Source organism: Desulfomonile tiedjei, assembly GCA_016212925.1.
Taxonomy (GTDB): domain Bacteria; phylum Desulfobacterota; class Desulfomonilia; order Desulfomonilales; family Desulfomonilaceae; genus JACRDF01.
The window spans coordinates 115,343-156,473 of the sequence record JACRDF010000041.1 but is presented as its reverse complement, the minus strand read 5'-3'; the positions used below and the strand labels follow the sequence as shown (position 1 = coordinate 156,473).

Annotated in this window: 41 protein-coding genes and 2 tRNA genes (1 of these 43 only partly in view); 18 read left to right on the top strand and 25 right to left on the bottom strand. The window is 54.1% G+C overall.

Annotation, left to right across the window (positions count from 1 at the left end):
* Nucleotides 1-606: 606 nt before the first annotated feature.
* From HY913_17625 to HY913_17605, 5 genes are all read left to right on the top strand, one after another.
* A complete protein-coding gene (locus HY913_17625) occupies nt 607-1,119 on the top strand; it encodes a ComF family protein (GenBank protein ID MBI4965098.1) in 513 nt (170 codons plus the stop codon).
* A 234-nt stretch (nt 1,120-1,353) separates the two neighbouring features.
* Complete coding sequence (locus HY913_17620; protein ID MBI4965097.1) at nt 1,354-2,823, top strand: aromatic ring hydroxylase; 1,470 nt, start codon at nt 1,354-1,356, stop codon at nt 2,821-2,823.
* A gap of 409 nt (nt 2,824-3,232) precedes the next feature.
* On the top strand, nt 3,233-3,751 hold the full coding sequence (locus HY913_17615; protein MBI4965096.1) for a hypothetical protein: 519 nt from the start codon (nt 3,233-3,235) through the stop codon (nt 3,749-3,751).
* A 91-nt stretch (nt 3,752-3,842) separates the two neighbouring features.
* Nucleotides 3,843-5,042, top strand: coding sequence for a hypothetical protein (locus HY913_17610; protein ID MBI4965095.1), 1,200 nt, complete (start codon nt 3,843-3,845; stop codon nt 5,040-5,042).
* Nucleotides 5,043-5,058: 16 nt separating this feature from the next.
* A complete protein-coding gene (locus HY913_17605; GenBank protein ID MBI4965094.1) occupies nt 5,059-5,664 on the top strand; it encodes a NapC/NirT family cytochrome c in 606 nt (201 codons plus the stop codon).
* 101 nt (nt 5,665-5,765) lie between these two features.
* On the opposite strand, the gene HY913_17600 is transcribed toward HY913_17605, so the two are convergent.
* From HY913_17600 to HY913_17565, 8 genes are all read right to left on the bottom strand, one after another.
* Entirely contained in the window at nt 5,766-6,554 is a 789-nt protein-coding gene (locus tag HY913_17600) for a sulfite exporter TauE/SafE family protein (protein MBI4965093.1), read from the bottom strand.
* Between the two features lie 16 nt (nt 6,555-6,570).
* Nucleotides 6,571-7,167 (bottom strand): hypothetical protein, encoded by a 597-nt coding sequence (locus tag HY913_17595; protein ID MBI4965092.1) that lies wholly within the window; start codon nt 7,165-7,167, stop codon nt 6,571-6,573.
* Nucleotides 7,168-7,389: 222 nt separating this feature from the next.
* A complete protein-coding gene (locus tag HY913_17590; GenBank protein MBI4965091.1) occupies nt 7,390-8,118 on the bottom strand; it encodes a hemerythrin domain-containing protein in 729 nt (242 codons plus the stop codon).
* A gap of 293 nt (nt 8,119-8,411) precedes the next feature.
* A complete protein-coding gene (locus tag HY913_17585) occupies nt 8,412-9,197 on the bottom strand; it encodes a DUF169 domain-containing protein (GenBank protein ID MBI4965090.1) in 786 nt (261 codons plus the stop codon).
* Between the two features lie 51 nt (nt 9,198-9,248).
* On the bottom strand, nt 9,249-9,875 hold the full coding sequence (locus tag HY913_17580) for a PHP domain-containing protein (protein ID MBI4965089.1): 627 nt from the start codon (nt 9,873-9,875) through the stop codon (nt 9,249-9,251).
* Between the two features lie 18 nt (nt 9,876-9,893).
* A complete protein-coding gene (locus HY913_17575; GenBank protein ID MBI4965088.1) occupies nt 9,894-10,343 on the bottom strand; it encodes a DUF2889 domain-containing protein in 450 nt (149 codons plus the stop codon).
* A gap of 90 nt (nt 10,344-10,433) precedes the next feature.
* Nucleotides 10,434-10,943: a hypothetical protein gene (locus tag HY913_17570; GenBank protein MBI4965087.1), complete on the bottom strand. Its 510-nt coding sequence runs from the start codon at nt 10,941-10,943 to the stop codon at nt 10,434-10,436.
* A 70-nt stretch (nt 10,944-11,013) separates the two neighbouring features.
* Nucleotides 11,014-11,535, bottom strand: coding sequence for a manganese efflux pump (locus HY913_17565; GenBank protein MBI4965086.1), 522 nt, complete (start codon nt 11,533-11,535; stop codon nt 11,014-11,016).
* Between the two features lie 283 nt (nt 11,536-11,818).
* On the opposite strand from HY913_17565, the gene HY913_17560 reads away from it, so the two are divergent.
* Both HY913_17560 and HY913_17555 read left to right on the top strand, forming a co-directional pair.
* On the top strand, nt 11,819-12,757 hold the full coding sequence (locus tag HY913_17560; protein ID MBI4965085.1) for a cation transporter: 939 nt from the start codon (nt 11,819-11,821) through the stop codon (nt 12,755-12,757).
* A 311-nt stretch (nt 12,758-13,068) separates the two neighbouring features.
* Complete coding sequence (locus tag HY913_17555) at nt 13,069-14,667, top strand: glycosyltransferase family 39 protein (protein ID MBI4965084.1); 1,599 nt, start codon at nt 13,069-13,071, stop codon at nt 14,665-14,667.
* 201 nt (nt 14,668-14,868) lie between these two features.
* Here HY913_17555 and HY913_17550 read toward each other — a convergent pair whose 3' ends face one another.
* Nucleotides 14,869-15,756 (bottom strand): YkgJ family cysteine cluster protein, encoded by an 888-nt coding sequence (locus HY913_17550; GenBank protein ID MBI4965083.1) that lies wholly within the window; start codon nt 15,754-15,756, stop codon nt 14,869-14,871.
* Between the two features lie 102 nt (nt 15,757-15,858).
* Between HY913_17550 and HY913_17545 the strand changes: the two genes are divergently transcribed.
* Complete coding sequence (locus HY913_17545; protein MBI4965082.1) at nt 15,859-16,167, top strand: antibiotic biosynthesis monooxygenase; 309 nt, start codon at nt 15,859-15,861, stop codon at nt 16,165-16,167.
* A gap of 81 nt (nt 16,168-16,248) precedes the next feature.
* On the opposite strand, the gene HY913_17540 is transcribed toward HY913_17545, so the two are convergent.
* Entirely contained in the window at nt 16,249-17,985 is a 1,737-nt protein-coding gene (locus HY913_17540; GenBank protein ID MBI4965081.1) for an aldehyde ferredoxin oxidoreductase, read from the bottom strand.
* 312 nt (nt 17,986-18,297) lie between these two features.
* A complete protein-coding gene (gene larE / locus HY913_17535) occupies nt 18,298-19,131 on the bottom strand; it encodes an ATP-dependent sacrificial sulfur transferase LarE (protein MBI4965080.1) in 834 nt (277 codons plus the stop codon).
* A 432-nt stretch (nt 19,132-19,563) separates the two neighbouring features.
* On the opposite strand from larE, the gene HY913_17530 reads away from it, so the two are divergent.
* On the top strand, nt 19,564-20,712 hold the full coding sequence (locus HY913_17530) for a hypothetical protein (GenBank protein MBI4965079.1): 1,149 nt from the start codon (nt 19,564-19,566) through the stop codon (nt 20,710-20,712).
* On the opposite strand, the gene HY913_17525 is transcribed toward HY913_17530, so the two are convergent.
* Nucleotides 20,713-21,423 carry a DUF1573 domain-containing protein gene (locus HY913_17525; protein MBI4965078.1) on the bottom strand — a complete coding sequence of 237 codons (711 nt, stop codon included), beginning with the start codon at nt 21,421-21,423 and terminating at the stop codon, nt 20,713-20,715.
* Between the two features lie 357 nt (nt 21,424-21,780).
* Between HY913_17525 and HY913_17520 the strand changes: the two genes are divergently transcribed.
* Nucleotides 21,781-22,281, top strand: a complete 501-nt coding sequence (locus HY913_17520; protein MBI4965077.1) for a rhodanese-like domain-containing protein — start codon at nt 21,781-21,783, stop codon at nt 22,279-22,281.
* 8 nt (nt 22,282-22,289) lie between these two features.
* Entirely contained in the window at nt 22,290-22,853 is a 564-nt protein-coding gene (locus HY913_17515) for a C_GCAxxG_C_C family protein (protein MBI4965076.1), read from the top strand.
* A 379-nt stretch (nt 22,854-23,232) separates the two neighbouring features.
* Here the strand turns inward: HY913_17515 and HY913_17510 are convergent, their stop codons facing one another.
* Nucleotides 23,233-24,252 (bottom strand): flippase-like domain-containing protein, encoded by a 1,020-nt coding sequence (locus HY913_17510; GenBank protein MBI4965075.1) that lies wholly within the window; start codon nt 24,250-24,252, stop codon nt 23,233-23,235.
* 22 nt (nt 24,253-24,274) lie between these two features.
* Entirely contained in the window at nt 24,275-24,715 is a 441-nt protein-coding gene (locus HY913_17505; protein MBI4965074.1) for a hypothetical protein, read from the bottom strand.
* Nucleotides 24,716-25,153: 438 nt separating this feature from the next.
* Here HY913_17505 and HY913_17500 point away from each other — a divergent pair, with 438 nt between their 5' ends.
* Both HY913_17500 and HY913_17495 read left to right on the top strand, forming a co-directional pair.
* On the top strand, nt 25,154-25,498 hold the full coding sequence (locus HY913_17500) for a hypothetical protein (GenBank protein ID MBI4965073.1): 345 nt from the start codon (nt 25,154-25,156) through the stop codon (nt 25,496-25,498).
* 340 nt (nt 25,499-25,838) lie between these two features.
* On the top strand, nt 25,839-26,192 hold the full coding sequence (locus tag HY913_17495; protein ID MBI4965072.1) for a hypothetical protein: 354 nt from the start codon (nt 25,839-25,841) through the stop codon (nt 26,190-26,192).
* Nucleotides 26,193-26,259: 67 nt separating this feature from the next.
* Here HY913_17495 and HY913_17490 read toward each other — a convergent pair whose 3' ends face one another.
* Nucleotides 26,260-26,979, bottom strand: a complete 720-nt coding sequence (locus tag HY913_17490; protein MBI4965071.1) for a phosphatase PAP2 family protein — start codon at nt 26,977-26,979, stop codon at nt 26,260-26,262.
* A gap of 793 nt (nt 26,980-27,772) precedes the next feature.
* On the opposite strand from HY913_17490, the gene HY913_17485 reads away from it, so the two are divergent.
* The 4 genes from HY913_17485 (at nt 27,773) to HY913_17470 (ending at nt 28,659) form a co-directional block, all read left to right on the top strand.
* Nucleotides 27,773-27,848 (top strand) — tRNA-Lys (locus HY913_17485).
* A gap of 67 nt (nt 27,849-27,915) precedes the next feature.
* Nucleotides 27,916-27,993: transfer RNA gene (locus HY913_17480), tRNA-Glu, on the top strand.
* A 135-nt stretch (nt 27,994-28,128) separates the two neighbouring features.
* A complete protein-coding gene (locus tag HY913_17475; protein ID MBI4965070.1) occupies nt 28,129-28,356 on the top strand; it encodes a type II toxin-antitoxin system HicB family antitoxin in 228 nt (75 codons plus the stop codon).
* Between the two features lie 156 nt (nt 28,357-28,512).
* On the top strand, nt 28,513-28,659 hold the full coding sequence (locus tag HY913_17470; GenBank protein MBI4965069.1) for a transposase: 147 nt from the start codon (nt 28,513-28,515) through the stop codon (nt 28,657-28,659).
* Nucleotides 28,660-28,741: 82 nt separating this feature from the next.
* On the opposite strand, the gene HY913_17465 is transcribed toward HY913_17470, so the two are convergent.
* The 10 genes from HY913_17465 to HY913_17420 form a co-directional block, all read right to left on the bottom strand.
* The gene (locus tag HY913_17465; protein MBI4965068.1) at nt 28,742-29,446 is read right to left on the bottom strand and encodes an ABC transporter ATP-binding protein; all 705 of its coding nucleotides are present in this window, start codon (nt 29,444-29,446) and stop codon (nt 28,742-28,744) included.
* Nucleotides 29,447-29,673: 227 nt separating this feature from the next.
* Entirely contained in the window at nt 29,674-30,405 is a 732-nt protein-coding gene (locus tag HY913_17460) for an ABC transporter ATP-binding protein (GenBank protein ID MBI4965067.1), read from the bottom strand.
* 7 nt (nt 30,406-30,412) lie between these two features.
* Nucleotides 30,413-31,360, bottom strand: coding sequence for a branched-chain amino acid ABC transporter permease (locus HY913_17455; GenBank protein ID MBI4965066.1), 948 nt, complete (start codon nt 31,358-31,360; stop codon nt 30,413-30,415).
* Nucleotides 31,357-32,235: a branched-chain amino acid ABC transporter permease gene (locus HY913_17450; GenBank protein ID MBI4965065.1), complete on the bottom strand. Its 879-nt coding sequence runs from the start codon at nt 32,233-32,235 to the stop codon at nt 31,357-31,359. Before HY913_17450 ends, HY913_17455 begins: the two co-directional genes overlap by 4 nt.
* 272 nt (nt 32,236-32,507) lie before the next feature.
* Nucleotides 32,508-33,740 (bottom strand): ABC transporter substrate-binding protein, encoded by a 1,233-nt coding sequence (locus tag HY913_17445; protein MBI4965064.1) that lies wholly within the window; start codon nt 33,738-33,740, stop codon nt 32,508-32,510.
* A gap of 83 nt (nt 33,741-33,823) precedes the next feature.
* On the bottom strand, nt 33,824-35,056 hold the full coding sequence (locus HY913_17440) for an ABC transporter substrate-binding protein (GenBank protein ID MBI4965063.1): 1,233 nt from the start codon (nt 35,054-35,056) through the stop codon (nt 33,824-33,826).
* Between the two features lie 141 nt (nt 35,057-35,197).
* Nucleotides 35,198-36,430: an ABC transporter substrate-binding protein gene (locus tag HY913_17435; protein MBI4965062.1), complete on the bottom strand. Its 1,233-nt coding sequence runs from the start codon at nt 36,428-36,430 to the stop codon at nt 35,198-35,200.
* A 164-nt stretch (nt 36,431-36,594) separates the two neighbouring features.
* Nucleotides 36,595-37,611 carry a TRAP transporter substrate-binding protein DctP gene (gene dctP / locus HY913_17430; GenBank protein ID MBI4965061.1) on the bottom strand — a complete coding sequence of 339 codons (1,017 nt, stop codon included), beginning with the start codon at nt 37,609-37,611 and terminating at the stop codon, nt 36,595-36,597.
* A gap of 471 nt (nt 37,612-38,082) precedes the next feature.
* Nucleotides 38,083-39,270, bottom strand: a complete 1,188-nt coding sequence (locus HY913_17425) for an acetyl-CoA acetyltransferase (GenBank protein ID MBI4965060.1) — start codon at nt 39,268-39,270, stop codon at nt 38,083-38,085.
* Complete coding sequence (locus HY913_17420) at nt 39,263-40,708, bottom strand: hydroxymethylglutaryl-CoA synthase family protein (GenBank protein MBI4965059.1); 1,446 nt, start codon at nt 40,706-40,708, stop codon at nt 39,263-39,265. Before HY913_17420 ends, HY913_17425 begins: the two co-directional genes overlap by 8 nt.
* 311 nt (nt 40,709-41,019) lie before the next feature.
* On the opposite strand from HY913_17420, the gene HY913_17415 reads away from it, so the two are divergent.
* Nucleotides 41,020-41,131 carry the beginning of a sigma 54-interacting transcriptional regulator gene (locus HY913_17415; GenBank protein ID MBI4965058.1) on the top strand. The gene runs 1,550 nt beyond the window's last position, so 112 of the gene's 1,662 nt are visible here — the first part of the coding sequence; its start codon is at nt 41,020-41,022; its stop codon lies beyond the right edge, outside the window.

Here is a 41,131-nt window from a genome sequence, read left to right as displayed (position 1 = left end):
CGGTACTTCTGGATGTAGTTCCTCTTTATCGTCTGATCTTGGCTGTTGATTCTCATGGACTTATTACCCCTGTCTGAGGATACCTCGTCCACGAATTATCTAACATCTACAATTGCGAGGAGTGAAACGACGAAGCAATCTCAAGGCTTAAAGGCAGAGATTGCTTCGCTTCGCTCGCAATGACAGCCTTTTTCACACCGGCAAATGAGGGATTAACTCAGCATGGCAAAAGTTCTTGCCAAACCTGCATCGGGCTCGCATAGTGTTACCTCAACAGTAAACCGACCATACCCCCAGGGCTGGCTATCCGCTTAAGAGGGTCAGAAGGTGTTCTTGAGAGACGGTCTCGCTTTCTTCGCGACTTCTCTATCGAATCTTTTTTTCCCACCCGTTTGCCCGTTCTGTAATTCGGCCACACCCCAATCGAGTATGTCCCTGTGTGAAACCTGTCAGGAATCCGTCGCGCCTATAAAGCCGCCTATATGTTTCCAGTGTGGGTTGCCTTTCCGGAGCATAGTTGCAGGCTCCCCTGGCCTGTGCGGTAAATGTCTCACAGATCCGCCGCGCTACGCTCGCGCGCGCTACGGGGTGGGTTACGATGGGGAATTGAGAACTGCGCTAGTCAGATTCAAGTTCTACAGTGCGCTCCATGCTGCCGGTCCTCTCTCGGAGCTGCTCATCGAGACTTTTAACAGATATTTTGAGCCCCGGGAGTTCAGCCTGATCGTGCCGATCCCCATCCACCGAAAGCGATTGCTCCAGCGTGGATTCAATCAGACAGTGGTCCTTGCTGAAAATCTATCCGCGGCTACGGGCATTCCACTTGACCGGAGATCCCTTCAAAAGATCACGGATACTCCGCCTCAGGTGGGTCTCCCGAGACCCGAGCGGATCAAGAACCTGAGGGGCTCCTTTGGCGTTCTTCGGCCTGACAGAATCCGCGGAGCCAAGGTGTTGCTAATTGACGATGTGGCTACCACAGGATCTACCATCAGCGAGGCTGCCAAGACAGTCGCGCGGGCAGGAGCCGCGAGTGTGGATGCCCTGGTACTGGCCCTCAGAATGGAACCTGGGACAGTACCTGTGGGTGGCATCGAACAGACTCCGGCGGCAAAGTGATTTCCACCATGGGAGTGCGCTTTCAAGCGAGGAACTAAAGTAGAAGCTCTCTTGCGAGGCCACACCGGGCCGGATTGTGAGAGCGAGCATTTGGCTTCATAAATCTCGCGCAAGCATGTAGAATGGTGTACAGCGAAGTGCTATTCTGAAATGTAGGAAGCCGCGGCCGCGGCAAACCTTCGCCGATTTTTGAGGTCTCGACCATAAACCTACCAGTGCAATGAGAGGAAAATCATGGCCCTTATGACACCGGAGCAGTTTGAGGACAGCCTGAGAAAACTGAAGCCAAAGGTTTTTATGAACGGCAAGCGCGTGGAAAACGTGCTGGAAAACCCGAATACTCGCACGGTCGTAGAAGCCAATAAGGCCAGCTACCAATGGGCCTTGGACCCCAAATACAGGGATGTGATGACCTGCCGGTCTCAGCTCACCGGGGAAACGGTCAACCGGTACACTTATGTCAGCGCCAGTACGGAGGACCTGATCGCCAAGGCCAAGGCGGGCACCTTTACTTCCGAAAGGCTTGGGACGTGCATTTACCGGTGCGTGGGTTACGACGCTTTCCACGCGTTGGCAGCGACAACCTGGGAGATGGACCAACAGTTGGGCACCGAGTATTATCCACGTTTCACGGAATACCTGAAGATGGTTCAGAGCGCGGATCTCTCGGCCGCGGGAGCCCTGACCGAGCCCAGAGGAAGCCGCAAGAAAAGGACCCTGGATTGGCCCGATCCTTATCTCTCGCTGAAGGTCGTGGACAAGAATAGCGATGGAATCGTGGTGAGAGGAGCCAAGATAAATATAAGCGGCGCTTTCGCGAGTCACGAACTGGTCGTCCTGCCGCAGTCGTCGCATTCCGAGGAGGAGAAAGATTATTCCGTGGCGTTCGCAGTCCCCAGCGATGCGGAAGGCATAACTTACATTTGCCAATACTCGCCTTACTCTGCCGAGAGAGACCAGGCCGAGGACATCTACGAGCTGGGCAACCCGCTTTTCGGTCAGCGTGAAACCTCGATGGTAGTGTTCGACAACGTGTTTGTGCCATGGGAAAGGGTTTTTCACTGCGGCGAAACAAAGTATTCCGGCAAAATTGTTGCCCGCTTCGCACGGACTCACCGCATGACCTGCGGGGGAACGTGCAAGGTGGGGTTCATGAACCAGATTATGGGCGCGTGCAAGCTCATTCAGGAGTACAAGGGGCTGGACAAGGTCAGCCACATTAACGACCAGCTCACCGAGATGGTGGTTCTCCGGGAGACAGGGCGCGCGTGCGGGCTCGCCGCGGCAACAATGGGCAGCGAGGACCCGCCCGGATCGGGAGTATTCCTGCCGGACGAGGTCATGGGCAATGTGGCCAAGCTCAACATCTGTAACGCTTTCTGGCGGACAATGGCCCTCGCGGGAGACATCGGCGGCGGCCTGATTGTGACCATGCCTTCCCTCAAGGAGCTGAAGAATCCCGAAACCAGACGCTACGTGGAGGAATTCTACAGTTTCGGATCGGACGAACCCACCGAGAACATTCTGAAGGTTCACAAGCTGCTCCAGCATTGGACAGCAGGCCAGCACGGTGTCGGGACGTGGCACGGGGCCGGTCCTGTACAGGCTCAAAAGATCATGCTCCAAAGAATAGTCAATTTCGACCACGAGAAACAATTGGTTAAAGACACCTTGAAGCTGAAGGACAAGAGCGAGGATCAGTAGAAGTCAGCGCTAGGGAGCGATGATCTCCGGGAAGCCGAGAGTATATCTGACCGCTGGCGGGGGAATGTAACAAGAATCGCTTCCTCGACGGTTTTCACATTATTCGACCGAAGAGCAGTGAAAAGAATGAATTCTTTATCTTGACAAAACAAATCGAGAATGCTGTTATGAAAATACTGGAACGTAAACCGTGTACGTGCTAACCTATGAACAATTCGCTATACCAAAATATTGTGACAAGACGACGATCTTTATAAATATTCGGCTTTTTTTTGTATCATTATTACGACACCCTTTAACCTGGTAAAACTTTTCTTCCTCAGAAACGATAGGGCGAAACATGCAGGCGAGACCATTGCCGCACGCGGCACTAAGTCGCTTCTGTTGGCTTTGTCGTGGCATTGTGCCAATGGTGATTATCGGTCTCTTTATCACCTTCTCCGCTGAGGCAACTTCAAAAGGGACGGACATCCTTGGGTTGCATCTGGACACAGACCAGACGGAGGTGGTCGCCACACTTGCGGCCAAAGGCATAACGCCGACTCAACAGGATGAGGCAACTCTTACGGCGAAGAGCTTGCCGGTTCCCATCGAGGGGCTCCAGGAAGCGAAATGCCTCTTTAAGAATAGGAAATTATATAAGGTCACTCTCTTCTTTGAGATCCCCCCCCACGAAGCATCCGCGGCAACTCTGATTCAGCGATACGAAAACGAGAAAGGTAGGCTCGGGCAGCAGTTTGGCCCCCCTTCCAAAGACGTGACTGCCATGGACGCGCCTAGTATTCAAGACCGTTATGACTGGCTCAAACGAGGGCGGGGGTACTATTTATCCGTGTGGGACAAGGCTGAAGACAAACTCAAAGTAACTCTGTGGCTGTACGGGGCAGACGCGGACATTGTCCTTATGGAGACATACGAGCGCCCGTGACATCAATTGGTGGCGGCAAAACAAGCAACCAACTTTTGGGAAAGGTCAATAAAGTCAGTACATAGGATAATTCTGATAAGGAGGACCTGCAATGAAGCGAAAATGGATGGCGGTTCTCGGCGTGCTTCTCATCGGACTTGTCGGCATCGCGCTGATGTCGTGCGACAGAGGAAAGCCCATCTCCGAATTGGGTCCGGCCAAGTATGTCGGCTCGGACAAGTGTGCCGAATGCCATAGCCGGATCTCAGTGACTTTCCGCAACACGCTGCACTCCAAGGTCATGCAGGACACGAAGAAGAATCCCAGGGCGGTCCAAGGCGATTTCGTGGACCCGAATCCCCTGGTGGACTTCAAGCCGTCTGACGCGATCATGACGCACGGCGTCCAGTGGAAGCAACGCTACATCGACAAAGACTGGAGAACCCGCGTGGCCCAGTGGAATTTCGAGTCCGAGAACTGGTCTCCGTACAACCCCGATGGCTGGAAAACCGCGGACTGGAGAGCAAAATGCGGTTACTGTCATGTGGTGGGTTTCGACAAGGAAAAACTGACTTGGGCCGAACTGAGTGTGGGCTGCGAGGCATGTCACGGACCAGCCAGCAATCACCTTGATGCAAGGCTCGAAGACAAGAGCAAGACCATTGTCAATCCGGCTACATTGCCTTTCAAGGCAGCTTCGGATGTATGCGGCCAATGTCACACCCGCGGGAAGAGCCCGGACAAGAAATGGGATTTTCCGGTCAACTTCAGGGTGGGAGACTATCTCGGGCCTCAGCATTTTAGAATCGTGGACAAATCCGACAAATCCGCATGGTGGCCGAGCGGTCACGTGAGGCAGCATCGTCAGCAGTATCCCGAGTGGAGAGAGAGCCGCCACGCCAAAGCCGGTATCGGTTGCAGCACATGCCACAGCGTTCATGAGGCGAAAACCAAATTTGCCACCACTATGAATCCCAACAATTTGTGCATCAGCTGCCACGGAAACGTGAGCACGGATTCGATCAGAGGGCATGCGCCGATTGCCCGCGCGCCCCAGCATCCGGACTGTATAGGTTGCCATATGCCGCCCGTAGGCCAGAGCGCCACCAGAGGAGACGAGCGCAGTCACCGCTTCCGGACCATTCCTCCCAAGGTCACGATGGAGCTGGGCCAAGGCGATCCTGGAAAACAGCCCAACTCGTGCAATCATTGCCATTCCCACAAAACACAGAAACCTGACGACCTTCAAAAGGCCCTGGACGACGGAAAGAAACTCTTGGAAAAGATCACGACCGCGGGCTTGGCGCCCTAAGGAAAGGGGCTCTGAGATGGCGATAGTAAAAACCTTCAGCGTTATCGTGGTCGTCGGAATTCTGATATTTATCGGCGTGGTAATGCTTGGCGGAATGGCGGTCTACTCGAAACAATCCAGCTTCTGCGCGAGTTGCAAGATAATGCAGACGCGCTACGTCGGTTGGGAGAGGTCTACTCATGCCAGGTCGGTCCACGCCAAAGCGGATTGCATCACCTGTCATTCCGAGCCGGGCGTCATAGGGGAATTCCAAGCCCATTTGAACGGCGCACGATATGTGGCGGTTCGGCTTGCAGGAGGCGACCGCGGGGCCATTCTTCGAGGCAAGGTCTACACGAGAGCGTGTATCCAATGCCACAAAGTGGAAGACATTGTTACCAAGAACCCCGGCCACGAGGTCAACCACAGGGCCCATTTTGCTCACAAGGTGGAGTGCTTTCAGTGCCACGCGGACTTGGCTCATGGCACCCTTTTGGGACAACCGGGGACTCTTCCCATGGAGACCTGCGTCTCTTGCCACAGGCAACAGCAGGCGCAAATGGCCAAATGTGTCCTGTGTCACCCCAAGAACATGATCAATATCTTGTTTCTTATGGCAAAACCACTTCGATCGCCAATGTGAGAGGAGAGCCTCCCGGGAGATTCCTTCTCCAATAGGGATCTCCCGGCCCCCTACCCTTTCTTGTCAGTGGCAAAACTATCCGGTTCCGCCAATGCAAATCCTTAGATCACCCCTGCTCCCAGCGCGACGGACATCAAAAGCAGCATACCCCCAACGATGATTTGAACGGTCTTTATGGTCGTTTTCTTCAGCAATCTCACCCCAATCATGGAACCGACAAAAGCGGAAATTATGCCTGCGAGAGTGAGGCTCGCGAGAGAGCTTTGCCACAGGGAAGACACATGGGTGAAGAGAAAAGTCGATCCGTAGATCACCAGTCGTGAGATATCCACTATTACCGCTGAGACAACGCCTGTGCCTATGAATTGTTCCTTGTCCAGCCCGGCTCGAATAAGAAAAGCGCTTCGCAAAGCGCCTTGAAGTCCGGATAGGCCGCCGAAAAATCCGGACAGAATACCGCCTAAAGGGACATATTTCTGGTCAAAAGCCAGGTCCTGGAACCGGGGCAATATGTCAAGGATAGAAAATACAGCGATCAGTGCCGCTATAACCACCTTGACTGTGGTTATTTCAAAGATTCGGCCGCCGATGCTGTAGCGGACGAGAGGCCCCATTTCCGACATGTAACCTAGAGCAAAGGCTCCTAAAGCCGCGGATATTGCAGCCGGCAAGGCGAATCTGATCACCACCCGGATACTCGCGTGTCTACCGACGAGCGCGACCTTGAAGAGGTTGTTGGCCAGATGCACGACCGCGGTACCGGCCACTGCGACATTGACCGGGAAGAAAAGCGCAAAGGCCGGCATGAGAAGCGTTCCCAGCCCAAACCCCGAGAAAAGCGTGAGCGCGGACACTACGATTGCAACGGTGCAGATGACAGCGTATTCTATCATGACTGTACCTTCATCAAGCGAACCGAATGAGCAAAGTGACCCACAAAAGTCCTATGAAGTAAGATATGGCCACGTCACTGGGCCAGTGAGCCGCCAAGTCAATTCTGGCAATTCCGCCGATAACAAGAAGTAAAGTGCAGATAACCAGTAGAGCCCATCGAAGATTTCCTGAGGCCTTCACCGCGGCCAGAACACCCAGGTACCCGATTGTTGCTATGTAATTAAAAGCAAAGATGGATGGAAACGCTGAACCGGAAGCTGCTTCCACGACCTGCACCAGGTCGGCTGACGGTCGCGGCTGGGCAATGACCGGGCCAAGCCATTGTCCCAGCAACCACAAACCAACGAAGCTGGCGATAGACAGCAGACCAGCACGCCATCCTGCAATCACCCAGGAAAGGGCGAAAGTGATGGCGATCAGAACCAAGACCCACGGGGGTTTAGCTGTTGCTGATATCGCCTGAGCCCAGTGTTTGGATTCAGGCAGCGAGGACTGTATCAGGCGGGTAATACTCACGTCCCCAGGAAGATATGGAACGTACTTGAACAAAATCGTGAGTAAGACAGCTAAAAGGAGCAGGCTCAGCCACACGACTTCTCTGGTTTTCATGGCAGTGTCTCCGGACAACATGTGGGTCCCGTGGTCGTCACTCCGGCGAAAGCCGGGGTCCAGACATCCAACGCCAAACACGGTGCTGAATCAAGCGCTTAGCGGGACTGGATTCCTGCTTCCGCAGGAATGACGGCAGGAAGTTGGGTGCCACCGCTAGCTCACGTGACCAAACTTGCGCATCACAGTGCAAAGGTAAGCAGCCATATCCCTAATCATTCCTCATCGAGGCGGTGTGAATTGAGACAGATCATAGATTCCCAGGCCTTTTTCCAGTTCCGCGACCTGACCCACTGTCTTTTCAAAACCCCCTTCACCAAAGAGTTTCTCTTCTTTTTCTTCAAATTCCTCGCCGAGGTCGTGAAATTCTTTTTCCGACACGATCGTCCGCAAGGCAGGAAACAAGATGGTGTCCTCGCGTGAGGCGTGGGGGCGATACATTCTGAGAAAGAGATGCAGCGTGTCAGCCGGCTCCTTTCGCTTGGGAGCCTCCTTAAGTGCGGCAGGTGCAGCCAATTGCATGACCTGTGGCGTCAAGCGACGGCCTGCTTTGTGTTGCTCCTTCAGGACTTTGACCAGCTCAACAAGCTTGCCTGCCTTCTCAAACCGTGGAAACAGATAGTCCTCTTCAAGTTTTTCGTGGTACTCTTCAATGAAAGCACGTATTATTTCCGCTGCGTTGGAAAGAGTTTCAGGCGGAAAGTCTTTTCCACTGTTCAGGCGTCCTTGAATGTCTTCGTAAATGAGCAGAATACGCCGCAGCACTCCATGCTCGCGCATCAAGTCTTCCGGTGGGAAAACCTCTTCACCTTTCTTCTCCTTTTCCTTCTCTGGTGACTTTGCCTGTGCCGGACGCACGTCCGGAAAGATCACCGCAGCACCGGTGATGAGGATGCCTGTTTTTTTGAGGAATTGTCTACGGCCGGCAGATTCGTCGATCATACCATTCATGATGATCCCCCTTTTCGCTCACGATAGTCAATTAGGATGCCGCAAAATAAATGACGCAAGTAAGACTAATTTTACCGGATTGTCCGAGTAGTGGGGAGCCGGTTCGCGAACCGTGTTCACCGCCCCCACTCCAGTTCCCCGATATTCCACTCTAGGTTATTGCGCCAGGCTCGTCAACCGCGGGCCTCCTCCTCAATCTTCGCTGCCAGGTTCAAAAATACTCGTCGAAGATTCGTTTGACCTTGGGTCAGTCCCAGGGAGGACGCAGAATGTTCTTTGGGGATGTTGCCGGATTATTCCTCAGATTTCTGAGGGAATTGGTACACGGCGTTCAAGGCCGGCCACGGACTGACCTGCGCTCCATACTGGGATATGGGAAAGCGAATCCCTTTCTTGTACAAGGTCTCCAGGTTGGCCAGGATGCGAGCGCAATCTTCAGCGGGCAACCCGATTGCCAGTTCGTCATCCGCAGCATGTCCGAAACGTCTCTCACCGAAACAGGGAATTGATAGCGCGGGGACCCTGTCGACGAAACAGCGGCCGATAACGTCGGAGCAAGAACTCTCGCCCACAGAGTAGAATACCAGGCGCTCGAACTTGTCATACTGTATCGCGTTTATCAAAACAGACATTTGGGCAGGGTTTGCATAGATGAGGACAATGTCCGGTACAAAGGGATCATAGGCTGTAGGCGCCATCAGAAAGGCCTTGTACTTTCCGTAAGGTATTCGCTGAATTACCGACTCACATAATGCCGCGTCCTCTTTCTTTTCCAGCCAGACAATGTTCCGCATAGTGCCTTCGGTAATGAACCGCGGCAACTCCGCAAGCCCCAGCATGCTTGCACATTGCGGGGTTACAAGGTCCTCCGCGGTCGCGCCTATTGTCCAGTCAAAGGTTCGCACGATCGTGATCAATTGGCACAGAGAGAGTTTCTCAGGGGGTCTCCGCACCCAGGGATTTGCCGTAAGCTCTTCAGAATTCTCCAGAAGTTTCAGCCCCACGGGGAAAGTTTTCAGCCTTAGCAGCCCTTCCAAACTTCTGGTCCATTTCGACCACTTGATCTCTTCAGGGGTCATTTTCGCGCCTTTCGGTTGAGCGGCTCATCGTGGCCCGCGCTTCGGGAGAATTCATCTCATGGTATTTGTTGTGAAGCGGCCACTGAGCAGAGCTTGCACCAACTGCTTTTCGTCCTCTATAGAGTCCTCGAATTTGGTCACACAACTCCCGACCGATCCGGGTTCATGGGCGTCGCTGCCGCCGATCCCCAGAAGACCCATGGCTTCGGCCACCCGCCGGGCGAAATTGTTTTCTTCCGCGGTAACGCGGCCATTGCAGACCTCAAGGCCGTGAACCTGCGCAAAAGTAGGGTTGAGGATAGCATCGTCCAACCCCATGTCCAGGGCGCCAAATCCAAAGAGGAGGAAGCCTCGAAACGGGTGCGCTGCAAATGCCACCGCGGAGGCGGCATCCACCTTTTTTTTCAACCTTGCCGGACTCACCAGGCCTTCAGGCTCTTCCTCTAATCCGAAAACCAGAATGTCTCCGCCGGTGGTCGTGACTTCCATTCCGCGAAACACCGCCAGACCGTGCTTGCGGCTCAACTCCGCGGCTTGTTCATGATTCCAGATGCGGTTATGCTCGGTGATACAGATGCCGTCCAAACCCGCGTTTTTTGCGGCAATCATCATTTCGTCAGGCGACATGGCACTGCATGGGGAATGGAGCGTTGTATGGACATGAAGATCCAAAATCATTCCGGGTGTACTCTCTATTTATTGAAGTCGCAAATAGTCTACCAGTGATGGATGGCGGTCATAGAATTGCTCCAAGAACCGTTTTCGGTCCAGACCAGGCTCTTTGTCAAGAGTGGCCCCCAGTTCCCTGGCCAATTCCGCGACTGCGACACTTCGACAGCAATCCACCATCAATACGGCCATGTGGCGACAGCCGTATCTGCCTATCTCTTTCTTGATCTTTCCATCAAGGTCAGCATCCAGGGTCCATCCCTCAGCCCGAGAGAACACCTTTTGGGCAAGCGGGCAGCGTTTGGTGGTGAACCGCTTCATTCGGGTCTGAACCGACTCGATGGCCAGTTTCGGCCAGTTAATAACCAGTTCGCATTCCATTGCATACAGTTCGTCTTCGAGGACGCCGCTAACCACGCGAAGGTCCTCGCCTTGCACCTGCACACCGATGGATTTCACGCGAGAATATGTAAGCATTTGTAATTCCTATGAGTTGTTGTCGAAGAGGCAAAAGCTGCCGAACGCCCCATGGGAAGTGCGACCCACGCGACGCTGTCCCATCCGGTGTCACAGGTCCCGAAATGCAGCGCAACTGTCCTTCAGCCTCGGATTATCCGCCATCATCTTGATCGCCCGTTCGCCGATGAGCACCTCGTTGAGAAATACCTTGGGGCCGTCATGCTCTAATCTTGCCGGCTCTCCGGCCATGCTCATTGCCTTTCGCAGTTCCGGCACGGTGAGGCCGTTTACGAGCATTTCCATCGCTTCGAGAACAAGTTCCGCTACACGGTCGGAGCCGGATTCGTCGCCAACGATCGCTCGGACGATCTTGGTCATGCCGGGACCGACACGCACGCCGATCAGCTTCTGAGCGGTTTCGGAAAGATCAGGGACGAGGCCCATCACGTCCCTCTTTATTTCCAGTGAGGCCATCGTAATGTTCAATGCGGGGGCTTTGACCTGCAGGGCCACTTCGGCCGAGAACAGGTTGTCGTCGAATCTCGTGACGATACGCCACAGACCCGGCTTCAGGGTTTCCACCGTGGTCAGATTGTTTGTTCGGAAATCGAGTATCAAAGCGACCTCTCTTCGCGTTCGGAACATTAATGAAATAGCCCTGTTCGGAGGGCCTTGGTCCGGTGGTATTTCAGGCCTTGCCCAGGCCTTGGACCAATATTCGCACGCCGATAACGATCAGGACTATTCCTCCAATACGTTCCGCCCAGCCTCCAAAATAGATCCCGGCGTGCCTTCCCAACCTGGTCCCGATGAATGTCATCACAAGGGCTGCCACCCCGATCAGAAGCGCAGGCGACCAGACATGCATGCCGATCAGGCTCAGCGAAACCCCTACAGCCAGAGCGTCTATGCTCGTCGCGACCGAAAGGCCTACAAGACTCCACCCCCTGGTGGGATCATACCCTTCAGTCCGCGACTCCGGGTGGCGTGATTGCCGGATCATGTTGGCCCCCAGCAAGGTCAGCAACCCGAACGCGATCCAATGATTGAGGCCCAGAGTGTACGCGGCAACACCCGCGGCGCCGAACCATCCGATGACGGTCATCAAGAACTGAAAAAGGCCGAAATGCCAAGTGAGCCGAAAAGTATGTCTGGCCGTATGAACGCAAAGTCCTGAGCAAACAACCGCGGCGACGGCAAAGGCGTCCATTCCCAGAGCTATGGCTGTTCCAAACAGGGTCAGTGAATCCACAGTCGGCCGTTTTTCTCAGGGGCTTTAAGTCACGCCCGCCAATGTAACAGTGGGCGTCCGCTTTCGTCAACCGTCGGCACAGAAAGTCTTAGACAAGGAAAACGCTCGGGCTCGTATTCGAAGATTGGTGGCCGCTGGTATCTTTACTCGGTGGCTTCGCAATGCTTATTGGTATATCATGGTCGGTCACGATGGCATTGGATCGACTCGAAAAAAACATGCCGCAGCGGCGGGACGGTTAATGGCTCACGAACATCACCATCATCATGCCCATGACGGGAGCGGTGAAACACGCCTTGGAATCGCGTTGTTGATAACCGCGGGATACATGGCGGCCGAGATAGTCGGCGGTATTCTTTTCAATTCCTTGGCTCTTCTTGCGGACGCGGGACATATGCTTTCCGACGTGATGGCTTTGGCGCTGTCATGGGTGGCACTGCACATAGGGAAACGCTCGCCAACGGATCGCCACACCTACGGATTCAAGCGCACCGAAATACTCGCGGCTCTGATTAATGGCCTGGCCCTGTGGGTAATCGTTGCGGTAATATTCTACGAGTCTGTTCACCGCTTCTTGACCCCCGCGCCGGTCGCGGGGGTCGGCATGCTGGTAGTCGCATCGGTCGGCCTCGCTGTAAATCTGGCCATGGCTGCCCTGCTCTTCGGCACCAGGGAGCACAATCTCAATTTGAAGGGTGCTTTCCTTCATGTTCTTTCGGACGCTCTAGGCTCTGTGGGCGCTATCATTGCCGCAATAGTGATACTGGCAACCGCCGCGTACTGGGCTGACCCGCTGGTCAGCGTCCTGATCGGCCTGCTGATCCTCTATTCCTCTTGGGGACTGCTAAAAGAAGCGGTAAACATACTTATGGAGGGTGTGCCCTCGGGAGTAGATATTAAGCACATCGAGGACGCCTTGCTCGATCACGGTGGCGTTTGCTGCGTGTACGATCTGCACGTGTGGAGCATCACCAGCAACCGGGTGGCAATGTCCGCTCACGTAGTGCTTGCCGAGCCCGACGGCAATCGAGTGGAAGTCCTCAGAGGTTTGGAAAAGCTCCTCGCTGACAGATTCAACATTACTCACACCACCATCCAGGTAGAGGCGACCCACGAAATGCTGCCGGAAAGCGACTCCCTGATCTGCCGAGGCGGCACAATGTGCGGCTCCGTTCATTAGCAGACCGGCAAGCAAGGGCCGCCTTGCAATCGATACCACCTCTCGCTTGAACAATGAGAAGTCGGCGGGGCCACAAGCAGATGCCAAAGCCGGGGTCCACCGTGCCCCTGATCCCATGGGAAAAGGGTTTTGGGTGCCACTGACCTGGCAACCGGGTCCGTGCCGATTTTGCCCCGAACTAAGCCTTAATGTTTGGAAGGGAACCGGTATGATACGTCTCCGTACGCGATGATGGGTTTCAACGTTCCAACTTGCAGGCCCAAAGTCGAATTGTCGACAACAAGTGTTTCAACCTGGTGTATACTCGCCGAATGAATTCTCCCGCAGATGAAATACCCGTCAAACAAGCGATCGAGAGATTAGGGCAGCCAATTTGGCCGCTGCTGGCGGCGCTTGTCGCTGTCTTTGCGTGGCGGATTTGTTTTACCGGGTGGGTGAATCTTATCCCGGACGAGTGCAGCTATTGGACATGGTCCCGGCGACTGGACTGGTCCTACTTTGACAATTCCGGGATGGTCGCTTACCTGATCCGGCTTTCCACAGACCTCTTCGGTCGTTCCACACCGTTTACGGTCCGTTTCCCCTTTTTGGTGCTTTCAGGATTCTCCACCTATCTGTTGTACCGAACCAGCTTCCTGCTTTTTCGCGATCGTTTCCGAGCAATTTTTTCCGCCCTGATTTTTAATTTGACGCCTTTGGCTCTGCTCGGAGGCTCCGCCGCGGTCCATGACAATGCTCTGATTTTTTTCTGGGTCGTGTCCCTTTGGACAGCCGCACGGTTTCTTGACTCAGGCGATGCCCGATGGTTTTATGCCATGGGGCTTGCCGCGGGCCTGGCTATTCTGAGCAAGTACACCGGCGTGTTGCTGATTCCCTGCCTGTTGATATTCCTGCTCTGGAGTGGACCTCACCGAAGGCTTCTCCGTACCAAAGAGCCGTGGATCGGCGCGCTGATCGCGTCTGCCTTCGCAATGCCTATCGTCTGGTGGAATGCCACCCATGACTGGGCGTCGCTGCACCATATATTGTTCATTGGATCGGGTTCGACTTCCGCATCTCAGAGGGTGCTCGACGGTTTGGGTTACCACCTGGCCCAGTCTGCCTTGGTTTCACCGCTGTTCTATTTTGCTCTTTTAGTGGCATTGCGGTTTGCGTTTTTCAAGAACTTGTTCAAGCCCCAGCCGCAGCACGTTTTGCTTTTCAGCTTGGGCCTGCCTCTGGTGGTTTTCGGCGTCCTGGCATTCAAGGGTCATGTGGAAGCCAATTGGGCTTTCATGGGGTACGCCTCGACCGCGATACTATCGGTGCAGGTAATTGGCGAAGGCCACAGCGAAGGGCACAAGGCTTTTCGCAATCGGTTCGGTGAGCGATTCCTGAAATGGGGAGTCATCTTCGCGGTCGGGCCGGTGCTTCTCGTCTTGATCCACGCGTGGGTCGGCCTCTTGCCCGCGGGGCTGGAAAAAAGGTTCAGCAAGGATGACAGAATTATCTGGGAAACCAGAGGCTGGGACGGGCTTGGCGAGCACGTGGGCGGTCTCAGAGAGGCCTCGGACGTTATTGCAGCGGACAGCTATCAGCTCTGCGCACTCTTGGAGTTCAATACTCCCGGCAATCCGGATGTCAGATACCTGGCGCCCTGGAGGCGTCCCACCCAATTTGACGTCTGGGAACCTTCTTTCGACAACCTCAAGGGACGCAACGTTCTGTTTGTATCAGCGCGGCCGCTGGCGCCTTCATCCTCGGCCCTCGCCACGATTTACGGCAACTTCAAGCAAGTGGAAGCTCTCCCATCTTACAAGGTGATGTACCACGGCGAGCCGATCCGGGAAATCCACATATATCGCGGATACGATTTCAACCCGTTCTCACCCACGAGGCTGGGACCACGGTCGCTGCGATACAAAGAGTGAAACCGGTTGCAAGGGTAAGGAGCTTTTGAGAAGGTACCTATGAAGCCTTTCCTGTCCACGTGTCGGACGGACTCTTGACCAGCGCCCAGTATTAACAAATGGCTACGAACTGCTTTCGTGGGGCAGGCTTTCCAGCCTGCCGCTTTGCAAGAGACCCTGGCTCAGAGGATAACGGCAGGCTGGAAAGCCTGCCCCACATGTCTACTCTTGGAGAGGAGTCAGCAAATAGGAGCCATCACCCTGTTCCTGCAACCTCAGCCCGTATAATCCCAGGGACTCCTTCAGCGGCCGGCCGAAGAAAAAATCCAGGCTCGCGGGGTCCAGGTTTAGCTTCTCTGCAATGAACTCCCGTGCATGATGGTCGAATCTCAGAATTTCCAGGACTTCTTCTACACACTGGCCTCTTGTGGCTGACAGACGCGCCATGGAGCGGCTCAGCTCATTGTGCGAGCAGCGTTCTTCATGTCGCAGGATAACTTCCCATAGAGGGCCGGCGGCCTCAAGCAGGTCCTTTCTCGTTAATGGAGCGCCTTCTGCGGCCTCCACCGATGCCTCGGGGTTCCAGCATTCCTGACTGCGGCACTGTGACGGTCTGGATTCGTATATCTGGCAGCTCTTGTCGGCTTTCCCATAGAAGATGCACTCTCTGGTTTCAGTCTTTTCTCGGATCTTGATCAATTCCCTATCCGTGGCTGAAGCCTGTTCCGTGATACTCGAGTAAGCCGGCTCCCCGTGCCGAATCGTAATCACGTGCGTAGGTTTGAGGATATCCTTGGTGAACAACGCCACGTCCTGCCGGAGCAGTGTGGGGCTTCCTTTCATGCAGCAAGTTCCGCATCGGATGCAATACGGCCGCGTTGCATATGCTTCTTTCAGCAACCGCTCCCGCACCTGTTGCCAGATTTCTTGCTCAGATCTCTCGTCTTGCGCGCCTTCCTTGGGCGCCAGTGCCTCAAGATCTTCGAGGATGCGGCTGACAAGTGTCTCCGGTTCCACGCTTGATCCCACATCGAATAGCACCGTTCGGGCTTCCTCCTTCAGAGCGGTCATAAAGAAAGCCTCTTCGGCCTTGTTGTGCTTCTTGCTCATCCTGGTTCCTTGTTTTTTTCAGGTTTTGGTCATTCGAGAAAAGCAGTCTATAATCATAGCTCAATTGCCTGTGAGGGAAAAGACTAACACAAGGAGATGCACATGGATGACAGCAAGGTAACGATTCTGGCCCTGATCAAGGCCAAGCCCGGGATGGAGGAAACGGTCAAGCAGGGTCTGCTAGCTCTTCTTGAGCCCACAAGGAAAGAGGCCGGCTGCATAAACTACGACCTGCACCAATCAACCGGCAACAAGGGCTTATTCATGTTTTACGAGAATTGGAGAAGCAAGAAGGACCTGGACGAGCACGTTCGGATGCCCCACATGAAGGATTTTATGAGCAAAGGCCGTGAGGTTTTGGACGGGGCCGCGGATCTCACTTTCTGGGAGATCATCGGTCCGTCCAAGTGACCGCTGGATACACCGTAGCGGGAGAGAAATGGGAGAAGCCCCTAATGAGGCTTCTCCCGCGGTTTCGAAAGAAATTCTCAGCTACCAATTGAAGACTTTGTCCAGGTCCTCGTCTTTCACCTTGAACGTGACGTTATGAGGCGGCAACTGTTCTGTCAGGAAGTACATCGGAAGGCGGTCGTCTGCTGGACCGAAGCCCGCTTTGGCATTGAAGTCCCTCTCCATCTTGAGGACTGTTTTCCCCAGGTCGGTGACACCGTCCCCAGTCAGGTTCAGACCGTAGAAAGCGTTGAGCAAATCAAGCAGCGACTGGAATGTTTCGGGCTGATCCAGGACGGCAAACGCTATGAACAAACACATGCCGGTGGAGTCCACGGCCGCTGTGGCTATCTGGAGGTTTCTTGAAAGCTCTATCTGCCCTTCCGGCTGCATCGGGGCAACATCTCCGCCGACTTTCATGATGTTGGCCGCTACCGCATACCCCGCGGTATGATCCGCGCCCATGGGAGTCGTCGCGTAAGTAACCCCTATTCCCTGGACTCCGCGAGGATCGTAAGCCGGCATAGCCTGGTTTTTCACCACAGGGACTCGCTCCACACCAAACGCCTTTCCCGTCACCGCGGCCCCGTTGCCCAGGATGCGGCCAAGATAAGTGCCCTTCCCTACTTCGTGGACCAGGTTGATCGCTGCTTGTGCGTCTCCGAACTTCGCTACGCCCGCTTCCATGGCCACCCCAATGGTCGCACCCATCTCGATGGTGTCAACCCCGTAATCATCGTCAAGCCTGTCCAGCATGGCGATGGAGTCCAGGTCGTCTATGCCGCAATTCCCGCCATGGGCCCAGACCGTCTCATATTCGGGCTGCTTGGTAAGATATTGCCCATCCTTGTTCATATAAATCCCCGAACATTGAATTACGCACCCTCGGTGGCAGCCGTGAGTAGCGCTTCCGCCGCGTTCGACTTCAATGGCCGCCTGCGTCTCACCGCTGATCTTAGAGCAGCCGTCGAACCGACCCCACATGAAGTTCTTGGTCGGGTACGCGCCGGCTTCGTTAAGGACGTTTGTCAGCACGTTCGTGCCGTAAGCCGGCAGGCCTTCGCCGGTAACAGGATGCTTCTTAAGGCCCTCGACCCAGCTTTTGTTCGCTTGATTGAATTTTTGGGGATCTTTTGGAGTGCGCATCTTCATTTCGCTGTCATCCAGTACGATCACTTTCACGCCCTTGGAGCCCATCACCGCGCCGGTGCCGCCGCGGCCAGCGTGCCGTGTCGGTCTCAATTCCATGTCGGTGCAAGCGATGGAAGCGGCGGACATCTTCATTTCTCCTACCGGCCCGATTGACATGCAGCAGATCTTGTCACCGTATTCAGCCTTCATCTTCGCTACCAGGTCGTAATTGCCCAACATCTTCAAGCTGTTGTCAGCAGCGATCTTCACGCCGTCCTTGTTGATAAACACTTTGTAAAGGTTGTCGTCCTTGGGCTTGCCTTCCAGGACGATGGCAGCGTAGCCCAGCTTGGCCAGCACTTGGCCCGGTTGCCCACCTGCATTGGACTCCTTGATCCCGCCCGTCAAAGGGCTCTTGCAGCCGATGGAAATACGCCCTGAATTCGCGGCGGTAGTCCCAGTAAGCAGACCGGGGGCAATAACCAGTTTGTTTTCGGCTCCCAAAGGATGGCACAAAGGCGGCACTTCTTTCGAGACGATGCCGGAGGTCATGGCTCGGCCCCCCAGGCCGGCATACTCGCCCAAAGGTCCCTCTGTCACCTTGGGGCCGCCTTGGGCCCCCATGTCGATTCTCAGTATCTTGTCCATAGCGATCCTCCCCTCTTTCTTCATTCGGAGAATGGTAATTCTTGCTTCCGGATGGACGAATGCCAGGACTCATTTTTTTGGCTATGCCAACGACCTACATCCGGGCCTGCTGCCTGGCAGGTGTGTAGATGTTACCGATTATACTAGATATTATTGTTGGCCTTGCCGACGAGCCCTCTGGCGCGCCCCATGTTTTCATGGTAGCTGTGGCATTTTGAGGAGTCAAGAGGAAAGGTATGGGAAATTATAATAATATTTGCTAGTTATGTCACCTTTGACATAATCGTCTGAGGCCCGGATCTCAAAAAAGAGCTACTTCCGCGTGTTTATCATTCGGTTGAGGCTGCCCATGCTGTACCCTTCCAGGTCCAGAGTTACAAATTTGAAACCCAGGGTCTTGAAGTGCTCTACGAGGCGTAAGCGGACCTCTTCTTTCGTCAGCTCAGGTATGGTTTGAGGTTCCATCTCTATGCGCGCGGTGTCTCCGTGATGCCGCACCCTGACTTGACAACCGGGGACAAGCCCGCGGACAAACTCCTCCGCGGCATCGACCTGAGCCAGTTTCTCCGGGGTAATGGGATTGCCGTACGGGATGCGGGATGCCAGGCAGGCATAGGAATGCTTGTCCCAGGTGGGGAGTCCGAGCTTCTTCGATAGAAGACGGACTTCTTGCTTGGTAAGGCCTGCCTCGCTCAGAGGGCTCCGAATGCCCAGCTCTCTGGTAGCGCGGATGCCTGGGCGATAATCCTGGTGATCATCAGCATTTTCTCCATCGACCACAAAGGCGAATCCTTTTCTCTGAGCAAGCTTCACCAGTTCGCGGAATCGACTCTTTTTACAGATGTAACACCTGTCCGGCGGATTTCTCAGAAACTCCGGCACGTCCATTTCAGAGATTTCGACCACGAGATGCTCTGCTCCGAGGTCGCTAGCCAAGCTGATGGCCGCCTCCCGCTCATGTTGAGCCGTGGTCTCCGAAAGGGCGGTAACAGCCAGCACATGGTCTCCGAGCACGTCCTTGGCAACCTTGAGAACAAGGGTGCTGTCCACTCCACCGGAAAAGGCAACAACCACGCTGTTGAGGTCTCGCAGAATGCTCTGCAAATGCTCTAACTTGTGCGCAAGATCATCGGAATTTGCCGACACCAGGGTATCCTCGTAAAAACAGATCTTCTATGGTCGGCCGCGTTTGTCTCAGCGGCCATGAGCGCTATAGATCCACGCAGTGGGATTTGCGGTAGCCTGACGCCATGGTTTTTCGGGCACGGCATGCCGTGCCCTCTGGGCGTGCTCCGCAAAGTCCATTGCGCGTCGCTATAGTATACTCCGCCAATGACTTCTTGATCAAACGTACCGGGGAGTAGGGTTGTTAATCATGGTTGACCGAACGACCAAATGGGATATATTCTCGGAAAACTGAGCAAGACCCTTTCTTTTGATGTTCAGGAAAGTCTGGTTCCCGCTTCGCCATGAGATTCCGGCAAAACGGTGCGGATCTCAAGCACAACGACCCGGCACATGGGACGCAGCTGGGCATTGAAGCGAGTTGCTCGCAGGAGATTGTCGAGAGAGCGGATCATGAGGAGAATCGCAGCCACCTTACTTACCCTAATGTTCCTCGCGGTAACTGTTCTTATCGTGACACACCTCTCTGTCCGGCGGGAAACCGGCAAGGTCGCTCCGCCAAGCTCGGACAAGGTCGCGCGCCCGACGCTTGCAATCAAGGCAAGCATCGAAGGGAGTCCGTGGAAGAGCGACACAGCGACTTATCCTCTGAAAGGCCAAAAAGTTACGCTGAAAGTCGATCAAATTCCCGGCGCCACCACCCGTTGGTACCAGATCGCGCCGGATCTCTCCAAAATCTACAAAAACGCAAATCATCCTTGGGAAAGCGACCCGTACAAATGGATCGGGTTTGCCAAAATCGATTACACTCGAACAGAGCTGACAAAATTTCGCGGGCAATGGGAAATACAACCGTTTTCACCCGAGGCGAGCGACCGAACGTCGAATAAACTCACCAAATTATTCTCAATGCTGACCCGATCTAAGCCGGATTCCAGTCACTATCATGATGATGTCGGTAGCTTTTGGTTCCAGGTGGAAGTGGAGAAAGACGGGAGAGTGGAGCGATCACCGGGGATAGAGGACTGCGACAAAAAGGGAATGTCGCCGCAAGTTTTTCGCGTGTCCATCCGAGACGGAGAAGGGTACCTCGGATATCTGACCACCTTTTTCAATGTTCCTGGCCTATTTGGGTGCATTCCGCATCAAAGCAACAACTATATTGGGGTGGACTGCTGTGACGTGCTCGTGGCCGCGTACGGCGTTTGGGCCGACAGGAAGTTCAAAAAGGACTACGCGGTTTCAATGCTTGTCACTCGGTTGCCTTTGGTGGCGGAATGCGACATTTTGAACGGCAAGCCTGATCGGCGGCTTGAATGGGGCAAAGAGATACACCCCGGCCAATTCATCGCGGTCAGGTTCTCAGGCGCAAAACAATACCAGCACATCGGAGCCCTGCACAGCGATGCAGACAAAGATGCGGTATTGAGCGAACAGGACCTTGTCATCCACGCAGGCCCCCTGCCCCTCCGCTATTCCACTCTTAGCGAAGGGTGTTTTGACGGTCATGCGGTGGTTCTGGACCCGAAATTGTCCAGGCTGGCCTCCGAAGACCATCAACTTGTGCAATTTGCCCGCGACATCCTGTATATGTTTAAGTAATTACTCCATTCGGTCGATCTTGATCAGGCACCGCAATTTGATCCGGTCAGCTTCCGGGAGGTCGGTACCAATCGATAACTCGCCGCTCAAGGTGTTTCCCTTTTCAGGCCTTTTCACTTCCATTTCAATCTTCAAGCGCACTTCCGAAGCGGGCTCAATAACAAACGTTTCCGGCTCCAACCATGCTCTGCCAATAGCCCCCTGAAAGGTCGCCACCGACAGAGTCACTGCCTGCTGAGTTGTGTTCTTGGCCGTGACCGGGAAACTCACGCGATCCTGAAAACTCGGCAGCCGCAAGACCAGGCTTGTAGGTTCGATGGTGATTCTGTGAATGACATTCGCGAAGATCCGCACCTTGGATACCGGGTTCTTCGTATCGTTGGAGTGTATGAATACGGTTTGTGTCTTTCTCCCCGCGCTCAAGCCCGCGGAGTCGTATGATACCTCTATATCGGTCTTTCCCCCCGGAGGAACCTCCCTTCCAGCAGCAGCCGCCTTGGTGCAACCGCACGACGTGGCTACGTCATTTATAGCAAGTGGAGCGTCGCCCTTATTGATTACCGAGACCCGGGTCTGAACCACGCTGCCGACCTGCACATCCCCAAAATCGTGCTCATGGTTGTCCAAGGCAACCTCCGGCGCGGCCGAGGCTGAAGCAATTGCCTGAAGAAGGCAAAAAAGTAGGGCAATAACGATAATTGCACGCTGCACTGGGTTCCGCATCCTCATCTTTTTCCAGCCTGGGATCAGATCGGTTTCACCTATTGTTACAATAGCTTCTTTTGGGGAGGCACACAACATTTCTGGCCTCTACTTATACGGACCGTGTGGCTGCCGAGTTGCCATTTATCGCGCTGCAAAACGCGGTCTTATTATCGGTCTTTTTAATTTGACACATCGGCAATGTCAATATATTCTGCTTGAGAAATTGCGTCAACGGCCCTGCACTGTCCGCGTACAAGCCATGCCCCGCGCTTTGGTCTTCCGCGGGCTCCAACGGGGCCGATTGTGTACGAGGTGGTTCAAAACCCTTAAAGTGAAGGAGGTATTCGATTCATGGCTAAGAGGATGATTTCAGCGTTCCTGACCGCGGGCTTGATCGGTTTGTTGCTGCTCGGCAATGCCCTTGCTCAAAAGGCCGACTACCCGGAAAAAGTCAAGGAAATCATAGCGATCAACTTCGCCAGAGAGATGACGGACGGAGCCTATAAGGCCGTAACCGCGGCTGACTTGAAGCAGTGGGTGGACGCGAAAAAGGACATACTCATAGTTGACACCATGCCCTTCGGCGCAAGTTACAAAAAGCGTCACATCCCAGCCGCGGTTCAAATAGAGTTTCCCATCCCGGAAATGAAGGAAATGGACGACGCGAAAAAGGCGGAGTTCGCAAAGCTCCTGGGGCCGAATAAAGATCACCTACTAGTCTTCTATTGCGGTTTTACGGAATGCACTCGCAGTCATAACGCAGCCATGTGGGCCATGAAGTTGGGTTACACCAATGTGTACCGATTCCCCGGCGGCATCGAGGGCTGGGCCCAAGCCGGTTATCCGGTGGAAGCAGCCAAATAGAGGCCCCCATGTTCCATGATTCATTGAAGCCGCGACCGGGGGATCTTGCCAAGGAAATCGGCAGTCGGGCCGAAAATCTCTATCTCACAGGGCAATTGCTGTGCTCTGAGGCGGTTCTTACCGTGTTGAATCGGGGGCTTGGCGGAGGAATGCCGGACGAAATGGCCATCCGCCTGGCCTCTGCTCTTCCCATCGGTCTGGGTGACAGCGGCTGCACTTGCGGAGCACTGAGCGGTGCGGTTCTGGCACTGGGCCTATTTCTGGGACGGGACCGGCCCGCGGCACGAGACAAAAAGGAGGCTCTTCCTTCGGCTAACCTCCTCCATGATCGCTTCAGAGAGCGTTTTGGTTCCGCGTGCTGTCGCGTCTTGAGCCGTAAGGTCAAACACAATCCGAAGGAGCACTTCAAACAATGCGCGGTCATTACCGGTTGGACCGCGGAGTTAGCGGCTCTCGTCATCCTGCAAAAGCGTCTTGAACTGGCGGACGCCGCAGATTTCCGCTATTGCCGAGCCAGAGACTCCTGGCTGGGGTCGAAGCTCAAAAAGCTTGTCAACGTCGCGTGTCGGTAAGTGATGGGATGTGTACTACTTTTTTGCAGGAAGGCTCATTACAATTTCACCAAACAAATCGCCGAGGTCGCCCAGTAGGGGCACGGCATGGAGGCAGTCCCCAAACTGACTATTTCATTGCATGGTCGGTAGGGGCGGGGTTTATCCCCGCCCGCTATACCGGGCCTCACAAGACGGTCGGGGATAAACCCCGCCCCTACAGGCCATCGTGCCACCTTTGGAGGCGGTAGGGTACTTTTGAGACAGCCTTCTCGAAGCGCGCCGTACCCGGAAATCCGTGCGTTTCAGGGTTTTGAGACACTTTTTGGCAACGTCCGGCCTACCCGACGTGTAACAGGTTTCCGCTTTATCCATTAGGTTTGAGACAGTTTCTTGAGCCTCAGCTCTTGCGAGCCCTCGCCAGCAGGACCACCATGAATCCTACACCGACAATTACCGCGAGCCACAGAGTGCAAAGCCTGATAAGGATTACAGCGGGAACACCTTCGGTGTACGAGATACCCATAAAAGACATCAGCCCCATCATTCCGGCCTCGGTACCGCCAATTCCGCCGGGGAGCATGGACAGAGCGCCGACAATGGTCGAAAAACAGTATACGAAGTTGCTTTGCAGGAAAGTCGAAGGGAGATGCAGAGCATCCATTATCAGATAAAGGGACAATGATTCCATTCCCCATGCCACTGTGGAAACCAGCAGCCCGGTAAGGAAAATTCGAGGCGTCATCAGATCGCGGCCTGCCAACAGAACACCCAGCATTCTGTCGCAAATCCAGGACAAAAAATAGATCCGGGCCAGTTTCTCCAGCACCGGGCGATACACTCTTTCCAGGCACAGACAAAACCCGCCGACAATGACGGCCGCGGCGCAAATAAGAAAGAGCCTTTCCCAGCCCTTGAAAAGCAAGAGCGACAACGCACCCAACAGCAACACACCCCACAGGTCCATGAGGCGTTCCACGACAAGAATACCCACAACCTTGGTAACCGACACTCCGTAATCCCGCTTGAGGAACACGCCTTTTACGGCCTCTCCGACCTTTCCCGGGGTCCCGGTGAGGGCAAATCCGGCCAGAAAAGCCTGAAGAGAATATGCGAACGGCACCGATTCGCCGGATCGACGCAGATAGTAATGGAATCGCCAACCCCTCAAGACCCAACCAACAAACACCAAGCCGATTACCTGCCCAAGCACCGTTGCGGGGAAACGCAGGAGAGATCCCGTTATGGTGCTGTAGTCGGAACCCAGCGTGGCCGCGCCATAAAGCACCACGCCTGCTACGGCAAAGATCAGAACCGACCGGACCACTCGGCTATACGAGGCAGCGTCTTGGTCAACCGCGCATTCTTCGGGAATCTCGCTCGAATTCTTTAGGTTCTGTACCTGGTCCTTTTGGTCCATCAGGTGGGCTTCTATCCGCGAATCAAGGCTGGCCTTGGCGGCGGGGTGGGTAATAAACGCACTTGCCGCTGAAGGCGTTCCACGCGGCGTCGAGGTGTTGTTTCAGGCCTTGTGCGTAGAGAGCCATCTGGCGGTATTGCGGATCGCTGGGGTTCATAGTGGTAACCTGCTGGTAGACTTGCGCGTACCTCTGCCAGAGGGCCCGCCAGTTCTTTTCCAGTTCCAGGCATTCTCCGAACTCGGGATTGCTAAGGTCCGGCCGGAAGGCATACTCCATCGGTTGTTGCTGTTGAGCCGCGGGAGGCGTCGGCTGCGCGACCGCGCCACCAGGGCCCATGGGGGTCTGCACAGGATAAGGGGCCTGAGGCGGATACGGGGACTGGCTCCAAACAGTTACCGGTAGGATTATCAGGAAGACGGCCAGAACAATTGCCTCTACGGTTTTCGAGGTTTCGATGGTCATAGGCGCCTCACAAAGAAACCTGTGCAGAACGATTGGTTCCGCGCCAGGTCGGTTCGGAAATAATGCTCCGGGAAACGCACATCCGGAGCGGCCGTGCCCGCTCAAGCGGCGTCCATATTAGTTCAAGACGATTTCCGCGTCAACCCTGCCGAGGCCCCGCCGGGGAGAGATCATTCACCGCAGAGAACCCGGAGACGAAATCAGACGATGTGCTCCGTGGTCTCACCGTTCTCTTCGACGTAATTCGTCGCGCCAGGGCTGCCTTGAGTTCGCGGTTCTGTCGCTATCTCAAAAGGGGCCATTGACAACGGCCCGTTCGTAAACAAATTCCATAACAAGAGAGCCGAGGATTCGGAAAATACGATGGAATCTAATATCCGCAATTATTGTGAGGCGTTGAGAATTGGCCGGAAGCCACGATAGGAAGGAGTGAAGCCCATGAGTTCGGACAACACTATCGTTGAGAAATTGGATGCTCTGTACGATATGGGGCGTGATTTTGTCGAGAGGGCACAAACTCACGGGTTCGCCGTGGAATACGAGTTTGACCAGTGCAGTTTCGACAAATGGCGGCGCAAGGTTAATGACCTGCTCTACACTTTGGGAGGTTGCGAGGACTTGTACTACCAGCGATTCTCCAAAGAAGTGATCAACCCCCGAATCAGGGAGCTTGAAGAAGGACTTCGGATACTCTCGGCAGTGCGGGACGAAGTTGCGGCCCGTCATGCCAAGGTGCACATCGAGGGCGAAGAACCAGGCAGGCTAAGCGTGAGCTTTCATTAGTCTGCGGGCCGAATGCCCCGTAATCCGGAACAGCGGCATTGGCTTCTCGATCGGAAAGCCGGGCGGTCTGATCTACGGTAACCGTTCACCGGGACGGTTTTAAGGCCTTAGAATCACGATGGGGGAGGCTTGGAGGGGGAGATGGTCTCCCCCTCCATCCCCACCGGGCGCAGAGCCGCCTCAAGCCCGGTGAACGATTACGATCTACGGTTGTGGCGTCGGCGCAACCTGACGAGTATCTCAATTTTTCCGGCGATGAGACCTCAGACTGCCGTTGACTTCGCCATCCGACTGTTGCAGCGGCCCATTCCGATGGTGACCGCGCGGACGGAGCAGAGCAATGTCATTGGACAAGGACCTCATCGAGACAATACGAACGTTGGAAGAGACGGGACAGCAGTTCATCGACCAGATGACGGCCCACGGTTCGGGTGAGACGCCGATCGACTCCCACGACTTTCACCGATGGAGAGTGGAGACGTGCAAACGGCTCTATTTGTCGCTTGGACCTAGCAATTACTATTACGAGTGCTTTTGGAAAAGCGTCACAAGACCCAGCTTAGATCACGTTCAAGAGGGATTGCGCCTTCTGGCGACGGTAAAGAGCGAACTTCAAGCTATCTTGCCTCCCGCGCCGCCCGTGGCCGCAAGTGACCGGGAGACGGCCGGAGAAGTCGTGCTGCCCGAATTCTAAAGGCATAAGGAGCGGGATGGGAGCCTCTTGGTGGTAATTGAAAAAAAAAGCCAACAAAGTATCCGGCTTACGGACTTGGTTTCCGTGACCCTGCCTCGGTTTCCGGCACTCGTAGCACCACATAATACAGCAACGCAATCAACGAGAGCACCAAAACCCCCGACCACAGCACATCCGTAGGGAAATGCCCCCCTTGAATCATTCTGGCTATTCCCATTACGATTCCGTAGATTATGCCTCCCACCAGAGCGCAAACGGAAACTGCCGGATGGAGCGGGTAAAACGCGGCAACGGAAGACAACGAAATCGCCATGGCGCAATGCCCGCAGGTGAAGGATTTGCCCTCCCCCGGACCTCCCGGCTTCCAGACCTGCCGGAACTCCTTGTTGCCACCAAAGGCAGTAATTTCCGCGGGCCGGGGCCTCCCCCAGTATTCTTTCAAGATACCATTTACAAGCAGCCCGGGCCCGAGCGCAATGGTCAAAATCACCACAAGGCAGGGCTTGGCATATTGTCTTGGGGCTCTGCCGATTAATGCCCCAATGTAGAGGACCATAGCGCCAACGAGAAGTGCCACTCCCGGGTATTCACCATAATCGTACAAGGCATTCCAGGGGAATTCCCGCGCGTAAGCCCAGCCGTCGTTAGCCCCGCCGGGAACGTAGTATCTTGCGGTCCACGCTAGGTCCCATCCCATTGCGTCAATCACGGCCGTACCGACCAGCCCGAAGCCGAACATCGCTGCGATGATGAATATGCCTCGCAGGGCCGATCTTTGTGGGGGCATGGAAGCTCCGATGGTGATGGGTTCACCCGATGGGTGCGGAGCATCATGACACGAGCGGACCCACCGATCAATAGGAGAAAACCGGCCGAATCTCTGTTCAGTTGCGCGGGGACGCGCGGAGGTTTCGGAACGCATCTGCAGGGGCCGCGGAGACGCAAAAATGTAGGGGCACGGCATGCCGTGCCCTATTCTCAGAGATCTGCGATCTTTGCCGTGAGATTGCAGAAAACTATTTCACCGCAGAGAGCGCAGAGCGCGCAGAGAAGAGGTACGGCGCGCACGGCCGTGCGCGCCGTACACTCCGCGATCTCCGCGGCCTCTGCGGTGGAGATCCCTTGTTCGTATGGGTTAAGCGTCCCCGTATAAATGAACGGGTACACTACGCGGTAATGATTCAGTTACGTGCGGGAGCGTCTGCCATGCCCCGAAGGGGCAGCCCGACAGTAGCCACGGGCGTAAGCCCGTGGAGAATGGTCCACACAATCATTTGAATCACCGACCCTGGAAGGGTCGACCATGAACGTGAGTTGGACTTCGGGATTGGTCGACCCCTCCAGGGTCGGTGATTCAGGGCTGTGGCAATGCTTCCGGTCCACGGGTTACACCCGTGGCTACCATTGGTACGCCCCTTCAGGGCTAAGAATCCCTGCTACCCCCGCAAGACTGAATGGTTGAGAGTTGCGACCTTTGGCCCTTGACAGCATCTTTTATTCTGTGCTTTATAATAACGCTTAACCGGATCGGCCCCTGATGGACCTTTGCGTTAATTGAGAGTCATTGGGTCGATATGCGAGGGCCGTTAACTCAGACGGTAGAGTATCTGCCTTTTAAGCAGAGAGTCGCTGGTTCGAGTCCAGCACGGCCCACCAGTTTCATGAGACCACCCGAGGGTTCATACCTCTTTCTATGAGAGGGGTGGAGGCCCAGTGGAGCGGCGTCCCCATCGTCTAGCCTGGCCTAGGACACCGGCCTTTCACGCCGGCGACAGGGGTTCGAATCCCCTTGGGGACGCCAAACTAATACATTGACAGATCAAGGAAGCTCGGGATCGCGAGCCTCCTCATCCTGATCCATCCTCTCTTCCTCTTTGACGAACAGCTTCGACGACGCGCTGGCTTGCCGGCCTTTCCTGGATCGACGAGGCAGAAAATGAAATACCGCATTCTAATCGAACAGGACGAAGACGGAGTCTTCGTGGCAGAAGTGCCGTCACTGCCGGGGTGTGTTTCTCAGGGTCGCACTCGCCAGGAGGCTATCGAAAACGCCAAAGAGGCCATAGCCGCTTGTCTTGAGAGTCTTGCCGCACACGACGAGCCCATTCCACCTCCTATTGCGGAAGAGCTTGTCGAGGTGAAGTTCCGGGTACACCATACGTAATTAGTGACCTGGAAGGTCGGCAGACGTTTTCCGTGTCACATGGGACAAGTTGCACGAGTGGTCGTGCCAGGCTATCCGCATCATATTACTCAAAGAGGGAATCGCAGGTAGCAGACTTTCTTCTACCGGGAAGACTATCGAGCGTACATCGATCTGATGTCTGAGTGGTGCTCAAGACATGGGGTAGACATCTGGGCGTACTGTCTGATGGCTAATCACCTGCATCTGATTGCCGTTCCAGAGTCTGGGCAGGGATTGGCCCAAGCCATTGGGGAGGCTCATCGCCGTACACTCGGAGCGTGAACTTTCGCGAAGGTGGCGGGGTCATCTGTGGGAAGGGCGCTTGCATCCTGCACAAGCCGATATCGAGGTTGCTCGACTGAACTTATACCCCCATGTACTTCTTCATCACCTCAGGGCTTGCTTTCAACTCATCGACCGCACCCGTCCATTTGATCTGTCCCTTTTCCATAACATAGGCCCTGTGTGACACTCGAAGTGCGGATGTGAGGTTTTGCTCGCACACCAATATCGTTATCCCTTCTTGTTTATTGAGCTGCACAATCTGCTGCTCGATGACCTCCACAATAATCGGCGCCAATCCTTCAGACGGCTCGTCCAAAAGCAGCATGTCCGGGTTTGTCATCATAGTGCGGGCAATGGTAAGCATTTGTTGCTCACCACCCGATAGAGTCCCCGCCGACTGTTTCTGCCGGTTATGCAAGATCGGGAAAATGTTGTAAGCTTTTTCCAGGCTCCATTTCGTTTGGAGTTTGCTGTTCTTAAAAGGCAGTAAGAGGTTTTCTTTGACTGTCAAATTGGGAAATATAATCCTGTTTTCAGGTACGTACCCGATGCCCTTCCTCGATATTACGAAAGGGGCCTTACCAGTGATGTTCTCGCCTTGAAATACGACTTTCCCCGACGCGGGGTTCACCAAGCCCATGATACTCTTCAATGTCGTTGTCTTCCCCGCACCATTCCTGCCGAGCAAACAGACGATCTCTCCCTTGTTTAATTCCAGTCCCACATCAAATAAGATATGACTCAGCGAATAGAAGGAATTGAGTTTCTCCACTGTAAGTATCATCTATTGAAACTCCTCAGTCGTCCATATGATTGCGCGATCTCTTGCGTATCGTTATGTCTCGGCTACCATTCAGTTATCAGCGGCGAAGACTGTCATTGCGAGCGCAGCGAAGCAATCTCAGCGCTCAGAGGCAGAGATTGCTTCGTCGTTTCACTCCTCGCAATGACACAGAATGGCAAATTCCCCCGCACAACCGAATGATTACATGTCTCGTCCTTGAATGCCTTTCATCCCCCGAGATACACTCTCTGCACTTCTTCGTCTTTCCGGATGTCTTCGGGAGTGCCTTCAGCGATTAAAAGGCCGTTATTCAACACTCGTATCTTTTCCGACATTGTAAACACAGCATGAAGATCATGCTCAACAAACAGCAGGGTAAACCCGTGCCGCTTGGCCAGATCGAGGACCAGTGCAACTGTGCCTTCGGTTTCTGCGGGACTCATGCCCGCGGTTGGCTCGTCCAGCAACAACAACGTGGGCCGGCTTGCCAAGGCAAGTCCCACATCGAGACGTCTTTGATCGCCATACGAAAGCATACCCGCAATTTCGTCTCTTTTTTCGCTGAGACCGACGCTCTCAATAATTTCATCTGCTTCTCCAACAAAGAGGTTGGTGGTGCGGCCAAACATGTCCCTCGTCTTTTTCTTCCATGAAAAGACGGCAATCTGTATGTTTTCGAAGACACTGAGGCGAGGGAAAATATTCGTTATTTGAAACGATCTTCCTACTCCTCGGTGACAAATCTTGTGTGAACTCATTCCTGTGATATCAGTGTCATCCAAATAGACTTTGCCTGAATCGGGTTTCAAATGGCCGCTAATGATGTTAAATAGGGTGGTTTTGCCTGCCCCATTCGGTCCGATGATGCAGCCGAGTTCTCCTCTATTTACCGTGAATGAGACGTCATTGACGGCCCGATAACCATTGAACGACTTCTTGATGTTCTCTATTCTTAACATTGCTATCCTATCGGTCGGTTTCGCATTTCGATGAAAACCGGTTCTCTATGAAGGCGGCGATACCGCCTTTGAAGAAAAGAACAAGTCCAATGAGTACCGTTCCCAAGACTAGAGGCCAAAACTCCGTATATTGAGTGATCAACTTGTTCAAGAGCACAAAGACGATCCCGCCCAATAACGGCCCGAAGAAATTATAAACTCCACCGAGCAAGCAAACGACCAGCAACTCACCTGACGTGGCCCAATGTGAATAAATTGGGAATACGCTTTTGTTGAAGCAGGCAAACAGGGCTCCAGCAACTCCCAGGAAGACGCCGGAAACCACGAATGCCACCAAACGGTACCGGCGGACATCTATTCCTATGAATCCCGCCCTATCCGGGTTTTCTCTTATTGCAGTCAAGGCTTTCCCAAATGGCGACGTCACTATGAGCCAAATCAAGATGAAACAAAGGGCCATCACAATTAGCGCAAAATAATAGTAGGCCACTACATCAGACAATAGGCTTGGCACCGGAATATTAACGATTCCGTCGTCCCCTTTCGTAAAACTATACCATCCGAAAAGTATGACGTAGATAATTTGTCCAAAGGCGAGAGTCAACAAGGAAAAGTAAGCATGGGTAAGCTTAACACAGAACCAACCAGCGAAGGCAGCAATAATAGCCGCAACAATGGGAGCCGCCAAAAAGGCCAGAAAGAACGGAATGCCCGTATTGGTCAGTAATAGCGCCGTGGTGTATGCGCCAACCGCATAGTACGCCGCAGCGCCAAAGGACACCATTCCCGCGTAACCGAACATAATATTAAGGGCAGTCGCGGCCAACCCCAGAATCAACATTTCGATTACAACGTTGAGCCAACCTTCTCCGATAAACAGAGGCAATAGAGCAAAACCAACGAATGCTCCTAAGATGGCGATTCGGCTTATTTTATCTGACGGCTTGGTTATCATTCCGGCTTTCCCATCAGTCCCCAGGGACGAATTACTAGGACAACGATCATGAGCATAAACGCAAAGGCGATGGCCAGCCTCGGCGCAAGGAGTATCCCATAGGCATTAAGAATGCCAAACAGCAACGCCCCCACAAACGCTCCCGACAGGCTTCCAAGACCGCCTACAACCACGACGATAAAGCACTCTATTAATATGTCGATATCCATGCCCGGCCTGACTGCCTGTATCGGGGCAATCAACGTTCCTCCTACTCCGGCCAGCCAGCATCCCAACATAAAGACCAAAGTGTAGGTCATGGGAACGTTTATTCCGAGGGCATTGACCATGTTTCTCTCATAGGTCATCGCTCTTATGGTTCTGCCCAGGCCGGTGAAATTCATCAAGAGCGACAAAGCCAAATAAATGACTATCCCGCAACCGATAAGGAACAGGTTGTAGGCAGGAAACATGCTCCCCATAATTTCTACCCCGCCGCTCAGTTCCGCAGGCCCTTGCACCATGTTGAACTCGACTCCCCACAAAATCTTGACCAGGTCACCAATTACCAAGATTAAACCGAAGGTTAGAAGAAACTGGTCAACGTGCTCTCGTTGATATATACGCCTTATCAAGACTACTTCCAGTAAGCCGCCAACCAGGGCGGCGCCTATTGGGGCCAGCAGTAGCGCCCACCAAAATGAGTAGCCACTATTTGGCATAAGGGAGGCTACCCAGAAACTCAGGTAGGCACCTATCATGTAGAGAGACCCATGGGCCAGGTTCAGGACGCGCAGGGCGCCGAAAATCAACGAAAGACCAACGGCAATCAGGAAGATGACCATCCCTACACTGATACCGCTTAGTGTTTGTACGAGGATAAATTTTGTTTCCATAGATCCCGATCACCTGGTCTTACATGTTTTTGCCGACGATGCGTTCCCGTGCCCGGTCGCACCGTTTGCTCCTTGAAGCAACCCCTAGGGCCGGCAGTTAATCTTGTTGATAATTGCCTTTCCATCAGCACTTTGGTCCGGACTTGGAGTGGGGCGTGCGCTCCCAGTGCGCATAAACAGTCGCCAAAAAGCGCATCGGCAACCTCACCAAATTCCAACCCCGGCCGTGAACACTCCCTTCGCGTCAACCAACAACAGAGTCTTGTTCCCTATCACTTCTTTTGAGAACGCGCGTTCTCAACCGCTTCGCACTTGCTATATGTGGCTTCAATATCCTCGACCTTCTCGAGCTTTGTCCCGTGCGGGAAAGGAAAGCCTTCGCTCCAACCGGTAACCGCGGACCAAGAGGGCCACATAGCCTGGTTGTCACATGCTCGCATTTTTATCGGGCCGACAGGCGTGTCAAAGACCCTGCCTGTCCAGTAATCCACGTTCTTCTCCGTATCCGTGCCGCCCGCAGCTTCGATCGACTCTTTCAAGGCGTAAATCATGCAATAGGCGGTAATGCCGGTGAACTGGGGGACGTAACCGGTTATTTCTTGAAACTTCTTTGAAAAGTTTTGGCTCCTGGGATCGTCAATGGCCCAGTACGGGTACCTGCAACCAGTCATTGAGCCGATTGGAGCCGGTTGGCCTTTCTTCACCTTTGACCAGTTCTCTTGAGACCCCGCAAGCAATTCCACCACGTGCATTTTGTCGTAAAAGCCATAAGGGTAGGCCTGTTTTACAAACGCATGCTCTTCTCCTCCAACCAGGGCGATGAGGACCAAATCCGCACCAGAGGCCATAATCGTCGAAATATAAGGGGTGAAATCCGTTGTGCCCGTCTTGGGCCACAGCTCACCCACGATTTGCGCATCGGGTACTTCCTTCTTATAAAACTCTAGAAAGTCCTTTTGGGCCCTGTGCCCCCACTCATAGTCCGGGCAAAGTGTAAATATTTTTTTGCCGCCCCACGTTTTCGCCGCTCTCATGGCAGGGACCGCCGCAATGGTCGTCGAGTTGGAGCCAAAGCGGAAAACATAGCGATGCCCCTGTTCCTCCGTTATCGCGGCCGATTGACAGAGGGTAGAGATAAACATGACCTTTTTTTCCTTGGCATAGGAGGAAACCGCTAACGCGACTGAGCTGCTCAACGTCCCCGTAAGGAAATGCACGTGCTGATTGAGGATGAGGTCCTTGGCTTCCTTGAGGCCGATGTCCGGTTTGAATTGATCGTCTCTTTCTATCCATTTTAGCTTCCGCCCCAGGACGCCGCCGGCTGCATTGATCTCATCTACTGCGAGCCGCGCTCCGGCTCCGGCCCCCTTGCCGTAAAAGGCCCCGTGCCCACTGTACGTGTTCACGTGGCCGATCAGGATCGGGGATGTATCCGCGCACAGCCCGATGCCGGACAAACACAGCGTTGCCAACAGACATGTTGTGATCCCCAAGAATTTGCGCATGCTTCCCTCCTGTTATCCTTCTCTGCATATCGGCCGGCGGGCAGCTCAACGGCCCTAACCGGCGCCAGTCGTCTTGATGCTCATCATTTTTGTTGGGACCGTGCCTTTGCAACCTCCTCGCAAGTACTATATGTGGCTTCAACAGGCTCAGCCTTCTCCAACTTCTGGCCATGCGGAAAAGACAAGCCATCGCCCCAACCGATAACGCCGGACCAACTGGGCCACATGGCCTGGTTGTCGCATGCTCGCATCTTTATGGGTCCGATAGGCGTCTCAAAGACCCTGCCGGTCCAGTAATCCACGTTCTTCTCCGTATCAGTGCCGCCTACAGCTTCGATGGACGCTTTCAGGGCATAAATCGTGGAATAAGCCATAATGCCCGCGCTTTGGGGGACTTGCCCCGTTATTTCCTGATACTTCTTTGCAAAATGTTGGCTCCTGGGATTGTCAATGGCCCAGTACGGGTACCGGCTACCACAAACAGCGCCGACTGGAGCCGGCTGGCCTTCCTTCACCTTTGTCCAGTTCTCGTGGGACCCCGCTAGCAATTCCACCACGCGCATCTTGTCGTAAAAGCCATAAGGGTATGCCTGCTTTACAAACGCATGTTCCTCGCCGCCATAAAGGGCGACGATGACCAGATCCGCGCCGGAGGCCATAATTGTAGTAATGTAGGGCGTGAAATCCGTTGTGCCCTGCTTGGGCCACAGCTCGCCTATGAGTTGTGCATCGGGGACTTCCTTTTTGTAGAAATGCATAAAATCTTTTAAGGCCCTGTGACCGAATTCGTAATCCGGGCAAAGAGCAAACAGCTTCTTGGCGCCCCACATTTTAGCGGCCCTTACGGCAGGGACCCCGGCAAGAGGCGTTGAGTTGTTAGAGAAGCGGAAGATGTACCGGTGCCCAAGCTCCTCCGTTGAGGAAGCCGATTGAGCGGGATTAAGAATGAACATGACCTTCTTTTCCTTGCAATAGGATGAAATCGCCAAGGAAACCGCACTGCTTATGGTTCCAGTCAAGAAATGCACTTTCTGATTGAGAATGAGATCTTTGGCTTCCTTAAGCCCGACGTCCGGTTTAAGTTGGTCGTCTCTTTCTATGTATTTTAGCTGCCGGCCAAGGACGCCTCCGGCCGCATTGATCTCATCGACGGCAAGCTTCCCTCCTGTTCCTGCCCCCTTGCCATAGAACGCTGCATGCCCACTGTAAGTGTTCACGTGGCCGATCACGATGGGAGATTTGTCCGCGCACAGACCGATGCCGGACAAAGACAACGTCGCCAAGAGACATGTTGCGATCCCCAAGAATTTCACCATGCTTCCCTCCTTTTTCGCCTTTCTCCATTTGGCTGCGTTACACCTTTACGGACGCATCGGCATTAAGAGCGACAGACAGGTGTTGCGTCTACAGAGTGTTGGCCTTCCTATTTCAAGCTCAAAGGCCAAGTTCCGAATCGCTCAATAGAATGTGATCCAGTCTGAAACCGGTTCCAGTATCCCTTTGGCCGGATTCGATTTCAAAACTCGAGCCACGGGAAACCTGTTGCTCCTGATAGTCAACGGTGGTGTCAGCCCCTTCGTGTCAAAGTCTTTCAGAGACTGTAAGGCCTTTGTCACGCCTTGGGCGTTCAATTCCCCGGCAGCATCCGCCCTCCTAAGACATTCGACAAAGATCTTTCCCGAGGTGAATGTCACGAAATATGCCAAGGGTCGGAATTTGACATCAGGATAGCGCTTAGCAGTGTGGGCCTTGATCGTGGCGATCATCGGCACATCGTCCATCCACCAGTAAGCGTACGGACTTACTGTCAGGTATTCCGGCCCGTCAGGACCCAGCGCTTCAACAGCACGTTTATCCGCGGCCCAGATTGTAGTCACAAATTGGCTTTTTAGTCCGAGATCATGACATTGTTTGATCAGTGCGGCATTCGGGGGGCCGGGCCAACCGTGCATAAGCACAAAATCCGGATTCTTGGCCTTGAGTTCCTCAATTTGAGCGGTGTGATCTCCACCTTTGATGTCGCCTGCCACTTCACCGACCAGATCCAGTTTCAGCCTACTGCAAACCACACGACCATAGGCTAAAGGGTCCTCGCCGAATGGACCCTTAGAGTAAAAGAAAGCTACCTTCGCGTTCTTCTTTGATCGGGCGATGTACTTGAGAGCGACAGCGAACTGGTCCCCGTAAGTGGGTCCGGGCATAAACATTGAGGGAATACCGCTGACTGCCAGCTTGGCTGAAAAAGCGCCCGAGGCGTAGAGGACTTGGTAGCGATCTTTGACCAAAGGCGCAGTCGCTAGTGCCACCGGAGAGCCTAATGCAAAGAAACAAAGTGGCTTATATTTGGCCATAATGTCTTCGAAAACCTTCACTCCAACGTCGGCCTTGTATTGATCGTCTTGCATAACGTGTCCGAGTTTCTTGCCATTAATTCCTCCTTCCTCATTGGCTATGTCGAGACAATCCCTGATGCCGGCTTCGAGGTCCTCGGTCCTCTCCGCGATGCTTGGAGGTCCGGTGGGGGACAGACTCAGCCCCACCATGATCTGTTCCTGAGCCTCACATCTCCACATGATTGCGAAGGTGAAACACAAAGCCAAGAACAGAACCACCGTCGTCTTGATTTGTCCTTTCGTAGCCGCCTCCCTGAGCAGGGCGGGTTCTACCTCTTTCTTGGTGAAAATGGTCATGCCAATGCCTTCCGTTGGATGCCGATTCGTTCTGCAAAAGCAGATTGAATGGAGACGTAAGTAACGAACAGCCCGGAAACCACATCGACACTACCCAGGTTTTCCGCGGCTTGCTCCGCTGACTCATTCCGTCGAGAAATAGTCTGCCCCTACTCAAGGGCGTCCTATTGCTCGACGCCCATGGATTTCCTTAGATGTTCCCGGAGGATCTCCACCAGTTTGGCGGAGTGTGGAGATTTCTTGGCTTCCCTATTCCACAGGGGTCTCATAGCTCCCCGGAACTTGACAAGCTGGAACTCCGGGATCACGGAGACTGTCACGCCGAGGCTTTCGGCCTTTCTCAAAGCGTCTTCGTCACGTGCATCAGAGAGCGCGAAGCTTTGTTCCATGGTGTTCATGGCAGCCTTTCGCACAGCTTGCTGCTGGTCGGGCGGGAGAGATTTCAAGATCTTGGTGTTAACGATGATGTCAAGGACTCCCGGTGTGTGCAAAGCCGGCCTTACGAGGTAGCTCACCACCTCGGATAATTTGTAGCCTTCCACTGCGTACCAGGGGAAGTCGGTGCCATCCAATCTTCCGCTCTTCAAAGCCTCGTACTGGTCCGGGGCCGGCAAATCGACTGCCGAGGCCCCCAAGGCCTCCGCTTCCTCCGATAGAATTCCTCCTGCGCTCCTTATCTTCTTACCCTTGAGGTCGCCGATCTTTGCCACGGGAAACTTTGTGAGGAAGCCCATATTCATTGCCGATAGAGCGCCGAGGTAGGTGACCCCGTGTGTGGCCGCTGCTTCGGCCATGACGTTCATGTAACCCTTATTGATCAGCACGTCCTTCGCGTCGTTCGCGTTCGCCCAATTGAACGGCAGCCATTGGCAGTTAACCTCGGGCATCTTGCCGGCAAAGTAGACAAGCGAGCCCGAGTAGCCATCCAACTCGCCTTGACAAACAGCGTCGAAGACTTCACCGATCTTGACATCCTTGCCGGGCCAGGAAACCTTGACCTGCACTTGATTGGTGGTGAGCCTTGCCACCTCATTGGCAAAGAAGAGAGTGCTTTGGCCGGTGTAGCTCTTTTCCGGGTACGCGCAGTAGAAACGCAAAGTGGTCTGGCCGAACGCCGGAGCCAGCGGGAAAAGACCAAATGCAAGGAACGCCATCACCGCTACCACAGCCTTCTTGAACATCTGTACTCCTTTCTCCGATTGGGCTGCCTGAATCTATAGGAATTGCCGAAAATAATGTCCGTTGTGATCCGACGGCTCCCTTACCATTGCTGCTTTGCTCACCCGTCGTTCCCGCGAAAGCGGGAACCCAGGGAATCCCGCGAGACGCGGGACTGGATTCCTGCCTCCGCAGGAATGACGGAATGTAGACCTTCCGAATCGGACAGAAATTTAGGCAACTGCTATAAACCTTACTGTCGCTCAACGGCCACTGGAGGGCCGCAGAAATAGCACTCTGGAGGGTTTTTCCTACGCCGGTATTTCACTGGTCCGCTGGTAAACACTGTCGTTCCGTCATTTACGACTCTTTTGCACAGCTTCAGGACAGGTGGAGGACATGTTGCCGGCAAGCTCTGACAGCCTCACTCTAGAAGCGGGCTAACGGGCACACTTATCCCGGCAACACAACTGGAGCATCATTTCATAGGGGCATTATCCTTTTTCGTTCCCAAAGATGGCTACCGCACTCATCTGAGGGGGTCCACCGAAAGTGTTGGACAGACCCAGCCTGGGATTTCGAATCTGTCGCTCGGGCAAATCCGCCTTGCCTTGCAACTGCTTGTAAATCTCGTAGGTCATGCGCAGTCCACTGGCTCCAACCGGATGCCCGAAACACTTGAGTCCCCCATCGACGTTCACAGGCAATCCACCCTGCCGGGTGAAAAAGCCCGAATCTACATCTTCCTTTGCTTTCCCTCTGGGGCTGAAGCCGAAATCTTCATAAATCAACAACTCGGTGATGGAAAAGCAGTCATGGACCTCAGCCAGACTTAATTCCTCCCTGGGATTCTTGATCCCGGCCATCTCATAGGCCCTGCGGGATGAGTTGACCAGAGCATCAAAACTGGTCCAGCTGAATCCAGGTCTGAAATGAGGCATCATGGCATCGGTGGAGATGCCGAATCCTTTTAGGAAAATGGGATCGCCCCGAAAGCTCTTGGCGTTTTCGGCCGTGGTGATAATGGCACAGGCCGCTCCGTCGCTGTTTCCGCAGCAATCAAAAAGCCCCAGGGGCCAGGAGACGATAGGTGCCTTCAAAGCGGTATCGACGGTAATCTTGTTTCTGAAGTGGGCCTTGGGACAGAGGCTGCCGTTGTCGTGATTCTTGACCTCGATTTTGGCCAGAGTCATTTTGCCCTCTTCTGCGGAAAGACCATAGGTCTCGAAATACCGTGTAGCGATCAGAGCGAAAGAGCCTGGGGCAGTCCTTCGAGCCTCATAGACCGGATGCATTCCCCTGCCTGCACCTAGGCCTGCAAAGCCGGTATCCTTCAGTTTCTCCACCCCGAGCGCCAGGACCACATCGTAAGCCCCACTTGCCACGGCCATGCATGCTTCCAGGAGGGCGATGTGCCCGGATGTGCACCAGTTTTCGTTCCGAATGATCGGGATGTTCCCAAGCTTCAAGCCGTCGGCGGCAACCGTCCCTGAAATTCCGTTCACCGGGGACATGAGCGTGGAGAACCAGCATGCCTCGATATCCTTGGCTTCGATACCGGCATCTTCATAGGCTTCATACGCCGCTTCAATGGCCAAATCCACGGGTCCTTTGTCCCACCGCTCGCCAAACTTCGAGCAGCCCATACCGATAATAGCGACCTTATCTTTGATGCTACCCATTGCTCACGCTCTCCTTAATAACCGGCCTCAGTTTCCAGAAGTAATTGTGAATCCCCATCCCGTCGTAAATCCGACGAAAAGTAAGTTTTACCGGCATGCCCAGCTTAACCTCCGATGGGACACAGTCAGTCATCATGCCGTAGAACCTCGCGTTGTCCTCCAGTTGAGCGATGGTTTGAACGATCACAGGGTCATCGCTCCTGCCGGCCAAGTTGTCCAAAGTGAAGGTAAAGACCTCCCCTTCCCTATCGGCAAGGGGAACCTCCACAAACTGGTCCTTGGAATGGCATTGGAAACAAATGCGTTGAACGGGAAAAGCCGTCGCGCCGCACTGTTGACACCTACTGCCATGAGCCCTGATTATGCTGTTGCGTTCCCTCCAGGTTACGGTAGCCGAGGGGAAAAGCCGGAAAGGTTCGCCGGGCATGGCTTCAATCAGGCCCTTGTAACTGAGGAATCGGGCATAGGACGTCAACATGATGTTATGATCAAGCAATTCTCTCAATTTGCGCCGGCACCCCGCTGATGCACAGTTTTCAGTGACTTTAAACAGCAGGGCGTCAGCGCCGTCGGCATAATTGGCTAACAGCAGGAGATCTCCCGGGCGGGCATCCTCCAGGGCAGCCACCAGCATCAACAGAGGCTGGGCCGCACCACAGAATCCCACTGAGGAGAGCAAGGGGTCCTGAACTTGGGTTTCGGGATCAAGACCCAGTTTCCGGACGAGTCCTTTATGGGTCTTAAGGTCGGAGGCCGGCAAAACGGCAGTTGAGATATCCTTGGGCGCCAGTTGATATTTCTTCAATATTCCTTGGATAACTTCCACCATATGATTGGTATAGCCCTCCCCCAGGATAAACCTGCCCTCCCAGGTTCGAACATACGTGTCTTCGGGGTTTCTCCACACATCATGCATCTCATTGCAGATCGAATAATCCCCTTCAAAGGTAGCTATGATGTTCTGATCACTTACCAGGACAGCGGCTGCCCCATCCCCGAAGTTTTGCTCCTGATCGGACCTCGGATAGCCTAGACGGCAATCCGCGGAGGTAACCAAAACTGAACGGGTCGATCCTGCCTTGACCGAATCGAGGGCGGCCTTTAAGGCCCCGGTGCCGGTCCGTAAAGAATGGGCAAAGTCCGCGGTGACTATATCCCGCTTAAGGTCCGCAGCCGTCGCAATCATGGCCGAGTTCATCTTCTCTTGGTACGGGGCGCTGGTGGTCGCAAAGAAAAGGCCGTCGACCTCGTCCTTGTTCACTCCACAAAGACAATTGCGGGCTGCTTCCACGGCCATCGTAATGGCATCTTCATCGTTGTTGGCCACAGCCCGTTCCCCGCCTAGGCAGGAGCGACCCCAATTGTCGGCAATGAGCTTTCTATCTATTCTGTAAATAGGCAAGTAGCCGCCGCATAGAGAAATTCCAACCTTATGCATATGTCCTCCAGTTAGATATTGCCCCTGGACAAGCTTCGCAGTTCCTTTTTAGCAACAATCATGCCACAGCCTTGTCGAATTCCTCTATTGAAGCGCCCGGAGCACAACCGAGCCACTTAAACACCGGCAGAGGGATACGAGGTAACAAGGGACAGGAAACGATCTGTTTCATTCTTGCAATGGACCTGGATTTATAGTATTTCAGATATGAAAAAGTTATGGTCAGCCGGAGTGCACTCGAATGGGCAAGCCCCGCTTGCCACGGGGTAGGACTTTCCCGAATCATCGATCCACTAGCAGGGTTATCGGAGATGAGTGATCTTTTCGACTCCATTTGCACAGCTCTTCCCCTCATTGCGCGCTTCTCGTGTGGCTTCGCCACAGTCATCGATCTGAGTAATTCGCGTCGGAAAACCGTCGACG

Bases quoted from the DNA above. Each gene is read 5' to 3' on its own strand.
- HY913_17620 (MBI4965097.1), top strand. From the start codon at position 1,354: ATGGCCCTTATGACACCGGAGCAGTTTGAGGACAGCCTGAGAAAACTG.
- HY913_17615 (MBI4965096.1), top strand. From the start codon at position 3,233: ATGGTGATTATCGGTCTCTTTATCACCTTCTCCGCTGAGGCAACTTCA.
- HY913_17610 (MBI4965095.1), top strand. From the start codon at position 3,843: ATGAAGCGAAAATGGATGGCGGTTCTCGGCGTGCTTCTCATCGGACTT.
- HY913_17605 (MBI4965094.1), top strand. From the start codon at position 5,059: ATGGCGATAGTAAAAACCTTCAGCGTTATCGTGGTCGTCGGAATTCTG.
- HY913_17595 (MBI4965092.1), bottom strand. From the start codon at position 7,167: ATGAAAACCAGAGAAGTCGTGTGGCTGAGCCTGCTCCTTTTAGCTGTC.
- HY913_17590 (MBI4965091.1), bottom strand. From the start codon at position 8,118: ATGAATGGTATGATCGACGAATCTGCCGGCCGTAGACAATTCCTCAAA.
- HY913_17585 (MBI4965090.1), bottom strand. From the start codon at position 9,197: ATGACCCCTGAAGAGATCAAGTGGTCGAAATGGACCAGAAGTTTGGAA.
- HY913_17580 (MBI4965089.1), bottom strand. From the start codon at position 9,875: ATGATTTTGGATCTTCATGTCCATACAACGCTCCATTCCCCATGCAGT.
- HY913_17575 (MBI4965088.1), bottom strand. From the start codon at position 10,343: ATGCTTACATATTCTCGCGTGAAATCCATCGGTGTGCAGGTGCAAGGC.
- HY913_17565 (MBI4965086.1), bottom strand. From the start codon at position 11,535: ATGGACGCCTTTGCCGTCGCCGCGGTTGTTTGCTCAGGACTTTGCGTT.
- HY913_17560 (MBI4965085.1), top strand. From the start codon at position 11,819: ATGGCTCACGAACATCACCATCATCATGCCCATGACGGGAGCGGTGAA.
- HY913_17555 (MBI4965084.1), top strand. From the start codon at position 13,069: ATGAATTCTCCCGCAGATGAAATACCCGTCAAACAAGCGATCGAGAGA.
- HY913_17550 (MBI4965083.1), bottom strand. From the start codon at position 15,756: ATGAGCAAGAAGCACAACAAGGCCGAAGAGGCTTTCTTTATGACCGCT.
- HY913_17545 (MBI4965082.1), top strand. From the start codon at position 15,859: ATGGATGACAGCAAGGTAACGATTCTGGCCCTGATCAAGGCCAAGCCC.
- HY913_17540 (MBI4965081.1), bottom strand. From the start codon at position 17,985: ATGGACAAGATACTGAGAATCGACATGGGGGCCCAAGGCGGCCCCAAG.
- HY913_17530 (MBI4965079.1), top strand. From the start codon at position 19,564: ATGAGGAGAATCGCAGCCACCTTACTTACCCTAATGTTCCTCGCGGTA.
- HY913_17520 (MBI4965077.1), top strand. From the start codon at position 21,781: ATGATTTCAGCGTTCCTGACCGCGGGCTTGATCGGTTTGTTGCTGCTC.
- HY913_17515 (MBI4965076.1), top strand. From the start codon at position 22,290: ATGTTCCATGATTCATTGAAGCCGCGACCGGGGGATCTTGCCAAGGAA.
- HY913_17510 (MBI4965075.1), bottom strand. From the start codon at position 24,252: ATGGACCAAAAGGACCAGGTACAGAACCTAAAGAATTCGAGCGAGATT.
- HY913_17505 (MBI4965074.1), bottom strand. From the start codon at position 24,715: ATGACCATCGAAACCTCGAAAACCGTAGAGGCAATTGTTCTGGCCGTC.
- HY913_17500 (MBI4965073.1), top strand. From the start codon at position 25,154: ATGAGTTCGGACAACACTATCGTTGAGAAATTGGATGCTCTGTACGAT.
- HY913_17495 (MBI4965072.1), top strand. From the start codon at position 25,839: ATGTCATTGGACAAGGACCTCATCGAGACAATACGAACGTTGGAAGAG.
- HY913_17490 (MBI4965071.1), bottom strand. From the start codon at position 26,979: ATGCCCCCACAAAGATCGGCCCTGCGAGGCATATTCATCATCGCAGCG.
- HY913_17475 (MBI4965070.1), top strand. From the start codon at position 28,129: ATGAAATACCGCATTCTAATCGAACAGGACGAAGACGGAGTCTTCGTG.
- HY913_17470 (MBI4965069.1), top strand. From the start codon at position 28,513: ATGTCTGAGTGGTGCTCAAGACATGGGGTAGACATCTGGGCGTACTGT.
- HY913_17465 (MBI4965068.1), bottom strand. From the start codon at position 29,446: ATGATACTTACAGTGGAGAAACTCAATTCCTTCTATTCGCTGAGTCAT.
- HY913_17460 (MBI4965067.1), bottom strand. From the start codon at position 30,405: ATGTTAAGAATAGAGAACATCAAGAAGTCGTTCAATGGTTATCGGGCC.
- HY913_17455 (MBI4965066.1), bottom strand. From the start codon at position 31,360: ATGATAACCAAGCCGTCAGATAAAATAAGCCGAATCGCCATCTTAGGA.
- HY913_17450 (MBI4965065.1), bottom strand. From the start codon at position 32,235: ATGGAAACAAAATTTATCCTCGTACAAACACTAAGCGGTATCAGTGTA.
- HY913_17445 (MBI4965064.1), bottom strand. From the start codon at position 33,740: ATGCGCAAATTCTTGGGGATCACAACATGTCTGTTGGCAACGCTGTGT.
- HY913_17440 (MBI4965063.1), bottom strand. From the start codon at position 35,056: ATGGTGAAATTCTTGGGGATCGCAACATGTCTCTTGGCGACGTTGTCT.
- HY913_17435 (MBI4965062.1), bottom strand. From the start codon at position 36,430: ATGACCATTTTCACCAAGAAAGAGGTAGAACCCGCCCTGCTCAGGGAG.
- dctP (MBI4965061.1), bottom strand. From the start codon at position 37,611: ATGTTCAAGAAGGCTGTGGTAGCGGTGATGGCGTTCCTTGCATTTGGT.
- HY913_17425 (MBI4965060.1), bottom strand. From the start codon at position 39,270: ATGGGTAGCATCAAAGATAAGGTCGCTATTATCGGTATGGGCTGCTCG.
- HY913_17420 (MBI4965059.1), bottom strand. From the start codon at position 40,708: ATGCATAAGGTTGGAATTTCTCTATGCGGCGGCTACTTGCCTATTTAC.